The organism is Agrobacterium sp. ST15.13.013 (genome assembly GCF_027956525.1).
GTDB classification, from domain to species: Bacteria; Pseudomonadota; Alphaproteobacteria; order Rhizobiales; family Rhizobiaceae; genus Agrobacterium; species Agrobacterium salinitolerans.
This window is the reverse complement of sequence record NZ_JAQKGP010000023.1, coordinates 1-57,671: the sequence shown is the minus strand read 5'-3', so window position 1 is coordinate 57,671 and position 57,671 is coordinate 1. Positions and strand designations below refer to the sequence as shown.

51 protein-coding genes (1 of these 51 running past the window's edge) are annotated in these 57,671 nt (G+C 60.0%); 28 read left to right on the top strand and 23 right to left on the bottom strand.

Going from position 1 to position 57,671, the window contains the following annotated elements:
* From graA to PL597_RS20535, 6 genes are all read left to right on the top strand, one after another.
* Positions 1-216 carry the 3' end of an FADH(2)-dependent resorcinol hydroxylase oxygenase component gene (graA, locus tag PL597_RS20560; RefSeq protein ID WP_271366147.1) on the top strand. 1,014 nt of this gene lie to the left of the window's left edge, so the window shows 216 of its 1,230 coding nt (coding positions 1,015-1,230); the start codon falls outside the window, past its left edge; the stop codon is at positions 214-216.
* Between the two features lie 46 nt (positions 217-262).
* The gene (tsdA, locus tag PL597_RS20555) at positions 263-1,246 is read left to right on the top strand and encodes a gamma-resorcylate decarboxylase (protein WP_077981343.1); all 984 of its coding nucleotides are present in this window, start codon (positions 263-265) and stop codon (positions 1,244-1,246) included.
* A 3-nt stretch (positions 1,247-1,249) separates the two neighbouring features.
* Positions 1,250-2,305, top strand: a complete 1,056-nt coding sequence (gene graC, locus PL597_RS20550; protein ID WP_269833955.1) for a maleylacetate reductase — start codon at positions 1,250-1,252, stop codon at positions 2,303-2,305.
* Positions 2,306-2,320: 15 nt separating this feature from the next.
* A complete protein-coding gene (gene graB, locus PL597_RS20545; protein WP_137410914.1) occupies positions 2,321-3,208 on the top strand; it encodes a hydroxyquinol 1,2-dioxygenase in 888 nt (295 codons plus the stop codon).
* Positions 3,205-3,543: a YciI family protein gene (locus PL597_RS20540; RefSeq protein WP_137410913.1), complete on the top strand. Its 339-nt coding sequence runs from the start codon at positions 3,205-3,207 to the stop codon at positions 3,541-3,543. The genes graB and PL597_RS20540 overlap by 4 nt, the downstream gene beginning before the upstream one ends.
* Positions 3,544-3,763: 220 nt before the next feature.
* Positions 3,764-5,050: an MFS transporter gene (locus tag PL597_RS20535; protein ID WP_271366145.1), complete on the top strand. Its 1,287-nt coding sequence runs from the start codon at positions 3,764-3,766 to the stop codon at positions 5,048-5,050.
* A gap of 87 nt (positions 5,051-5,137) precedes the next feature.
* Here the strand turns inward: PL597_RS20535 and PL597_RS20530 are convergent, their stop codons facing one another.
* From PL597_RS20530 to mprF, 3 genes are all read right to left on the bottom strand, one after another.
* Positions 5,138-6,466, bottom strand: a complete 1,329-nt coding sequence (locus PL597_RS20530; protein WP_271366143.1) for a telomere resolvase — start codon at positions 6,464-6,466, stop codon at positions 5,138-5,140.
* A gap of 221 nt (positions 6,467-6,687) precedes the next feature.
* A complete protein-coding gene (locus PL597_RS20525) occupies positions 6,688-8,073 on the bottom strand; it encodes a virulence factor (protein ID WP_416372245.1) in 1,386 nt (461 codons plus the stop codon).
* Positions 8,070-10,670 (bottom strand): bifunctional lysylphosphatidylglycerol flippase/synthetase MprF, encoded by a 2,601-nt coding sequence (mprF, locus tag PL597_RS20520; protein ID WP_269824531.1) that lies wholly within the window; start codon positions 10,668-10,670, stop codon positions 8,070-8,072. Before mprF ends, PL597_RS20525 begins: the two co-directional genes overlap by 4 nt.
* 275 nt (positions 10,671-10,945) lie before the next feature.
* Between mprF and PL597_RS20515 the strand changes: the two genes are divergently transcribed.
* On the top strand, positions 10,946-11,239 hold the full coding sequence (locus PL597_RS20515; RefSeq protein ID WP_077981591.1) for a hypothetical protein: 294 nt from the start codon (positions 10,946-10,948) through the stop codon (positions 11,237-11,239).
* Between the two features lie 58 nt (positions 11,240-11,297).
* Here the strand turns inward: PL597_RS20515 and PL597_RS20510 are convergent, their stop codons facing one another.
* The gene (locus PL597_RS20510; RefSeq protein WP_142913588.1) at positions 11,298-12,338 is read right to left on the bottom strand and encodes a dipeptidase; all 1,041 of its coding nucleotides are present in this window, start codon (positions 12,336-12,338) and stop codon (positions 11,298-11,300) included.
* A 235-nt stretch (positions 12,339-12,573) separates the two neighbouring features.
* Between PL597_RS20510 and PL597_RS20505 the strand changes: the two genes are divergently transcribed.
* From PL597_RS20505 to PL597_RS20475, 7 genes are all read left to right on the top strand, one after another.
* Positions 12,574-14,169 (top strand): ABC transporter substrate-binding protein, encoded by a 1,596-nt coding sequence (locus PL597_RS20505; RefSeq protein ID WP_271366141.1) that lies wholly within the window; start codon positions 12,574-12,576, stop codon positions 14,167-14,169.
* 2 nt (positions 14,170-14,171) lie between these two features.
* Positions 14,172-15,185 carry an ABC transporter permease gene (locus PL597_RS20500; protein WP_063950297.1) on the top strand — a complete coding sequence of 338 codons (1,014 nt, stop codon included), beginning with the start codon at positions 14,172-14,174 and terminating at the stop codon, positions 15,183-15,185.
* Positions 15,182-16,084, top strand: a complete 903-nt coding sequence (nikC, locus tag PL597_RS20495; RefSeq protein WP_271366139.1) for a nickel transporter permease — start codon at positions 15,182-15,184, stop codon at positions 16,082-16,084. The genes PL597_RS20500 and nikC overlap by 4 nt, the downstream gene beginning before the upstream one ends.
* A 3-nt stretch (positions 16,085-16,087) precedes the next feature.
* Positions 16,088-16,918, top strand: a complete 831-nt coding sequence (locus tag PL597_RS20490) for an ABC transporter ATP-binding protein (RefSeq protein WP_271366137.1) — start codon at positions 16,088-16,090, stop codon at positions 16,916-16,918.
* Positions 16,915-17,655, top strand: a complete 741-nt coding sequence (locus PL597_RS20485; protein ID WP_191217806.1) for an ABC transporter ATP-binding protein — start codon at positions 16,915-16,917, stop codon at positions 17,653-17,655. Before PL597_RS20490 ends, PL597_RS20485 begins: the two co-directional genes overlap by 4 nt.
* A gap of 232 nt (positions 17,656-17,887) precedes the next feature.
* Positions 17,888-19,399, top strand: a complete 1,512-nt coding sequence (locus PL597_RS20480; protein WP_271366136.1) for a serine hydrolase domain-containing protein — start codon at positions 17,888-17,890, stop codon at positions 19,397-19,399.
* Between the two features lie 84 nt (positions 19,400-19,483).
* Positions 19,484-20,380: a LysR family transcriptional regulator gene (locus PL597_RS20475; RefSeq protein ID WP_191217808.1), complete on the top strand. Its 897-nt coding sequence runs from the start codon at positions 19,484-19,486 to the stop codon at positions 20,378-20,380.
* A 7-nt stretch (positions 20,381-20,387) separates the two neighbouring features.
* Here PL597_RS20475 and PL597_RS20470 read toward each other — a convergent pair whose 3' ends face one another.
* The 9 genes from PL597_RS20470 to PL597_RS20430 all read right to left on the bottom strand — a co-directional run bounded on the left by PL597_RS20470 (position 20,388) and on the right by PL597_RS20430 (position 29,321).
* The gene (locus PL597_RS20470; RefSeq protein ID WP_271366135.1) at positions 20,388-21,254 is read right to left on the bottom strand and encodes a D-amino-acid transaminase; all 867 of its coding nucleotides are present in this window, start codon (positions 21,252-21,254) and stop codon (positions 20,388-20,390) included.
* Positions 21,255-21,273: 19 nt separating this feature from the next.
* A complete protein-coding gene (locus tag PL597_RS20465) occupies positions 21,274-22,332 on the bottom strand; it encodes a P1 family peptidase (RefSeq protein ID WP_271366159.1) in 1,059 nt (352 codons plus the stop codon).
* A 144-nt stretch (positions 22,333-22,476) separates the two neighbouring features.
* The gene (locus PL597_RS20460) at positions 22,477-23,436 is read right to left on the bottom strand and encodes a sugar kinase (protein ID WP_271366134.1); all 960 of its coding nucleotides are present in this window, start codon (positions 23,434-23,436) and stop codon (positions 22,477-22,479) included.
* 20 nt (positions 23,437-23,456) lie between these two features.
* Entirely contained in the window at positions 23,457-24,515 is a 1,059-nt protein-coding gene (locus PL597_RS20455) for an ABC transporter ATP-binding protein (protein ID WP_142913593.1), read from the bottom strand.
* A gap of 27 nt (positions 24,516-24,542) precedes the next feature.
* Entirely contained in the window at positions 24,543-25,364 is an 822-nt protein-coding gene (locus PL597_RS20450) for a carbohydrate ABC transporter permease (RefSeq protein ID WP_170985890.1), read from the bottom strand.
* 14 nt (positions 25,365-25,378) lie between these two features.
* Entirely contained in the window at positions 25,379-26,317 is a 939-nt protein-coding gene (locus PL597_RS20445) for a carbohydrate ABC transporter permease (protein ID WP_173990117.1), read from the bottom strand.
* On the bottom strand, positions 26,317-27,645 hold the full coding sequence (locus tag PL597_RS20440; protein WP_269824521.1) for an ABC transporter substrate-binding protein: 1,329 nt from the start codon (positions 27,643-27,645) through the stop codon (positions 26,317-26,319). The genes PL597_RS20445 and PL597_RS20440 overlap by 1 nt, the downstream gene beginning before the upstream one ends.
* A 113-nt stretch (positions 27,646-27,758) precedes the next feature.
* Positions 27,759-28,415, bottom strand: a complete 657-nt coding sequence (locus tag PL597_RS20435) for a GntR family transcriptional regulator (protein WP_077981362.1) — start codon at positions 28,413-28,415, stop codon at positions 27,759-27,761.
* 21 nt (positions 28,416-28,436) lie between these two features.
* The gene (locus PL597_RS20430) at positions 28,437-29,321 is read right to left on the bottom strand and encodes a dihydrodipicolinate synthase family protein (RefSeq protein WP_137410897.1); all 885 of its coding nucleotides are present in this window, start codon (positions 29,319-29,321) and stop codon (positions 28,437-28,439) included.
* 307 nt (positions 29,322-29,628) lie between these two features.
* On the opposite strand from PL597_RS20430, the gene PL597_RS20425 reads away from it, so the two are divergent.
* From PL597_RS20425 to rutF, 7 genes are all read left to right on the top strand, one after another.
* Entirely contained in the window at positions 29,629-30,240 is a 612-nt protein-coding gene (locus tag PL597_RS20425; protein WP_173990113.1) for a biliverdin-producing heme oxygenase, read from the top strand.
* A gap of 405 nt (positions 30,241-30,645) precedes the next feature.
* A complete protein-coding gene (gene rutA, locus PL597_RS20420) occupies positions 30,646-31,737 on the top strand; it encodes a pyrimidine utilization protein A (RefSeq protein ID WP_077981365.1) in 1,092 nt (363 codons plus the stop codon).
* Complete coding sequence (rutB, locus tag PL597_RS20415; protein ID WP_003492071.1) at positions 31,734-32,474, top strand: pyrimidine utilization protein B; 741 nt, start codon at positions 31,734-31,736, stop codon at positions 32,472-32,474. Before rutA ends, rutB begins: the two co-directional genes overlap by 4 nt.
* Positions 32,475-32,499: 25 nt before the next feature.
* The gene (gene rutC / locus PL597_RS20410) at positions 32,500-32,886 is read left to right on the top strand and encodes a pyrimidine utilization protein C (RefSeq protein WP_137410895.1); all 387 of its coding nucleotides are present in this window, start codon (positions 32,500-32,502) and stop codon (positions 32,884-32,886) included.
* A gap of 12 nt (positions 32,887-32,898) precedes the next feature.
* The gene (rutD, locus tag PL597_RS20405; protein ID WP_173990111.1) at positions 32,899-33,690 is read left to right on the top strand and encodes a pyrimidine utilization protein D; all 792 of its coding nucleotides are present in this window, start codon (positions 32,899-32,901) and stop codon (positions 33,688-33,690) included.
* 17 nt (positions 33,691-33,707) lie between these two features.
* Positions 33,708-34,328 (top strand): malonic semialdehyde reductase, encoded by a 621-nt coding sequence (locus tag PL597_RS20400; protein ID WP_271366132.1) that lies wholly within the window; start codon positions 33,708-33,710, stop codon positions 34,326-34,328.
* A gap of 26 nt (positions 34,329-34,354) precedes the next feature.
* The gene (gene rutF / locus PL597_RS20395; protein WP_137410893.1) at positions 34,355-34,879 is read left to right on the top strand and encodes an NADH-dependent FMN reductase RutF; all 525 of its coding nucleotides are present in this window, start codon (positions 34,355-34,357) and stop codon (positions 34,877-34,879) included.
* A 207-nt stretch (positions 34,880-35,086) separates the two neighbouring features.
* On the opposite strand, the gene PL597_RS20390 is transcribed toward rutF, so the two are convergent.
* The 3 genes from PL597_RS20390 to PL597_RS20380 all read right to left on the bottom strand — a co-directional run bounded on the left by PL597_RS20390 (position 35,087) and on the right by PL597_RS20380 (position 40,199).
* Complete coding sequence (locus PL597_RS20390; protein ID WP_269826851.1) at positions 35,087-36,532, bottom strand: NAD(P)(+) transhydrogenase (Re/Si-specific) subunit beta; 1,446 nt, start codon at positions 36,530-36,532, stop codon at positions 35,087-35,089.
* Between the two features lie 20 nt (positions 36,533-36,552).
* Positions 36,553-38,127 carry a Re/Si-specific NAD(P)(+) transhydrogenase subunit alpha gene (locus tag PL597_RS20385; RefSeq protein WP_271366130.1) on the bottom strand — a complete coding sequence of 525 codons (1,575 nt, stop codon included), beginning with the start codon at positions 38,125-38,127 and terminating at the stop codon, positions 36,553-36,555.
* 188 nt (positions 38,128-38,315) lie between these two features.
* Entirely contained in the window at positions 38,316-40,199 is a 1,884-nt protein-coding gene (locus tag PL597_RS20380) for an MFS transporter (protein WP_269824513.1), read from the bottom strand.
* 498 nt (positions 40,200-40,697) lie between these two features.
* Between PL597_RS20380 and PL597_RS20375 the strand changes: the two genes are divergently transcribed.
* Both PL597_RS20375 and PL597_RS20370 read left to right on the top strand, forming a co-directional pair.
* A complete protein-coding gene (locus PL597_RS20375) occupies positions 40,698-41,732 on the top strand; it encodes an aspartate-semialdehyde dehydrogenase (RefSeq protein WP_137410891.1) in 1,035 nt (344 codons plus the stop codon).
* A gap of 215 nt (positions 41,733-41,947) precedes the next feature.
* A complete protein-coding gene (locus PL597_RS20370) occupies positions 41,948-42,763 on the top strand; it encodes a lytic murein transglycosylase (protein WP_077981372.1) in 816 nt (271 codons plus the stop codon).
* 283 nt (positions 42,764-43,046) lie between these two features.
* Here the strand turns inward: PL597_RS20370 and PL597_RS20365 are convergent, their stop codons facing one another.
* Both PL597_RS20365 and pdxY read right to left on the bottom strand, forming a co-directional pair.
* Entirely contained in the window at positions 43,047-43,688 is a 642-nt protein-coding gene (locus tag PL597_RS20365; protein WP_077981373.1) for a carbonic anhydrase, read from the bottom strand.
* Positions 43,689-43,858: 170 nt separating this feature from the next.
* Positions 43,859-44,734, bottom strand: a complete 876-nt coding sequence (gene pdxY / locus PL597_RS20360; RefSeq protein ID WP_077981374.1) for a pyridoxal kinase PdxY — start codon at positions 44,732-44,734, stop codon at positions 43,859-43,861.
* A 224-nt stretch (positions 44,735-44,958) separates the two neighbouring features.
* On the opposite strand from pdxY, the gene PL597_RS20355 reads away from it, so the two are divergent.
* Both PL597_RS20355 and PL597_RS20350 read left to right on the top strand, forming a co-directional pair.
* On the top strand, positions 44,959-46,419 hold the full coding sequence (locus PL597_RS20355; protein ID WP_271366158.1) for a phospholipase D-like domain-containing protein: 1,461 nt from the start codon (positions 44,959-44,961) through the stop codon (positions 46,417-46,419).
* 49 nt (positions 46,420-46,468) lie between these two features.
* Complete coding sequence (locus PL597_RS20350; protein WP_077981596.1) at positions 46,469-47,314, top strand: endonuclease/exonuclease/phosphatase family protein; 846 nt, start codon at positions 46,469-46,471, stop codon at positions 47,312-47,314.
* Between the two features lie 33 nt (positions 47,315-47,347).
* Here PL597_RS20350 and PL597_RS20345 read toward each other — a convergent pair whose 3' ends face one another.
* From PL597_RS20345 to PL597_RS20330, 4 genes are all read right to left on the bottom strand, one after another.
* A complete protein-coding gene (locus tag PL597_RS20345) occupies positions 47,348-47,545 on the bottom strand; it encodes a hypothetical protein (RefSeq protein ID WP_162520556.1) in 198 nt (65 codons plus the stop codon).
* A 289-nt stretch (positions 47,546-47,834) separates the two neighbouring features.
* Positions 47,835-51,029 carry an efflux RND transporter permease subunit gene (locus PL597_RS20340; RefSeq protein WP_271366129.1) on the bottom strand — a complete coding sequence of 1,065 codons (3,195 nt, stop codon included), beginning with the start codon at positions 51,027-51,029 and terminating at the stop codon, positions 47,835-47,837.
* A gap of 131 nt (positions 51,030-51,160) precedes the next feature.
* A complete protein-coding gene (locus tag PL597_RS20335; protein ID WP_271366128.1) occupies positions 51,161-52,351 on the bottom strand; it encodes an efflux RND transporter periplasmic adaptor subunit in 1,191 nt (396 codons plus the stop codon).
* Positions 52,352-52,407: 56 nt separating this feature from the next.
* Complete coding sequence (locus PL597_RS20330) at positions 52,408-53,217, bottom strand: alpha/beta hydrolase fold domain-containing protein (RefSeq protein ID WP_077981598.1); 810 nt, start codon at positions 53,215-53,217, stop codon at positions 52,408-52,410.
* A gap of 134 nt (positions 53,218-53,351) precedes the next feature.
* On the opposite strand from PL597_RS20330, the gene PL597_RS20325 reads away from it, so the two are divergent.
* Entirely contained in the window at positions 53,352-54,251 is a 900-nt protein-coding gene (locus PL597_RS20325) for a LysR family transcriptional regulator (RefSeq protein WP_003522616.1), read from the top strand.
* A gap of 9 nt (positions 54,252-54,260) precedes the next feature.
* Here PL597_RS20325 and PL597_RS20320 read toward each other — a convergent pair whose 3' ends face one another.
* A complete protein-coding gene (locus PL597_RS20320) occupies positions 54,261-55,160 on the bottom strand; it encodes a LysR family transcriptional regulator (protein ID WP_077981378.1) in 900 nt (299 codons plus the stop codon).
* Positions 55,161-55,351: 191 nt separating this feature from the next.
* On the opposite strand from PL597_RS20320, the gene PL597_RS20315 reads away from it, so the two are divergent.
* A complete protein-coding gene (locus tag PL597_RS20315; protein WP_142913673.1) occupies positions 55,352-56,533 on the top strand; it encodes an MFS transporter in 1,182 nt (393 codons plus the stop codon).
* A 61-nt stretch (positions 56,534-56,594) separates the two neighbouring features.
* Positions 56,595-57,428 (top strand): aldo/keto reductase, encoded by an 834-nt coding sequence (locus PL597_RS20310; RefSeq protein ID WP_271366127.1) that lies wholly within the window; start codon positions 56,595-56,597, stop codon positions 57,426-57,428.
* The last annotated feature ends 243 nt before the right edge of the window (positions 57,429-57,671 follow it).

Sequence of the window (57,671 nt, the reverse complement as noted above, 5' to 3'; positions counted from 1 at the left end):
CGCCGCGGCCAGTCCTTTGCGGTGTCTCTCGCCCTGCGCGCCGTGCAGGCGCTCAACGATTCCACCGGCGGCGTCGGGCTCGATCTTTCCAACCCGGTGCAGCGGGCGTGGCGCGATGCCAATGCGGTCGGCCGCCATATCAGCATGAACTGGGACGCCGTCGGCACCATGATCGGTCAGAGCATGCTCGGGCTGGAACCCAAGGGCCAATATTGATCGCTTCTCAGGCGGCAAATCATACAGTGAATTCGGAGGAAATAACATGCAAGGCAAGGTCGCTCTCGAGGAGCATTTCGCAATCCCGGAAACTCTTCAGGACTCGGCCGGTTTCGTACCCGGCGACTACTGGAAGGAATTGCAGCACCGCCTGCTCGACATTCAGGATACGCGCCTGAAGCTGATGGATGCGCATGGCATCGAAACCATGATCCTGTCGCTGAACGCACCGGCGGTGCAGGCAATCCCCGACAGGAAGAAGGCGATCGAAATCGCGCGGCGGGCGAATGACGTGCTTGCCGAAGAATGCGCCAAGCGGCCGGATCGCTTCCTTGCCTTCGCAGCATTGCCTTTGCAGGACCCGGATGCGGCGACGGAGGAATTGCAGCGCTGTGTCAACGATCTCGGTTTCGTCGGCGCGCTCGTTAACGGCTTCAGCCAGGAGGGCGATGGGCAGACGCCGCTTTATTACGACCTGCCGCAATATCGCCCGTTCTGGGGCGAAGTCGAAAAGCTCGACGTGCCTTTTTACCTGCATCCGCGCAATCCGCTGCCCCAGGACTCTCGCATTTATGACGGCCATCCCTGGCTGCTCGGCCCCACCTGGGCTTTCGCGCAGGAAACGGCTGTGCATGCGCTGCGTCTGATGGCGTCCGGCCTGTTCGACGAGCATCCGCGCCTCAACATCATTCTCGGCCATATGGGCGAGGGCCTGCCCTACATGATGTGGCGTATCGACCACCGCAATGCCTGGGTGAAGCTGCCGCCGCGTTATCCGGCCAAGCGCCGTTTCGTGGATTATTTCAACGAGAATTTCCACATCACCACCTCGGGCAATTTCCGCACCCAGACGCTGATCGACGCCATCCTGGAAATCGGCGCCGACCGCATTCTGTTTTCCACGGACTGGCCCTTCGAGAATATCGACCATGCCTCCGACTGGTTCAACGCGACGACCATTGCCGAGGCCGACCGGGTGAAGATCGGCCGCACCAATGCGCGCCGCCTGTTCAAACTCGACGGGAACTGACCCATGCAGCCGTTCGTCTACACGGCCGCGCCCGCCCGCATCGTTTTCGGGGCGGGCAGCTCGGCGGGCGCGGCGGAGGAAATCCACCGCCTTGGCCTGTCGCGGGCGCTGGTGCTTTCCACGCCGCAGCAGAAGGGCGACGCGGAGGCGCTTGCCGCCCGGCTCGGCCGGCTTGCTGCCGGCGTCTTCTCCGATGCGGCCATGCATACGCCGGTCGAGGTGACGAAAAACGCGGTCGAAGCCTATCGCGCCGCCGGTGCGGATTGCGTCGTGGCGCTCGGCGGCGGTTCCACCACCGGCCTCGGCAAGGCCATTGCGCTGCGCACCGATGCGGCGCAGATCGTCATCCCAACCACCTATGCCGGTTCCGAGGTGACGCCCATTCTCGGCCAGACGGAAAACGGGGTGAAGACCACCATCCGCGGGCCGGAAATCCTGCCGGAAGTGGTGATTTACGATGCGGAACTGACGCTTGGGTTGCCGGTCGACATCAGCATGACGAGCGGGCTGAACGCCATGGCGCATGCGGCGGAGGCGCTTTATGCGCAGGACCGCAATCCCATCGCCAGCCTGATGGCGGCCGAGGGGCTGCGGGCGATGATCGGAGCCCTTCCCGGCGTGAAGGCCGAGCCGCGGGATATCGAGGCGCGCGAAACCGCGCTTTATGGTGCATGGCTGTGCGGCTCGGTGCTTGGCGCCGTCGGCATGTCGTTGCATCACAAGCTTTGTCACACGCTGGGCGGCAGTCTCGATCTGCCACATGCGGAAACCCATGCGGTGCTTCTGCCGCACACCATCGCATATGTGGAACAGGCGGTGCCGGATTTGCTTGCACCCCTTGCCGCTCTTGTCGGCGGCAGGGCAGGGGCGGGGCTTTATGATTTCGCCGCCCGACTTGGCGCGCCGGCAAGCCTTGCGGCTCTCGGGGTCCGGTCGGACGATCTCGATCCCATGGCAGAGCTTGCAACGGCCAATCCTTACTGGTGCCCGCGGCCAATCGAAAAAACTGCGATCCGCGACCTTTTGCAACGCGCCTTCGAGGGCACGCGGCCGGAGTAACGGGAGGAGGAGACGATGGATATGAAGATGAGCAATGATGACGGCTACTTCATCGAGGAACGTTCGGCTGAAACCGTGATCGCGCGCATGCGCGATTGTGACGATCCGCGTTTGAAGGAAATCATGGCGGTCGTAACACGCAAGCTGCATGAGGCGGTGAAGGAAATCGAACCGACTGAGGAGGAGTGGATGAAGGCCATTCATTTTCTCACCGAGGTCGGCCAGATCTGCAATGAATGGCGGCAGGAATGGATCCTGTTTTCCGATATTCTCGGCGTCTCCATGCTGGTTGACGCCATCAACCATCGCAAGCCGAGCGGTGCGTCGGAATCGACCGTTCTCGGCCCCTTCCATGTGGCCGATGCGCCGGAAATGCCGATGGGTGCAAACATCTGCCTCGATGGCAAGGGCGAGGATATGGTGGTCACCGGCCGCATCCTCGATACCGAGGGGGCGCCGGTCGCCGACGCGCGCATCGATGTCTGGCAAGCCAATGACGAAGGTTTTTACGATGTGCAGCAGAAGGGCATCCAGCCCGATTTCAACCTGCGCGGCGTCTTCATCACCGGCGAGGACGGGCGCTACTGGTTCCGGGCCGCCAAGCCGAAATATTATCCGATCCCGGATGACGGTCCGGTCGGGCAGCTGTTGCGCGCCATGGGGCGGCATCCCTACCGGCCGGCGCACTTGCATTATATCGTCTCGGCGGAAGGCTTTACCACGCTCGTCACGCATATCTTCGATCCCGATGACCCCTATATCCGTTCGGATGCGGTCTTCGGCGTAAAAGAAAGCCTGCTTGCCGATTTCCAGCGGGTTGACGATGCGCGGAAGGCGAAAGAACTGGGTTTTACCAACGATTGGTTCTGGTCGGTGAACCATGATTTCGTACTTGCCAGATGAGCGGCCCGAGAAACCCAACACGGCTTTACGTGCGTTTCGCCGAAAGCGATCCCGCTACGGCTTCGCAACGTGCAGCCCATCTGGACGCCCACAAGGCCCACCTGCGCAATGGCGACGCGATGGCCGACGGTTTTAGAATTCTCGCTTCCGGCCCAATGAGCGCCGTTTCCGGCGTCTCATCGGCCGCGCTTGTCATTGCCGAAGCTCTCTCGATCGAGGACGTCATCGCTTTCAGCGAGGCCGACCCCTTCGTCATTCACGGTGTCTATAACAGGATTCGTATTTTGAACTGGACGCCGACGCTGTCGACGATTTCCGGGTTGGAGGCCGGCTAAAATTTCGTCGGCGCGGTGCGCTTGGCAGTGGCTAACATTTCATTTGCAATTTTTGCAAATGCAACATTTAATCGAAGGCGGGTGATACTGGCGATATGTGCTTGACGGGAGCGAGGCATGTATCAGGGTGGAGCAAGCCGGGCACTCACGGAGGATATCGCAGGGACGGGAAGACGCTTATCCATTCCGGATGGCGCGTTCTTGCGTGAAAGGGAGGAACATGTCCACGAATTATCTGAGCGCCGCGTCAGTGCGGACGAAGAACCCGGCCGGCGTTATCGCGACATGCGGCCTGATGATCATGTTTGATGGTTACGATCTTGTCGTTTATGGCGCCGTCGCACCGGCACTCTTGAAAGAAAGCGCATGGGCGCTGAACCCGGCCATGGTCGGGCGCGCCGCCGCGCTGACGCTGGTGGGCATGCTGCTGGGCGCGCTGTTTGCCGGCACCATGGCCGACCGCATCGGCCGCCGCAAGGTGGTTCTTCTCAGCCTCGCCGGCTTTTCGGCGATGATGATCGCCTCGGCCATGACGCCGAATTTTCTCGCCTTTGAAATTACGCGCTTCTTCGCCGGTCTCGGGCTTGGCGCGCTTTTGCCGACGGTCACCGCGCTGGTGCTGGAATTTTCGCCGCCGCATCGCAGGGCGCAGGCCAACTCCCTGTCTTTCCTCGGCTATCTTATCGGCGGCATCATTTCCGGCGTCATGGGCATCCTTCTTCTGGAGACCTATGGCTGGCGGCCATTGATGCTGATCGGCGGTCTGCCGCTTGTTCTTTTACCGATCTTCATGCGGTTCCTGCCGGAATCGCCCGAATGGCTGGCAAGCAAGGGTCGGCAGGCGGAGGCTGATGGCATTTGCGACAGCTATGGCCTGCAACGCATCGTGCCGCATGCAAAAATCCAAAAGGGCGGGGTCGGCGCGCTGTTTTCGGAAGGCCGGATGCTCTCGACGCTGAATGCCTGGGGCATCCACTTCTGCTCGCTGCTTCTCACCTTCGGCATGGTCAACTGGCTGCCCACCATCATGAACAAGATGGGTTATGACATCAGTTCCGCGCTCAGCTTTTCCGTCATGCTCAATGTCGGGGCTGCGATCGGCATTCTCATCGGCGGGCGATTTGCGGATAAGGGGAACGTCAAGGTGGTCGTGGCGGTCCTGTTTGCCATCGGCGCCGCCTCGATCTTTGCCCTGACGGTGAACAAGGGTCCGCTTCTTTATGCCTTCGTCGCCCTTGCGGGTGCGGGCACCATCGGAACGCAGATCCTGGCCAATGTTCTGGTCGGGCGGCTTTATCCCGTCCATATTCGCGGTACGGGTCTCGGCTTTTCGCTGGCGGTCGGGCGGCTTGGCGGCATTGCCGGCCCGATGATCGGCGGCGTTGTGCTGCAGCGGGGTCTGGCGCCGGAGTGGAACTTCTATATTTTCGGCTCGGTCGCACTTGTAGGGCTGATGCTGACGGTATTGACCCTGCTTTACCGCACCTCCGGTGATGCGCGGGCTTGATGAATGAAACGGCCGGCCGCGGAGGACTGAACTCTGCGGCCGGACCATCTCCGATAACGCTGCCGAGCGATTTTACGCCCGGAAGCATCATGCCTTACGGGACACCGGCGCTATCGTCGCCATCTGCTGCAACGTCCGCTCGTTTGTGCGTTTGGCCCGTGCCAGCGCATCGTCGCGATCTTCCGGCAATGTATAAGTCATATAGGACAGCGAGGTTTCGAGGTCGTTGTTGTTATGTCCGAGAATGGCGGCGAAGTAGCTGTTCTTGGTCACATGCGGCGGCGCGAAATTGTGAAAGGCCACCTCTGCATAGAGGTGCCGGAGGCCATAGGGCTTGGGAAGCTCTTCCTTCGGCCAGATATCCTCGAACAGGTTAAAAACCGTGTCCCGGAGCAGCAGACGGGTTTCCGACGAAAAATCGTCGATCGACATGCCATGCCACAATTTTCCCTGGCCGCTTTCACGCAGGCGCCTATAGGCGGCGAGAATGGTTTCCGAGCGGGCAAGCACCGGGATTTCATAGGTAATCCCGTATTTCGTTCCTTCGCCCTGTTTCGTCTTGGCCTGGCCGTTGAACAGGAGGCTCCATTTGGAGACGCCCTTGCCATAGGGGGCAGGGGAAAATTCGGCCTGGGTGAAGACCTCATAGGGGCGGCGTCCGGTCATGCCGATCAGGCCGATGCCGATCATCAGGGGATCGGCGGACAGGAGTTTATCGGCGCAGATCTTCAGAACCTGTCGATAATTCTCGAAGGTTATCAGTGCGCCGTGCTTTCTGGCGATCTTCTCCATCTTCACCCGGCGCGCATCGTCATACATCGCGGCATCGCCGGTGGCGATCTTCAGCATCGGATGGTCGTCGCCGAAGGCCTCGCGGATGGCGTTGCGATATTTGGTGATGTAGGAGATGATCGTTGTCTGGGCCCTGCCCTGCATGGTGCTGATTTCAGCGTTCCACAGGGTCTGCATCTCTTCTTTCGTTCCCATGCCGTTCATCGCCGAAATGAAATCCGCGATGCGCAGCAGAACGGTCGGCTTGCGACCGGCGGTGTTGAACTCCGCCCGTTCGATTTTCTCGACGATGGAGGTCGCCACGCCGGTCTTCGTATAGTCGGCGCGCGCAATATAGGTGTTCAGCCGCTCGCGCAGCTTCTTCATGTTGCAGATGGCAAGCGGCGTGCTCTTCGGCCCGAACTCGGCCTTTAGCGCATTGCGATATTTCATGATGTAGAGTTCGAGCGTCTTTTCGGTGCGGCCATTTTCGAAATGGTAGCGGACCTCGGCATCCCACAGGTCGCGGATTTTTCTGTTGCGCAGGGTCTCATCGCTTTTCATCGCCTCTTTGACCTGGCCGACGAAATGATCGATGCGTTCCACGAGGACTGGTGTTTTCGTCTTTCGCTTTAAAGCGGGCATGCGGCGGCTCCCTGAACCCGTCCGGAAATACAAAATCCATGGTTGGCGATCAACAGCAGCACGGTTGCGGAAATGTGATGAACATCCACTGCAGGCCGGTTTCTTTTGAATAATAGTTTAGGCGATTCCGCAAGCACGGCCGCGACGCGAAGACGCGTCGTCGATGCGTTCGCCGTCAAAGATTATCCGAGATGTGGAATATCGGCCTGTGGTGATGCAGGCTATTTCGGCAGCCGGGTCTTCAGCGATGTCACGATACGCTTGGCCAACCCCTCATAGTCCTCGTCAAAATGGTGGCCGCCCTCGATGCCGACCGTTTCCACGCCCTTGGTTTTCAGGCCGGGGCAGGGGTCTTCATCTTCTTCTTCCGTGCCATAGATGCATTGCACCAGCTTCGGATCGATCTTGGCGATGTCATCCACCGTCTTGCCGCCCTTGCCTTCACCGGCAACGCCAAGCCAGCCTTCGACGGAAATCTCGAAATCCACTTCGGTCGAAAGTCCCATCAGGGTCAGTTGCACGACATGCGACTTGTCGCGGTCAGGCAGCAGATTATAGGTGGCGGGAAGAATATCGGCACCGAAGGAATAGCCGATCAACACCACATTGCGGACTTTCCATTCCTTGCGATAGGTGTCGATGATGCGGCCGAGATCTGTGGCGACTTCCTGCGGTTTCTTTTCCTTCCAGAAATAGCGGAGCGAATCGACACCGATGACGGGTATGCCTTCCTTCTGGAAGGCGCCGCCCACTTCCTCATCGAGATCGCGCCAGCCGCCGTCGCCGGAATAGATCACCGCCATGGTGTCCATCACCGGGCTGGTTTCCAGAACCTTGATCGGCAGGCCGAGCGGGCTGTCGGTGTCGCCTGCGGCGTCGATCTGGTCGGACAGGGTCTGGGTCAGAACCTCGTCCCCCTTGTCATCCACATCCGTCACGTCGATATCGGGATGCAGCTTGACGAGCGCATTGACGTGGTCGCGGCCCTTCTGATCCGCGGCAGAGGTGAACAGCACGCTGACGGGTGCAGGCAGCGGGCCGTCGGTCAGGCCATAGACCGTTTCGCCATCCGCCTTGTCCTTGGTGGCGGGGGTACAGAGAATTTTCTCAAGCGGCAGGCCGGCCTTGGGGTCGACGGCAATGGCTTCGCGGACGGTGGAGACGGGGCTCTGCGCAATCATCGCCAGCGCCAGCGTTCCGCCCTTGCCGATGCCGGTGAGGATGGGCTGGCGATAGCTGCTCGTGCCGGCGGTGCGCTGAATCTGCTGCGAGAGCGACTCGATGTCCGAGATCATATAGATGCACTCGTCGTCATCGGCCTCGAGCGCCTTCAGATATTCCTTGAAGTCGATGCCGACCACGGCAGCACCCTTTTCCACCAGCGCCTTGGCGCGGGTCTCATCGGTGGCCGTCCATCCGTCCGCATCGGAAATCAGGAAGACGCTGGCGAGAATTTCGCCATCCGGCACCATGATGTGTCCGGCGGGGATCATGCCGGTCTCGTAAGCGGGCTTGTCCTGCGCAAAAACGGTGACAGAAGCCAACAAGGGGGCGGCGAACAGAGCGGAGGCGGCAAGAACCGCTTTCAGCATGCTGGATTTCCTCATTTTCCGATCACTCCTCTGACGCCGCCGCTGATGAGAACTGTCGCATCCATCAGCGCCATAGCGGCGTCTGCGCCGTTCTGCACGGCAAGGTAACGCGGTTCCCATTTCGGGTGGAACTTTGCCTTGAAGGCGCGAAGTCCCTTGAAGTTGTAGAACCGTTCGCCGTGTTCGAACAGCGTGCTGCCGATGCGGTCCCAGACGGGGGCGGCGTCGCGTTTCGACATGCCGGACATGGGGGCCATGCCGAGATTGAAGCTCGCATAGCCCGCATCGCGCAGATATTGCATGATGCTGACGAAGAGAAAATCCATCGAGCCACGCGGCGCATCCGGCGAAAAACGCATGAGGTCGACGGTGGCTTCCTTTTTCGTGTCCGTCACCATGAGATTGGCAAAGGCGGTGATCTTTCCATCCTTGCGCAGCACGGCGACTGGTTGCGACAGTATGTAATTCGGCTCGAAAGCACCAAGCGAGAAGCGCTTTTCCCGGGTATTGTGGTGGGCAAGCCAGCCGTCGGAGACCTGTTTCAACTCATCCAGAATATCCGCGACCTGCGCTTGCTCGACCACCTCGAAGGTCAGTCCGTCGCGCGCGCCTCGGCTCAGCGACTGGCGAAGATTGGCGAGCTTTCCGCCCTTCAGTTCGAATGCGGTGAGATCGACCAATGCCAGTTCGCCGAGCTTGAAGGCGCGCAGGCCCGCATCGGCGCAATGGGAGAGGAGAAAAGGCGAAATCTGATAGAAGGCGGCGCGCGCGCCGGCGCCACGGGCGGCTTCCACGAATTGCCAGACCAGATCGGGGAAATCATTCTCGTCGCCGACCGGATCGGCGAAAGCGATCCATGAGCGGCCCTGAATCCCATACATGATGAAGGCGTTGCCGTTTTCGGAAAACATTACGTGTTTGTCGCCCATGCGCACCAGATTGGCGTCGGCCGCATCCTGCGTCATGACGATACCGGTCGCGCTCGTAACGTCGTCGGCCTTGATGGCCTCCGGCCTGAAGGCCACCGGCCGCATCAGGCTGAAGATGGCTATCGTGGAGGAGGCGAGCACGAGGCCTAAAAGGGCGCGCAATCCGCGCGGCGCTTCCTCGGAGAATTCGAACTGCCACCATAATGTCTGGCTGTAATCCGTATCGCGATAGACGAAGAGCAGGATTGTCGCCGCGCCCGCAATGATGACGGCCATGGCGGCGAGCCAGCTTGGACCCAACGCCTGCTTCACCAGCGAGGCATGGCGGTTAAAGCTGCGCATATTGACGGAAAGGGCCGCGATGAAGACGCCGAGGATGGCGGCTTCAAACACGGCGATGGCCTTGAGGAGCGAGAGGACCAGCGCCAGCGAAGCAGCGACGAGCGCTATCCACCAGGCGCCGTCCAGCCGCTGCCCGAGGCCGCGCGAGGCAACGACAAGTACGAGGCCGAGAATGCTTGTCAGAAAATGCGCGGCCTCGACGATGGGAAGCGGCACGAAATTGGAGAGGAAATCCAGATTGCTGTCCGGTGTCGGCGTCACGCTCGAAAAGATCAGCATGGCGCCGAGGATCATCGCGAAGGTCGATAACAGCGGCGGCGCGAGCCTGACGGCAAGCTGGCTGATATCGGAGACAACAGGCTTTGCCGCGAACTGCTTCATCTCCGAGACGAGCATGACCAGAATGGCCACCACCAGCGGCAGAACGTGATAGATCACGCGGTAGAGAACGAGGCTTCCGAGCAACTGATCGACGCTTATGGCATTGCCAAGCCCCGCAACCATGACGGTTTCGAAGACGCCGAGGCCCGCGGGCACATGGCTGAGGACGCCAAGGCCGACGGCGGTGGCGTAGATGGCGAAAAATGTCGGCCAGCCGAGATGTGTGTCGGGCAGGAGGACATAAAGCACGGAAGCGGAAGCGGCGATATCGAAGGCGGAAACGAGGAATTGCCGCGATGATGTCCGGCTGTCCGGAAGGCGCAGACGCCATGCGCCGAGCCGGATGATACGCCCGTTGCGCCCGACAAAGGCCGCCGCCCCGAGAGCCGCGATTATGGCAAGCGCCGTACCTCTGAGGATAGCGGCATCGACGTCGATGATAGCGGCGATGCGCGGCGCGACGATGAAGGTGGAGATGGCGCTGACCGAAAGCAGCCCAAGCCCGAAGGACAGCGTGACAAAGGCGATGACGCGGGCGATTTCACCCGGTGAAAGACCCAGCCGGGAATAGGCCCGAAAGCGGATCGCGCCACCGCTCAAGGGGCCGAAACCGGCAGTATTGCCGATGGCATAGGCCGCAAACGCCGTTGCGGCCATGGGCGGAAAGGGCAACTTGCGGCCGATATATTCGATGGCATTGGCGTCGTAGAATATCAGCGCCAGAAAGCTGAGCCCGGTGAAGACGATGGCGAGCAGCACCGCCGACGCCGAGGTCTGCGTCAGCGCATCGATGACGTCGTCATAACGGACTTCGGAGGTCAGGTGATAGATGGCGAACGTCATCATCACGAAGACCAGCGTAATGGCGATCGCAGTCAGATAGGGGCGGTTTCTGGCAAAAAAGCTTTCAACCGCAGATTCCGTAACATCGGTTTGTGTAATTTCGCTCTTGTCTGCCATTTATTTTGCCCAGCGCCAGTTCCTGTTGGCGAACCACAGGATTGTGTCGCTAATTCGTTGCGGTTGAGGAAATGTGATTAGCAGAAAAGCATGAAGTGTCGATGTGAACTTTGTCGCCGGTTATTCGGGAATAACCAACAGTTTAATCGCGCAAATACAACTGAAGAATGCAAGATTTTGGAGATCGTTCCCAAAGGGACAAAATTGACCGCGGCGGTTGCCTGGTGGTGGTGTTTGATGCCATTACACGCTCCTTTTGATTGAAGGAGATGCAGATGAATACGCCATCAAGAATAGCGCTTTCGGTGGTCGTCGCCCTTGTGGCGGGCGGCGGATACATGGCGGTGGACAAGATGCGCGGCGCCGAATGGGTCGTTTCGCCGCAGCAGATTGCGGAGGCCAAGGCGAAAGGGCAGATGGGTTATGAATCCCGTCCGGGTACCGTGACCGTGTTGCCGATCCGCAGCGAGACGGCGGATGTGCTGCCGATGAAATGGGCGATGGTCGGTGTCGTCGCCGGGCTTCTGGCCTTCCGGGCGAGCGGCAAGAAAAAAGCGGCAAAGGCTTAACGGCCTGCCGCTTGATGTCTCCGGCGTCCTGCGCCGGAGATGCACTTGATGGGAGGTCTTACGCGCCCCAGGTCTTTTCCAGCACGCGAATCCAGTTGCCGTGGCAGATTTTGGCAAGCGCCTCGTCGTCATAACCACCCTTGCGCAGGGCTTCGACCAGCAATTGCAGGTCGCCCGCATCCTTCATGGCGGCGGGAATGGTGGTGCCGTCGAAATCCGAACCGAGCGCGACGTGGTCGATGCCAATGCGATTGACGATGTAGTCGATGTGGCGGACGAGTTCGTTGAGGTCGGTGTCCGGGTTCTTGACGCCGTCCTGACGCAGGAACAGCACGCCGAAATTGATGCCGGCAAGGCCGCCCGTATCGCGGATGGCGTCCAGCTGGCGGTCGGTGAGGTTGCGGCTGTGATTGCAGATTGCGTAGGCGTTGGAATGCGATGCCACCAGCGGCGCGTCTGAAATCTTGGCGATATCCCAGAAACCCTGTTCGTTCATGTGCGAGAGATCGACCATGATCTTCAGCTCATTGCAGGTTTTTACCAGCCGCTTGCCGGTGTCGGTCAGACCCGGGCCGATATCCGGCGTCGAGGGGAAACGAAACGGAACGCCGTAAGCGAAGATGTTCGGGCGGCTCCAGACCGGTCCAAGCGTGCGCAGGCCCGCTTCGTAGAGAACGTAGAGCGCATCCAGATCGGCGCCGATCGCTTCCGCGCCTTCGATATGGAAAACGGAGGCGAAGGCGCCTTCTGCCATGGCGCTGCGGATATCGGCGGCGGTGCGGCAGACCTTGAGTGCGCCTGCGGATTGTTTCTCGGCGCGGAACAGCAGGGCGGCCATGGCATGCGTCGCCTTTAGCGCATCAGCCTCGGCAGGTGTCGGGAAGTCACCGTTGGCGTCCTTCTCCATGCTGGGTGACGGCACATACATGGCGCAGAGACCGCCGGCCAGCCCGCCCTTTTTCGCACGTGGCAGATCGATATGGCCAACGGTGTCGCCTTCGACGAGAAGCGTTTCGGGAGAGACATTGCCCGATTTCCATAACCGCAGAAGTACGTCGTTGTGACCGTCGAAGACGGGTACGGGTTTTTGATCGGTCATGGTCATTCACCTTCGGATAGCGGGAGGGCGCGGACGCGCGTCCATCAGACTTTTGGGAATTGGTAGAGGAAAGGTCAAGGCGGGAGCAAATGCAATCCATGCATAGGCTCTGCCAAATTTGGAATTGGTCGGGCCTCGTTTGCTCGTGGTAATCGCGGGAAAACATAAAAAAAATGACTGGATTGGGGCAAACCCACACCGTTTCCGAAAAATAAGGTCCGAAAGGGGATTTTCGATGATTTCAAGACGCAACCTGCTGATTGCCGGCGCTGCCGTTCCGTTCCTGTCCTATGCGCGCATTCCGGCCTTTGCCGCAACGCCCAAGGATATTCTGGTCGTGGCCCAGCAGCTGGACAATATGACGAGCCTTGACCCGCATGAAGGTTTCGAAGCCGTCGGCGGTGAAATCATCTCCAACATGTACCAGAAGCTGGTGCGGGCCAACCGTGAGGATTCCACCAAGGTCGATCCGGTTGTCGCGAAATCCTGGGAAGCCGATGCGGACGGCAAGGTCTTTACCTTCACGATCGGTGACGATGCGACCTTCTCCAGCGGTGCGAAAGTGACTGCGGAAGACGTTGCCTTCTCGTTGCAGCGCGCGATCAAGATGAACAAGAGCCCGGCCTTCATCATCGGTCAGTTCGGCTTCACGCCTGAAAATGCCGAAACGACCATCGTTGCCGCCGACGACAAGACGGTGAAGCTGACGACGGCCAAGCCGACCGCCATCTCCTTTCTGCTCTATTGCCTCTCCGCCAATATCGGCGCGATCGTTGAAAAGAAGGCGGTTCTCGCCAATGCTTCGGGTGAAGACCTCGGCAATGGCTGGCTGCAAAAGAACAGCGCCGGTTCCGGCGATTTCATGCTGCAGGCCTGGAAGCCCAGCGAAAGCGTTGCGCTGACAGTCAATCCGAACGGCCCCTATAAGGGCAATATCAAGCGCATCGTGCTGCGCCACGTCACCGATCCGTCTTCCCAGCTTCTGATGTTGCAGAAGGGCGATATCGACATTGCCCGCGACCTGACCTCGGAGCAGCTGCGCACCGTCCAGAACGACGCCAATATCGAGCTGGAGCGCAAGTCCATTGCCTCGCTGGTGCTGATCTCGCTCAATCAGGGCAATGAAAACCTTGCCAAGCCGCAGGTCTGGCAGGCCATCAAGTGGGCGCTGGACTATAAGGGCATGCAGGAAAACATCGTGCCGCTGACGCACGAAATCCACCAGAGCTTTGAGCCGAAGGGCTTCCCCGGCGCCGTCAACGACACGCCGTTCCAGCGCGATGTCGAGAAGGCAAAGGCGCTGATGGCGGAAGCCGGCCTTGCCGATGGTTTCGAAATCACCATGGATCACTATTCCGCCCAGCCCTATCCGGATCTGGCGCAGGCCATTCAGGCAAACCTTGCCGATATCGGCATCAAGGTGCGCCTGCAATCGGCCGAGAACCGTCAGGTTCTGACCAAGATGCGCGCCCGCGAACACCAGATGGCGCTATCGGCATGGGGCACGGATTATTTCGATCCGCATTCCAACGCCGATGTCTTCAACATCAACAAGGACAATGGCGACGACGCCAAGTCGAAGCCCTTCCTGTGGCGTTCGCGCTTCAAGAACGACGACTTCGCCGCTAAGGCGGAAGCTGCCCGTGACGAGAAAGACCCGGCAAAGCGCGTGGAGCTTTATGAAGCGCTGCAGCGCGAGCACATGGAAAACAGCCCCTTCGTGTTCATGTTCCAGACCACGAAGACGGCAGCCTTCCGCAAGGGCGTTTCCGGCTTTGAACTCGGCGTTCTCTCCGAAGGCAATTCCTACCACGATGCGAAGAAAGCGTGACATTGAACAAGCGCGTTAAAAGCATATCGTCGATACTGAGCAGCGTCCTCCTGACGCTGTTCGGTTTGATGATCATCACCTTCATGATCGGGCGCGTCATGCCTGTCGATCCCGTCATCGCGGCGGTCGGCGACAATGCGCCCGAAGACGTCATCGTGCGGGTGCGGGCCGAAATGGGTCTCGACCAGCCGCTGGTCGTGCAGTTCTTCCACTATGTCTCGCAGGTCCTGCATGGCGATTTCGGCAATTCGATCCTGACCCGCAATCCGGTCTGGATCGATATCAAGCGCGTTTTCCCCGCCACCTTCGAACTTGCCACGGCAGCGCTTATCCTCGCCGCGCTGATCGGCATTCCGCTGGGTGTCTGGGCCGCCGTGAAGCAGGGCAAGCTGACCGACCAGGTGATCCGCGTCGTCTGCCTTGCCGGTCATTCCGTGCCGGTCTTCATGCTGGCGCTGATTTCGCTGCTTGTCTTTTACGCCACGCTCGGCGTCGCACCGGGACCGGGCCGGCAGGACATCATCTATGACGGCATGATCACGCAGGTCACGGGCCTGATGACGGTCGATACGCTGCTTGCCGGCGACTGGGACGCCTTTTACGACGCCATCGCCCATATGGTGCAGCCCGTCTGCATTCTCGCCTATTTCAGCATGGCCTATATCACCCGCATGACGCGCGCCTTCATGATCGACGCGCTGAAGGGCGAATATGTCATCACCGCCCGCGCCAAGGGGCTTTCGGCCATGACCGTTATATGGGGCCACGCCTTCCCGACGGTCGCCGTGCAGCTCGTTACCGTTCTCGCGCTCACCTATGCCGGCCTTCTCGAAGGTGCCGTGGTGACGGAAACCGTCTTCAGCTGGCCCGGCCTCGGCCAATATCTCACCGTCTCGCTCATGAACGCGGACATGAACCCCGTGGTCGGAGCAACACTGTTGATCGGCTTCATCTATGTCGCCCTCAACCTGCTCGCAGACGTGCTTTACAGAGTTATGGATCCTCGCGTTCGATGATGTTAGCTAATTTCAGAAACTGGGCGCTGGATGAGACGCCGCATTCGCGAACACAGGCTGCCTGGGGCAACCGGTATCGCATCTGGCTCAATCTCAAGTCCAATCCGCTGGCGGTGGCCGGTCTGACCATCATCGTCCTCTTCATCGCGCTGTCGCTTCTGGCGCCGCTGCTCGCACCCTACGATCCGGCGACGCAGAACCTCGGCAACCGCCTTGCCTTCCCGAGCGCCGAGCACTGGTTCGGCACTGATGAGCTGGGCCGCGACATTCTCTCGCGCATTCTCTATGGCGGCCGCGTCACGCTCGGCATGGTCATTGCCGTCGTCGTTCTCGTAGCACCCATCGGTCTCGCCATCGGTTGCATCGCCGGTTATTTTGGCGGTATCGTCGATACGGTGCTGATGCGGGTGACGGATGTGTTCCTGGCCTTCCCCCGCCTCATCCTCGCGCTGGCCTTTGTTGCGGCGCTGAAGCCGGGCGTCGAAAGCGCCATTCTCGCCATCGCGCTCACCGCATGGCCACCCTATGCGCGTCTTGCCCGTGCCGAAACCATGACGGTGCGCGGCAGTGATTTCGTCGCGGCCTATCGCCTGACCGGTGCTTCCGCCTGGCGCATCATTGCCCGGCATATTGCGCCGCTCTGCGTGCCGAGCCTTATCGTGCGCATCACGCTCGACATGAGCTCGATCATCATCACGGCCGCAAGCCTCGGCTTCCTCGGCATGGGCGCTCAGCCGCCATCGCCGGAATGGGGCGCGATGATTGCGACGGCCAAGCGCTTCATCTTCGAACAATGGTGGGTCGCCACCATTCCCGGCATCGCCATCTTCCTCGTTTCGCTCGCCTTCAACTTCCTCGGCGATGGCCTGCGCGACGTTCTCGACCCGAAGGGACATTGAGCCATGCTGGTCGAAATCGAAAATCTGAAGATCGCCTTCCAGACCCGCACCAGCCGTTTCGAGGCGGTGCGTGGTGTTTCCATGAAGCTCGGTACCGAAAAGCTCGGGATCGTCGGCGAATCCGGTTCGGGCAAGAGCCTGACGGCCCGGGCGCTGATGAAGCTTCTGCCCTCCAATGCCGATATCCGCGCCAATAAGCTTGCCTTCGACGGCATCGACGTGCTGTCTGCCAGCGAAAGGCAGATGCGCCAGATCCGCGGCAAGCGGGCGGGTTTCATTCTGCAAGATCCGAAATATTCGCTGAACCCGGTCAAGACCATGGGCGCACAGATCGCTGAAGCCTGGCGTGCCCATAAGGGCGGCAGCAAGCGTGCCGCCATGGAAGCGGCAATCGCCCTGCTTGATCAGGTGAAGATCCGCAATCCGCGTCAGGTCGCCTCGTCCTATGCACATGAGGTTTCCGGCGGCATGGGTCAGCGCGTGATGATCGCGATGATGCTGGCGCCCGATCCCGAGCTTCTGATCGCCGACGAACCGACGAGTGCTCTCGATGCCACGGTGCAGGCGGAAATCCTGCGGCTGATCGAGGAGCTGGTGTCGGAACGCGGCATGGGTCTCATCCTCATCAGCCACGACCTGCCGCTCGTCTCGCATTTCTGCGACCGCGTCGCCGTGATGTATTCCGGCCGGGTGATGGAGGAGCTGAAGGCGTCCGAACTTCTGAAAGCCGAACATCCCTATACAAAGGGACTTCTGAACTGCATTCCCTCGCTGACGCATCCGCGTGAGCGTCTTCCCGTTCTCAACCGTGATGCAGCGTGGTCCAGCCAATGATCGACGTCGATAATCTCCGTATCAAGTTCGGCGACCGTGAAGTGGTGAAGGGCGTGTCCTTTTCGGTGGAAAAGGGCGGCAGCTTCGGCATTGTCGGTGAAAGCGGCTCGGGCAAATCCACCATCCTGCGCGCCATGGCCGGGCTCAATGAAAGCTGGGAAGGCCGCATCGCCTTTGCCGGCAAGGACGCGCCGCTGCGCCGTACGCCGGAATTCTTCCGGCAGGTGCAGATGGTGTTTCAGGACCCCTATGGCTCGCTGCATCCGCGCCAGACCATCGACCGTATTCTCAGCGAATTGCCGCTGGTGCACGGCATGGACAATATCGAAAAGCGCATCCAGCAGGCGCTCTCGGATGTGGCGCTGCCGCAGGCCGTGCGTTTCCGGTTCCCGCACCAGCTTTCCGGCGGCCAGCGCCAGCGCGTGGCGATTGCCCGTGCCCTGATCGCCGACCCTGAGGTGCTGCTGCTCGATGAACCGACCTCGGCGCTCGATGTCTCGGTACAGGCGGAAATCCTGAACCTGTTGCAGGATCTGCGGGCGGCGCGCAACCTCACCTATATTCTCGTCAGCCACAATCTGGCTGTCATCGCGCATCTGTGCCCGCAGGTTGGCGTGATGCTGAACGGGGAAATGGTGGAGCAACTGAGCGCGGGTGATCTGCGCGAGGGCCGCACGAAACATCCGCATACGGAAGAGCTGCGCAGCCTGAGTATCCGGTTGGAAGAACCGGCCTGAGGTCGGGTCGCTAATAGATCGAGCGGGTGCTGCTCGTTTCTTCTCCCCGTCGGGGAGAAGTCCGCGGCAGCGGGATGAGGGGGCAAGCTCTCAGTTTATCGCTGACGTTGCCCCCTCATCCGACCCTTCGGGCCACCTTCTCCCCGGCGGGGAGAAGAAACAAGCTGCGATGGCGGCGATAAACCGTTGTCCTCGCGTGTCCATTCGACCCATAAACACACGAGACCAAACCATGCCACATCAATTCGATTGGAACGCCGCGTCAACCCTTTCAGAGACCTTCGTCTCGCAATGGGCGGGCAACGAGCCGGGCGGAGCGGTCATTGGTTTTGATCTCGATGGCATCCGTTTTGCCCATGCGGGCGGCGTCGAAAGTCTCTCGACCTTCGCACCCTTCACGCCGCAGAGCGTCGTGCGTTATGCCTCAGTCACCAAACACGCCTTCTGCGCCATGGTGCTCGCCCATTCCGATCTGATCGGGCTCAACGATCCGCTCGGCAAACATCTGCCGGAGCTGCAATCGCCGCTGCGCGACGTGACCGTCGGGCAGGCGCTGGATATGAGCGGCGGCCTGCCGGATACGCGCGAGTGCCTGTCGCTGCTTGGTCTTTCCGTCTATACCGAAACGAAAGCCGGGCCGCTCCTCGACTATGTTTCTCGACTGACGCGGCTGAATTTTTCGGCGGGCAGCGAGGTGTCCTATTCCAACACGGGTTATCGTCTGGTGGAAGCGGTGCTGGAGCGCCGGGGTTTCCGTTTCGATGATTTCGTGCAGACACAGATTTCCGGGCCGTTCGGCGTGTTTCTCAAGGCGCCGGATGTCTGGAACGATCCGGTCAATGGACTTGTCCCGGGTTACTGGAAGTCTGAAGAGAATTGGCAGCTCTCTGCCGCCGGCCTGCATATCTCTGCATCCGGCAGCCTTGCCGGCAGCGCCGAGGCGCTGACCCGCTGGCTGCAGGGACTGATGCGGGGTGAGGGCAGCTTTGCCGGTGTTCTGGGCAGGCTCTCCGCCGTGCGGCCACTCGCCGATGGGCGGATGAGCGAATATGGACTTGGCCTGCGCTGGTCGCATCTCGGTGACCGGCGTTTCGTTGGCCATGGCGGTTCGCATCCCGGCTACAAGACCTATTTTCTGCTCGACCCTGAAAACGGCACTGGCTTCGTCGTGGTGTCGAACCGCGAGGACACCAATGGCTTCAAGATCGCGCTGGAAAGTATGGCGGCCTTGACCGGCCTGCCTCTGCCGAAAGCCGCGGCCAGCCTGCCCGACGGTCTTTACGCTACGGAAAGCGGTCCTTGGTGGCTGGAGATCAAGGGCAGCACATCCACTTTCATCGATGGTGACGACACGCTTTACGAGGATGCCGACGGCTGGGTCTCGTCGCGTTCGGCATCCTCGCCCATGCGACTGAGGTTCGATGGCGAAGCGATCATTGGCGAGGCGGGCCATGCGGCCCGACGCTTCCTGCCTGTTGGCGAGCATGCCGTGCCGGATGATCTTTCGGGGTTGTGGCGCTCCGATGAGGGCGCCGAATTTTCGATCAGCGGTTCGTCGCTGACGATGGGCATCGGCCCGACGCGTCGCAGCATGCCTCTGAAGGCGCTCGGCAATGGTCGTTTCCTCTTCACGCTGATTGACGGGCCATGGACGAAGCGCGTCTGCCTCAATCGCCTGGGCGATGATCGGATCGAGCTGGTTTCCAGTCGGGCGCGGATGATCGAATATTCGAGGGGCCTTTAAAAGGGTTTCATTCACCTCCCATTGCTCCTAATAAAGACGCTTTCCGGATAAACGGATAAGATGTTTTTGTTGGGAGTGTGCGCCTTGGAAGTCAAATGGCTCGAGGATTTCCTGGCGCTGGCCGGAACGCTCAATTTCTCGAAGGCGGCGGATGAGCGGCATGTGACGCAATCCGCCTTCAGCCGGCGCATCAAGCAGCTGGAAGCCTGGGTGGGCGCGACGCTGGTCGACCGCGCATCCTATCCCTCACGATTGACGGAGGCAGGAGCGAAGTTCGTGCCAGTGGCGCAGGAGACGCTGAAACAGCTCTACCATGCGCGGCGCACCCTGTTGCAGGAAGATGGCGAGGATGCGAAGACCGTACGGCTGACCGCCCTCCATACTCTGTCCTTCACCTTTTTTCCTGGCTGGTTGAAACGGGTGAATGACACAGCTGGCCCCCTGTTTTCCGTGCTGCGGCCCGACTCCGGCAGCATGGAGGAAAACCTCAACTCGCTGGTGGACGGGCAGAGCGATTTCCTTCTGACCTATGCCCACCATGAAGTGCCGATGCTGCTTGATGCGCAGCTATTCGAATTTCGTGTGCTGGGTGCAGAGAATATAATTCCGGTCTCAGCCCCGACTAAGGATGGCACGCCGCTGCATGCGCTGGTCGAAAATGCGAAAAAACCCTTCGCCTATCTGGATTACGAGAAAGCCTCGTTCTTCGGGCCGCTGCTGCGCGATCTCTTAAGCGCAAGGTTGCCTCAATTCGAGCGTGTGCATGAGGGCAGCATGTCGGTGGGGCTGAAAGCCATGGCGATGGCCGGCTGGGGTGTCGCCTGGGTGCCGGAAAGCCTGATGCGGCAGGAGCTGGACAGCGGCGCGCTGGTGCGTGCCGCCGATGACAGTTTCGATATTGCCGTCGATATCCGGCTCTATCGTTCCAAAGAGAACCGCCGGCCCGTTGTCGAGCGTATATGGGCGGTTCTCGAAGGCTGATACCTGCTTAAATCGCCGTACGGCGGGCGTTTTCGAGGTAGAGGGCGCGCAGGCGGCTCACCATCGGGCCGGGCTTGCCGTTGCCTACCGGCTTGCCGTCGATCTTGGTGACCGAGACGACGAAGTTGGAGGCGCTGGTCAGGCATGCTTCGTCGGCATTCATCGCTTCTTCCAGCGTGAAGGGGCGTTCTTCCAGCGTAAACCCGGCCTCCTTGGCCAATTGCAGAGCGGCAAGGCGGGTGCAGCCGGGCAGGGTCTTGTTGCTGTTGCCGCGGGTGATGATCTTTTTATCGGCGGTGACGATATAAGCGGTCGAGGACGCGCCTTCGGTGACGAACCCGTCCTCGATCATCCACGCCTCATCACAGCCCTCGGCCTTGGCGATGCGCTTGGCCATGACCTGTGGGAGCAGGCAGACGGTCTTGATGTCACGACGTTCCCAGCGCTGGTCGGGAACCGATTTGACGGCGATACCGGCCTCCTCGACGGCGGTGCCAAGCAGCTTTTTTGCCTGGGTGAACATGACCAGCGTCGGCTTCAGATCGGCCGAGAACAGGAAGTTGCGGTCTTCGGCGCCACGCGTCAGCTGCAGATAGATCATGCCTTCGACGAGGTTGTTGTCGGCGATCAGGCGACGTTCGGCTTCAACGATCTCTTCCGTCGTGACCGGCAGGGCCACATCGATTTCACGGGCGCTGCGTTCCAGCCGGGTCATATGCAGGTCGCTGTCGATCAGCTTGCCTTCCAGAACCGACGTGACTTCGTAAATTCCGTCGCCGAACAGGAAACCGCGGTCGAAGATGGAAAGGCGGGCGTCCGCTTCGGGCAGAAATTCGCCGTTGACGTAAACGATGCGGCCGGATGGGCTGGTCATGAAAACTCCGTCTGGAAGATCAGGCTGAAACAAGGGTTTTAAGGGTGTCGATGGAAATGGCTTCAACCGTGGCGGCCTTGCCGGTGCCGGCATTGAAGCCCGATGTCGTTGTGGCTGCGCAGAGCGAATTGAGGATCGCCTCCTCCGTCGCCTCAATCGCAGCTTCGAAGAGCGGCGAAATCGCATCGTTGGAAAGTTCTGGATAGTCCGCGACGGTCTTGCGGCGCGCAGGCGTGCGACGCAGCCGCTCATCGGTGGAAAAGGCCAGCGAATAGTCACCGGAGCCGTTGCTGAGTGCGGCGCCCGTGCGGGCCAGTCCACCGAAGCTTCTGGCAGCGAGGCGCTTCAGATTGCGGGGGGAGAGCGGCGCATCGGTTGCGACCACGATAACGATGGAGCCGTCCTTGTCTTTATGCTCAGGGCTGACATAGGGCTTGCCGCAGACCAGCAGATGGCCACCATAATTGGACTGCACGAGAACGCCGAGTGTGTAAGTCTCCCCGGCGATGGGGACGATGCGGGATGCGGTGCCTATGCCGCCTTTCATGCCGAAGGCGACCGTGCCCGTTCCGGCGCCAACGCCACCCTCGGCCACCGGGCCTGTGGTAGCGTTTTTCAGCGCGGCCGAGATCTCCTCGACGGTCGGGCGGCTGGCGCGGATGTCATTCAGGCGGGAATCGTTGGTCTCTCCGACCACCGAGTTGATCGACACCACTTTTTCATTGCCCGGTTGCGACAGCGTATGGCGATTGATCGCCTCGATGGCACGGCCTGTCGCCAGCGTATTGGTCAAAATAACAGGTGTTTCGAGTTCGCCGAGTTCCTCGATCTGGGTCGAGCCGGCAAATTTGCCGAAGCCGTTGTAAACGGCGAAGGCGGCGGGCACCTTGTCCTGAAAAAGATTACCGCCATGCGGCAGGATCGCGGTTGCGCCGGTGCGGATCGTCTCGCCCTCGATGACGGTCGAATGGCCGATGGTCACGCCTTCGACATCGGTGATGGCGTTGAGCGGGCCGGTCTCGAAATGGCCGGGCCGGAAACCGATATCGCGCAGTCTCGGGCGGGTCGTCTGATGCATCGGGCGATCACTTTTGCGGAATGCGGGCTCAAGCTGGAACAGGCGCGGCTTCATGAAAAGCTTTGCTCTGACTTGACGTTAACCTAGTTCGCCGGGAAACGGCATCGCAAAAATGGAATAGTTTTATGCGGGCAATGGATGCGCTCAGGAGGCGCGCAACGCGGCTTCGCCTTCCCGCTCCAGCCATTGCCGCATCGCGTCTTCTGTCTCTTCGCGCGTCGGCGCGCCGATGCGGCCGCCGAAAACGGTGCATTTGAGCGCGGCGGCAACGGAGGAGAGGCGGATGGCGGCGCGGCTTTGCATGCCCTCGGCCATCGCCAGCGCAAAGGTGCCGTGGAAGATATCGCCCGCCGCCAGCGTATCCACTGCCTTGACCTGCATCGTCGTCTGGAAATGCACCGTCGGATCGCCGGCCTCCGTCCACCAGCAGCCCGCCGGACCGGCGGTGACGGCGATGAAGGTTTGCGGATAACGGGCATGCAGCACCGGCAGCATGTCTTTCACCGTTTCAAGCCCCGTCAGCCGGGCGGCGGCGGGTTCGGAAAAGACGATATGGGTTGCGGCGGGCGCAAGCTTTTCCAGCGTTTCCACCGGTGCAACGTCACCATCCAGAATGGCGGGTTTGCCGAGCATACGCGCCACATCAAGCACATCAAGCGCCAGCTCCGGCCAGCGCACATCAACGAGAACTGCATCAAAGGGGGCAATATCTTCCGGCGTGCAGGCGCGTTTTTTCTCGTGAAGGCGGTGATCGTAGAAAGGCACGATCAGCCTTTCACCACGATCATCGATGATGATCGTCGAGAGTGCCGAGCGCGCGCCGGAAGCAACGGTCATGCCGGCAACATCAATGCCGCTTTCGGAGAGATCGCGCAGGATACGGCTTCCGGTCTCGTCGTCGCCCACCGCCCCCCACAGGCTGGCGCGGCCGCCCATGCGATGCACGGCATAGGCAGCACTGGACGCCATGCCTTCGGCGATCTGCAACATTTCATAAGGCAGGACCTTGCCTTCGCCCTTCGGCATGTCTGCCACGCGAAACAGGGTGTCGAGCACGGCGGCACCCACGCAGAGCACATGCTTGCCGCCCGCTTCCTTTACCATTCTCTCCGCTCCTGCCGTGTTCAGATGCGCTTGCCGCTGTCCTTGTCGAACAGATGCACCGTTGCCGGGTCGATGGCAATGTGGATCGTATCGCCGAAGCGGACATTCAGGCGCTCGCGGAACAGGCAGGCGATATCGTCACCCTTGCAATCGAGCTTGGCGTAGATTTCCGAGCCGGTGCCTTCGACCAGTTCGACCCGGCCTTCGATGCCGGTCTCGGCCGCGCGGATATGCTCTGGTCGCACGCCGTAGACGAGATCGCGGCCGCCGAGCTTGCCGAGATCGGCATGGGCGGGCAGCGGCAGGCTGAGGCCCTTTGCGGTGCGGAAGACGCCTTCCTCCACCCGGCCGCGAATGAAATTCATGGCGGGCGAGCCGATGAAACCGGCAACGAAGAGGTTGGCGGGATTGTCGTAAAGCTCCAGCGGTGCGCCGATCTGTTCGATGACGCCATCATGCAGCACCACGATCTTGTCGGCCATGGTCATGGCTTCCACCTGGTCGTGGGTGACGTAGATGGTTGTCGTGCCGATGCGCTGGTGCATGGCCTTGATCTCGCCGCGCATCTGCACACGCAGCTTGGCGTCGAGGTTGGAAAGCGGCTCGTCAAACAGGAAGACCTGCGGATCGCGCACCAATGCGCGGCCCATGGCGACACGCTGGCGCTGACCGCCGGAAAGCTGGCGCGGATAGCGGTCGAGCAGTTTTTCCAGGCCCAGAATGGCGGCGGCCCTGTCGACCTTGGCCCTGGTTTCGTCCGCGCTCACCTTCTTCAGCTTCAGCGCAAAGCCCATATTATCCTTCACCGTCATATGCGGATAAAGCGCGTAGTTCTGGAAGACCATGGCGATATCGCGGTCGCGGGCGGGCAGGTGGCTCACCTCGCGCGGGCCGATATGGATCTCGCCGTCGCTCAGCTCTTCCAGGCCTGCGATCATGCGCAGCAGGGTGGATTTGCCGCAGCCGGAGGGGCCGACGAGCACGACGAACTCGCCATCCTTGATGTCGATATCGATGCCATGGATGACGTTGACAGAGCCGAAGCGCTTCTGGACGTTTTGAATATTGACCGGTGCCATGTTTTTGGTTCCCGTTATAATTTGAATTCAGCCGCCCTTGACGGCGCCGGCGGTGAGACCCGCCACGATCTGTTTCTGTGCGAACATGGTCAGCAGCAGCACCGGCAGCGTCACGATCAGCGCGGCTGCGGCCAGCGGTCCCCAGCTCACCTGTTCGAAGGACAGCATGTTGTAGACCGCGACCGGCAGGGTGCGCGTTTCGCGGCTGGCCAGCACGATGCCGAAGACGAAGTTGTTCCACGAGAAGATGACCGCGAGGATAAAGGAAACGACGATGCCGGGCTTGGCAATCGGCAGCGCCACCAGCCGGAACACCTGCCAGGAGGATGCGCCATCGATGCTTGCCGCCTCTTCCAGTTCCTTCGGGGTCGTCTCGAAGTAACCGATCATGATCCAGACGACGATCGGTACCGTCACCACAAGATGGATGATGATCTGCGGCCAGAGCGTGCCCAAGAGGTTCAGCCATTGGAACAGCAGGAACAGCGGAATGAGGAAAGAAAGGCCGGGCGTCATGCGGGCGATCATGATGACGACGGCCGATTTTTCAGCCTTCAGTCGGGCAATGCCGTAGCCGGCCGGCACGCCGATCACCAACGCCAGAATGGTGGCGGCGCCGGTGACAAGGACCGAATTCCAGAAATAGAGGAAGAAATTATTCTCCTCGAACACCTTCACATAGTTCGACCAGGCAAAGCGTTCGGGAATGAGGATCGGCGGATAGGCGCCGTTGTCGATTTCATATTTCAGCGACAGCGAGATCATCCAGATGAAGAACAGGATGACGGGAGAGATCATCACCAGCGCCACGAAAAACAGGCCGATACGGTCCAGGTTTTTACGTTTCAGGATTTTTGCAGACATCAGCGATCCTCCATCTCGTTCCATTGCGAGCGCTGGCGCACCATCAGAAGCACGAAGGACAGCGCCACGATGATGATGAAGAAGACGACGGCCATGGCCGAGCCGTAACCGATGTCGTAATAGGCAAAGGCCGTGTTGTAGAGATAGATGTTGATGGTTTCCGATGCCGTGCCGGGTCCGCCTTGAGTCATCGCATAGATGATGTCGAAGCTTTTGACGGCGTCGATGGAGCGGATGATGACGGCGATCATCAGGAACGGCGCAATCATCGGCATGGTCAGGTAACGGAACTTCTGCCAGGCGTTGGCGCCGTCGATTTCAGCACTTTCATAGGGTTCGCGCGGCACGGCGGCGAGACCGCCGAGCACGATCAGCATGACGAGCGGTGTCCATTGCCAGGTTTCCACCAGCACCAGCGAGGGGATGACGGTGGACTGGTTGTAGATCCATTCCAGCGGCCCAATGCCGATGAAGGACAGGAGATAATTCAGGACGCCGAGCTGCGGGTGGAACATCATGGTCCAGACCAGCGCGATGGCGACCGGGGTCGCCATCATTGGCATGACGAAGACGCCGCGCAGAAAACCGCGCAGCGGAAACTGTGCATCGAAAACCAGCGCCGCCAATGTTCCGAGGATAAGCGGAGCGACGACCGACAGCACGGTATAGATGAGCGTATGCCAGAGCGATTCCCAGAACCTGATATCGCTTGCAAGCCTGATATAGTTCTCGAAACCGATAAAGCTCTGCTCCTGTCCGAGCGTCCAGCGATGCGCGCTCATCCAGAGGGTGAAGACCCACGGAAAAACGATCACCGCCGAAATGACGACAAGTGCCGGTATGACGAAGGGCCAGTAATTGGGAGCAAGCCTTGCGGGCCTGCTCCCTTCTTTCCGGCTCGCGCCTGTCTTGGTGTTTTCGATGCTCACGGAGGCCATTATCCCTCGCTACGCGCCAGAACGGGTGCGAACTGTTCCGTTGCCTTTTTCAGCTCAGTTGCCGGGTCCGCGCCGCCGATCATGTTGGTGAGGCCGACGCCGTAGATGTCGCGGAATTCCGTCACCGGAATGATGACGGGGAGCGCCAGCTGCGAGACCTTTCCGGAACCGACGACGGCGTCCAACCAGGTGGCCGGCATCTTGACGCCTTCGCGGACCTTCTGATCTTCGAGAATGGACTGGCGGAACGGAACGCCCGCACCGGCCTGCAAGAGACGCGCGCCCATTTCGTGCGAAATCGCCCATTGGCAGAAGAGATAGGCGGCTTCCTTCTTGCTGCTGGCTTCGACGACGCCGAGACCATCGCCAAAGGTGCCGGCGGCCTGTGCTGCCGGACCCTTCGGCATGACGCCGTAACCGACCTTGCCGACAACGCGGGATTTTTCCGGGTTTTCGATCGGCGGCGCAAAACCGACGCCATCGAACCACATGCCGATCTTGCCCTGAAGGAAGGCCGACTGCGCTTCCGCCCAGTTGAAGCCGGAGACGCCGGGAGGGGCGGCTTTGGTCATCAGACGCTGATAGAGCTTTGCAGCTTCAACCGCTTCCTTGGATTCGGTATTGATCTTGCCGTCCACGATTGGTTTTGCGCCGTAACCCAGCATCAGCGAGGTCCAGACAGGTGTATTGGCGTTCTTGAGGCCGCGCGCCACGAAACCATAGGTGTTGGTTGCGGGGTCGGTGATCTCTTCCGCCGCCGTTACCAGTTCCTCGAAGGTCTCCGGGTATTTAAGGCCCTTGGCTTCGAAGAGCTCCTTGTTCCAGTAGACGATCCAGTAATCCACCGAGAAGGGGAGCGAGCGCAGCACGCCGTCGCTATCCTTCGCAAACAGCATGCCGGCCTCGGCAAAGTCCTTTTCGGTGAGCGACGGATCGGTGAGCGACGGGTCCTTCAGGAAGCCGCTGATATCGGCCAGCCACTTGCCTTTTTCGAACTGGCGCTTCTGAACGTGGTAGCTCAGATGCACAACGTCGAAGCTGGGCTTTCCAGAGGAAAGCTCGATCACCACCTTCTGGCGCTGTTGCTGTTCCGGCGTTGCTTCGGCATTGACCTTGATGCCGGTCAGTTCTTCGAATTCGCCGAGATATTTGATCAGCGTTTCGCTGCGCGGGCTTTTGACGAGGTTGACTTCCAGCGTGGTGCCTGCGTGTTTTTTCCAGTTCACCGCCGCCGATGCCGGGCGAATGCCGAGCATCGCGCTGCCGCCAATCGCGGCCGTGCCTGCCAGAAAGGCGCGACGCGTGGGGTTGAGCAATGAATGCCTCATGTCAGTTCTCCTCCAGTTAGCCGGAAATTCTCCTCACCTCCGGCTTGTTGCTTATTTTCATGCAATTCCGGCGCAGGACCGTTCTGCTGCCCCGCCGGAATTGCCCTATAGCCCTATACTGCCAGCGCCCTGTCCCTTGCGTTGCGGATATGGGCGGTCAGGCGCTCCACGGCGTCTTCGACGGATCGCTTCTCAATGGCTTCGAGAATGGCGAGGTGTTCTTTCATCACCGATTTCACGTGGCCTGCGATGCGAAAGCGCTCCTGATTGATGAGGCGCATCTTGATGGAATTGACCCTGTAGGCGTTCGAGATGATCGAGTTGCCGAGACTATCGATGAAGGCATCGTGCATTCCCCAGTCCACCTGCTGGGCGTGCTGATCGAGCTCCGGCGATTCCCCACCGTTTTCCGTCGCCTCGGCGATATCGCGGTGCTGTTTCAGCAGTCTGGCGATGGTCTCGTCCGAGGCCGAACGGGTAAAGAGCGCCACGGCCTCCTTCTCGAGAAAGATACGGAACTGGAACGCCTCGCGAATGAGGTTGATGTCGATATGGGCGACCTGCAATCCCCGCTGCGGCACGGTCTTGATCAGACCTTCCGCCTCCAGCCGCGGAATTGCCTCCCGGATCGCGCCGAGCGGCAGACCCGTCAATTCCACGAGGCGGCGCTGCGAGATGAATTGCCCCGGGCGAACGTCGCGCGAGAGAAGGTGGTGCGTAAAGCTCTCATACGCCCGTTCCCGCAATGTCTGTTCGCCGGTATCGTCCATGCTCAACCTTTCAAGGTCTGTTCAGGCGGCCTGCCTGCGAAACAGCGCGTCGAAAGCGCCCTCGATCTGCCGCCGATCCTCAGGTGAAATCGCGACGAGCGGTGCACGCACATCCGACCAGATAGTTTCCCCTGTCGTGTGTGATACCAGCACCTTGACGGCAGGCGTAACCGGGAATTTCAGAAGTTCCACAACAAGATCGACAATGCGGGGATCATCCTTGCCGTCAACGGCCATGGCGCGGACTTCCTGCGTCAGGAAATTGGCAACGCCGGATATGGCGCCCTGACCGCCGAGGCGGACGCCTCTTGCGAGATCACGCTCATCGCCGATCAGAATGGCGAGATCGCCGTGTTCTTTCAGCAGGCGCTCGGTATGGCTCCAGTTGCCGGAGGAATCCTTGACGCCGGTAACGATGCCGGGGAACACCGCTTTCAGCCGTCCGACCAGCTCGACAGACAGTGTCACCATCGTCACGGAGGGGATATTGTAGACAAGAATGTCGCGTGCATCCTTGCCGATCTTCGAAAAGACCGCCGAGAACCAGGCAAACAGGCCGTCATCGCTGACATTCTTGAAATAGGAAGGCGGGGCGAGCAGAATATTGCGGGCGCCGGCTTTCAGGGCTTCCGCCGACTGGTCTGCCGCATCTTCGATGGAATCCACCAGAACCCCGGTGACGATACGCGACGGTGCAATGCCTGCTGCAATGAAGCTGGAGAGGATCGTCTGCCGTTCGCGGCTGCCGACAGAGCAGCCTTCACCCGTCGTGCCGAAGAGTGTCACGCTGTCGCAGCCATTGGACAGGCAACGGCGGGCATGGGCGATCATGGCATCGATATCGACCGTTCCGTCCGTTTTGAAAGGGGTTGTCAGGGCTGCCGAAAGGCCGAATTTCTGGGTCAATTAAGATGCTCCTCCAAGGTGACCGCGAATTGATGGCATACTGACATGTTAGTTGTAAAGCAGTAATTGCAAGAGGATTGCTCGGAGCGTGAGTGTTAAGGACTTTACTGGGGAAATGAGTTCTGGGGTGGGCTTGCCAGCACCGATGAGGATTGATTGGATTGGTCCGGATGGGCATGGGTTTATCGCGGTGCGAGACGCACAAGCATCATGGGCAGGGAGACGGAAAAATGCGAAAATAAAATTTGACTGTCGGAGTAAAGATTTTTATCAGGCAGTCTGAATATAGGGATAAGGGACCATCATCATGACTATTGTGGAGTCGGCAGCGCCTGTAGCGGAGACCGAGCAGAGCCGCGTCAAGCGTCTGAAGGCAGCGACGCGCGGCGCGCATGGCGATCTCGATAGCTTCATCATGGCATCGAAGCCGTTCGAGAGCCGCGAGAACTTCGGCAAATTCGTCGAAACGCAATATCTTTTCCATCGCGATCTCGATGCCTTTTTCTCCAATGCCACGCTTGATGGCCTGCTGCCCGACCTCAAGGGCCGCCGTCGTCTCTCCATGATCGAGCAGGATCTTTCCGATCTCGGTCTTGCCATTCCCGAAACGGCCGCGCCGCGTTTTTCCGCCGAGACGCCCTTCGATCTGCCGGAGGCCATGGGCTGGCTTTATGTGGTCGAAGGATCCAATCTCGGTGCGGCCTTCCTGCTGAAGGACGCGGCAAAGCTTGGGCTTGGCGAAGAATTCGGAGCCCGCCATCTCGCTGGCGCTCCCGAAGGTCGTGGCCTGCACTGGCGCACCTTCACCGCGGCGCTTGATGAAATTTCGCTGACGGTGGAAGAGGAAGAGCGCGTTGTCGCAGGTGCCGAGGCGGCATTCCGGGCGGTGCATGCCTATGCGCAGCAGCGGATGGGTTGAGGTTTTGGCATAGCTTCCAGAGAGCTATCCGCGGGTTGATCGTAGTTCCTGAAACGGTACTTCGTCGTCCTCGGGCTTGTCCCGAGGATCTGCAATCGATTGATTTTACGCAACATGGTTAGATCTTCGGGACAAGCCCGAGGATGACGAAGAATGTGAGGCGAGCCTTGCGGCACTTTCAGGCCTACTGCGAGAGCCGCTCACCTTTGACGTATCGCTCTCAATATTTGCCGAATAAACAGGCAAATATTTTTACCAAATGATAAAAATTTTGCCTTTCGGTCGAGGCTAGATGCGTCCCAAAATTTTATCCATTTGATAAAATTATTGTATTTGGTCTGGCACAGAACCTGCTACTCTTTTCTCAAGTCAGGAGACACCTGACGCAAAAAAGGGAACAGCAAAATGGAAATCGGTGTTTTTATCCCGATCGGGAACAATGGTTGGCTGCTTTCAGAAAACGCGCCGCAATACAAGCCGAGCTTTGATCTCAACAAGGCGATCACGCTGAAGGCGGAGCAATATGGTTTCGACTTTGCGCTGTCGATGATCAAGCTGCGCGGTTTTGGCGGCAAGACCGAATTCTGGGATTATAATCTGGAATCCTTCACGCTGATGGCGGGCCTCGCCGCCGTTACCTCCAAGATCAAGCTGTTCGGCACCGCCGCCACGCTGGTCATGCCGCCGGCCATTGTTGCGCGTATGGCGACGACGATCGATTCCATTTCCGGCGGCCGTTTCGGCATCAACCTGATTACCGGCTGGCAGCGTCCCGAATATAGCCAGATGGGACTGTGGCCGGGTGACGATTATTTTGGTGATCGTTACGAATATCTCGGCGAATATACCTCCGTGCTGAAAGAGCTGCTGACGGAGGGCCAGTCGGACTTCAAGGGCAAGTTCTTCCAAATGGACGATTGCCGTATGAAGCCGGTGCCGCAGGGGGATGTGAAGCTGATCTGCGCCGGCTCCTCCAATTCCGGGATGGCGTTTTCGGCCAAGTTCGCCGATTACAGCTTCTGCTTCGGTGTTGGCGTCAATACGCCCAAGGCTTTTGCGCCCACCAATGAGCGACTTCTGGCGGCAACGGAAAAAAGCGGCCGCGAGGTTAAATCCGTCGTGCTGACCATGATCCTTGCCGAGGAAAAATCCGAGGATGCCTGGGCGAAGTGGGAGCATTACAAGGCGGGTGCGGATGAGGATGCGATCAAGTGGCTCGGCTTGCAGAGCGCCGTCGATACCAAATCCGGCTCCGACACCAATGTCCGGCACATGTCCAATCCCGTCTCGGCGGTCAACATCAACATGGGAACGCTGATCGGTTCCTATGAGGAAGTGGCGGCCATGTTGGACGAGATGAGCGAGGTGCCGGGGACTGGCGGCGTGATGCTGACTTTCGACGACTTCCTCGAGGGCGTCGAAAAATTCGGCAAATATGTGCAGCCGCTGATGAAGAGCCGCCGGCATGTGCTGGCCGAACTGGAGGCAGCGGAATGAGTGAAGCCGTCGTGGCGGGTTACAAGGGGCCGGAAAGCCGTTCGGAAAGCGTCACACTTCCCGCAAGGCCGGAGCCGATTACCCTCAAACCCAGCGAGACCGCCGTTGTCGTGGTCGATATGCAGAACGCCTATTCGACCGAGGGCGGTTATGTCGATCTGGCCGGGTTCGACATATCAGGCGCCAAGGGCACCATCGCCAACATCAAGAAGACGCTGGATGCGGCGCGTGCGGCGGGTGTTCAGGTCATTTATTTCCAGAATGGCTGGGACAAGGACTATGTCGAGGCGGGCGGGCCGGGTTCGCCCAACTGGCACAAGTCCAATGCGCTGAAGACCATGCGCAAAAGGCCCGAATTGCAAGGCCAGCTGCTGGCCAAGGGTACTTGGGATTATGCCATTGTTGACGAGTTGCAGCCGCAGCCCGGCGATATTCTGGTGCCGAAGACGCGTTACAGCGGTTTCTTCAACACCAATATGGATAGCGTGCTGCGTGCCCGTGGTATCCGCAATCTGGTCTTCGTTGGCATCGCCACCAATGTCTGTGTCGAAAGCTCGCTGCGCGATGCCTTCCATCTCGAATATTTCGGGGTGATGCTGGAGGATGCCACGCATCATCTGGGACCGGACTATATCCAGCAGGCGACGGTCTACAATGTCGAGAAATTTTTCGGCTGGGTCGCCACCGTCAATGATTTCTGCGGCGTCATCTCGCAGGCCGCACCCGTCAGCGCTTGATATCCAACCACAAGAGGAGAACGAAATGCCGAAGAAGATCGTCGTGCCTGCCGGCACCAGCAAACCCATCGCGCCCTTTTCGCCGGGAACGCTTGCCGATGGCGTGGTTTATGTGTCCGGCACGCTGCCCTTCGACAAGGACAATAATGTCGTGCATGTGGGCGATGCGAGCGCCCAGACCCGCCACGTTCTCGAAACCATCAAGTCGGTCATCGAAACCGCGGGCGGCACGATGGAAGACGTGACGATGAACCACATCTTCATCACCGACTGGGCCAATTATCAGGCCATCAACACGGTCTATGCCGAATATTTCCCCGGCGACAAGCCGGCGCGTTATTGCATCCAGTGCGGCCTCGTGAAGCCAGATGCGCTGGTGGAAATCGCCACCGTCGCCCATATCGGCAAATAGGCGAGACGGCAGATGATGCACTTCGAGGTTCATGGCCGCACAGATGCCGAGGCACCTACCATCCTTTTGTCTTCGGGGCTGGGCGGATCGGGTGCCTATTGGGCGCCGCAGATCGAAGCCCTTTCCCGTCATTTCCGCGTGGTCACCTATGACCACCGCGGAACCGGAAGGACGGGCGGCGAGGTGCCGGAGGAGGGCGGCATATCTGCCATGGCGGATGATGTGCTGGAGATTGCCTCGGCCCTGAACCTCGAAAAATTCCATTTCATGGGCCATGCGCTCGGCGGCCTGATCGGCCTCGATATCGCGCTGCGGCGGCCCGGCCTTATCGACCGGCTGGTGCTTATCAATGCGTGGAGCAAGGCCGATCCGCATTCGGGACGCTGCTTTGACGTGCGGATCGAGCTTCTGGAGAAATCCGGTGTCGAGGCCTTCGTCAAAGCCCAGCCGCTGTTTCTTTATCCGGCCGCCTGGATGTCGGAGCATCAGGAACGGCTGGCGCGGGATGATGCCCATGGCGTCGCGCATTTTCAGGGCAAGGTAAATGTGCTTCGTCGTATAGCGGCGCTACGGGCTTTCGACGTCGACGCCCGGCTTGGCGAGATCGGCAGTCCGGTGCTGGTGGTGGCAACGAAGGACGATCTTCTGGTGCCCTATACGCGCTCGCTGCGGCTGGCAGAAGGCCTGCGGCATAGCGAACTTGGGCTACTCGATTTCGGCGCCCATGCGGTGAATATCACCGAGCCCGACCTTTTCAACGAGCGGCTATTGCAGTTCCTGCTGCCAGCCGACCAGACACTATGACAGGATTTTAGAGCAAGATGACGAAAGCACTTGATGACAATGTACTGGACAACGGGGCACTTGACGACGCTGCACTGGCAACGCTTTTCACCGAAGCACGCACCCACAATGGCTGGACGGACAAGCCAATTGGCGACGAGACGCTGAAGGCGCTTTACGATCTGACGAAGATGGGGCCGACCTCGGCCAATTGCTCGCCAGCGCGTTTCGTTTTCGTGCGCAGCCCGGAGGGCAAGGAAAAGCTGAAGCCCGCGCTGTCTTCCGGCAATCTCGAAAAGACCATGGCGGCACCCGTGACGGTCATCGCCGCCATTGACGGGGAATTCTACGAGAAACTGCCAGAACTGTTTCCGCATGCCGATGCGCGTTCGTGGTTCACCTCCAGCCCTGATGTGGCCGAAGAAACGGCTTTTCGCAACGCCACGCTTCAGGCCGGATATCTGATCCTTGCCGCCCGCGCGCTGGGGCTGGATACCGGCGCCATGTCCGGCTTCGACAAGGCCAAGGTGGATGCGGCATTTTTCGCGGGCACGACGTGGAAATCCAATTTCCTGATCAATCTCGGTTATGGCGATCCGTCGAAGCTGTTCGGCCGCCTGCCGCGTCTTGGCTTTGAAGACGCGTGTCTCCTGGCTTGATGGCCTGTTAAGGAAGGATGGGTTAGATGCAGATGATGTCTCTTGAAAAGGAAGCGGAAATGGAGACGAAGACTGCTGAGCAGCGCAGCCTCGATTATAGAAACGCCATGGCGCGGCTCGGTGCGGCGGTCAATATCGTGACGACGGATGGCGCGGCAGGCCGTGCCGGTTTTGCCGCAACGGCGGTTTGCAGCGTTTCCGACAATCCGCCGACGCTTCTCGTCTGCCTCAACCGCAATGCCTCAGCCTACAAGGTGGTGAAGGCTAATGGCGTTATCTGCATCAATACGCTTGCCGCCCATCACGAGGTTCTGAGCACGCTTTTCGGCGGCAAGACACCTGCTGATGAACGTTTTGCTGCCGGCAGCTGGGGCGTGCTCGAAACCGGCGCGCCTGTTCTGGAGGACGCGCTCGTCTCTTTCGACTGCCGCATCCGCGAGGCGCATGACGGCGGCACGCATGACATTCTGATCTGCACTGTCGTCGATATGAAGATCAATGCGGGTGATGAAGCGCTGATGTATTTCAACCGGCGTTACCGGGTACTTTGAACGCAGTCTCTGCGGCCGGATGATACCCCTTAATTCACGATCAGCTATTTGCACGCCGTCATCCTCGGGCTTGTCCCGAGGATCTGCAACCGATTGATTTTATTCGACGTGGATAGATCCTCGGGACAAGCCCGAGGATGACGGCGGAAGTTTCTTTTCACGTCAGCAAAAAGGGCGTTCCCGGATTCCCGGAAACGCCCTTTTCATTTACTTGATCAGCGGCAGAAGATCGTTGATCGACTTCTTCGCGTCACCATAGAACATGCGGGTATTGTCCTTGTAGAACAGCGGGTTCTCGATACCGGAATAACCGGTGCCCTGGCCGCGCTTGGAGACGATGACGAGTTTCGACTTCCACACTTCCAGAACCGGCATGCCGGCGATGGGTGAATTCGGGTCGTCCTGTGCCGCCGGGTTGACGATGTCGTTGGAGCCGATGACGATGACGACGTCGGTGCTCGGGAAATCGTCGTTGATCTCGTCCATTTCCAGCACGATGTCGTAGGGCACCTTGGCTTCGGCGAGCAGCACGTTCATGTGGCCCGGAAGACGGCCTGCCACCGGATGGATGGCGAAACGCACGGTCTTGCCGTCGGCGCGCAGCTTGCGGGTCAGTTCGGACACCGCCGATTGCGCTTGCGCCACCGCCATGCCGTAACCGGGCACGATGATGACACTGTCGGCGTCGTTGAGTGCTGCGGCCACGCCCTCGGCGTCGATCGCCACCTGCTCGCCCTCGATTTCCATCGCCGGACCCGTCGTGCCGCCGAAGCCGCCGAGGATGACCGAGATGAAGGAGCGGTTCATCGCCTTGCACATGATGTAGGAGAGGATCGCACCCGATGAGCCGACCAGCGCACCGGTGACGATCAAGAGATCGTTGCCGAGCGTGAAGCCGATGGCGGCGGCCGCCCAGCCGGAATAGCTGTTCAGCATCGAGACGACGACCGGCATGTCGGCGCCGCCGATGCCCATGATCAGGTGATAACCGATGAAGAAGGCGGCAAGCGTCATCAGGACGAGGGTCCATGCGCCGGCGCCGTTGCAATACATGATGAGCAGCACAAGTGACAGGATCGCAGCACCGGCGTTCAGAAGATGCCCGCCGGGCAGCTTCTTCGCCTTGCCGTCCACCTTGCCGGCAAGCTTGCCGAAGGCGACGACCGAACCGGTGAAGGTGACCGCGCCGATGAAGACGCCGAGGAAAACTTCGACCTTCATGATCGCCAGTTCCACCGGCGTCTTGTGGGCAAGAATGGCGGAAAAGCCGGTCAGCAGCGAACGTGCGGTCTCATCGAGCGAGGCGACGTGCGCTTCCTCGATATGGGCGTTGAAGCCGATGAAGACGGCGGCAAGGCCGACGAAGGAGTGAAGGGCCGCCACAAGCTGCGGCATTTCAGTCATCTGCACCCGGCTTGCGACGAAATAGCCGAGAACCGAGCCGCCGGCCAGCATCAAGAGCACGACGAGCCACTGCCCGACGCCCTTGCTGATTTCGGGGCCGAAGACGGTGGCGATGATGGCGAGGCCCATGCCAACGATGCCGTACCAGACGGCGCGCTTAGCGCTTTCCTGTCCGGAAAGACCGCCGAGCGAGAGGATGAAAAGAACGGCTGCGGCAACATAGGCCGCGGAAACGATACCAATGGTCATTTATTTAAATCCCCGCACGCTCAGGACTTCTGGAACATGGCGAGCATGCGCCGTGTCACGAGGAAACCGCCGACGATGTTGATCGTCGCGATCAGGACGGAAAGCGAGGCAAGGATCACCACCAGCCAGTTGCCGGAACCGATCTGCAGCAGTGCGCCGATGATGACGATGCCGGAAATCGCGTTTGTCACCGCCATCAGCGGGGTGTGCAGCGAGTGGCTGACATTCCAGATGACCTGGAAACCGATGAAGCAGGCGAGCACGAAGACGATGAAGTGGCTCATGAAACTTGCCGGTGCAAAAAGACCGACGAGAAGCAGAAGCGCGGTGCCGACGACCAGCAACCCGACCTGGCTTTTGGTCTGCGCCTTGAACTCGGCCCGTTCTTTCGCGTGTTTTTCCTCAGGCGTCAGCTCTTTGGCGCGTTCCTTCGGCTTCTGCGCGGCAATGGCCTGGATTTTCGGCGGCGGCGGCGGGAAAGTGATCTCGCCCTGATAGGTGACGGTCGCGCCGCGGATGACATCGTCTTCCATATTGTGAACCGGCTTGCCGTCTTTTGCGGGCGTCAGATCGGTCATCATGTGGCGGATGTTGGTGGAATAGAGCGTCGAGGCCTGCGCCGCCATGCGGCTCGGAAAATCAGTGTAGCCGATGACGATGACGCCATTGTCGGAAACCACACGCTGGTCGGGGACCGTGAGGTCGCAATTGCCGCCGCGTTCTGCGGCGAGGTCGATGATGACCGAACCCGGCTTCATTGCCGCCACCATGTCGGCGAGCCACAGTTTCGGGGCATCACGGCCGGGGATCAGCGCCGTGGTAATGACGATATCGATCTGCGGCGCGAGTTCGCGGAACTTTTCGAGCTGCTTCTCGCGGAATTCCGGCGAGGAGGGGGCGGCATAACCGCCGGTGGCGGCGCCGTCCTGCTGCTGATCGGCGAAATCGAGATAGACGAACTCAGCGCCCATGGATTCGATCTGTTCGGCCACCTCAGGGCGAACGTCGAATGCATAGGTGATGGCGCCAAGCGATGTGGCCGTACCGATGGCGGCAAGACCGGCGACGCCTGCGCCGATGACCAGCACCTTGGCGGGCGGCACCTTGCCGGCGGCGGTGACCTGGCCGGTGAAGAAACGGCCAAAATTATTGCCGGCCTCGATCACGGCGCGATAACCGGCGATATTGGCCATGGAAGACAGGGCGTCCATTTTCTGGGCGCGGGAAATGCGCGGCACCATGTCCATGGCGATGACGTTTGCGCCCTTTTCCTTGGCCTGCTCCAAAAGGTCCTTGTTCTGGGCGGGGTAGAAAAACGAGATCAGCGTCTTGTCGGAAGACAGCCGATCAATCTCTGACGTTTCCGGCGGGCGAACCTTGGCGATGATGTCGGAACCGGTGTAGAGCGCCTCAGCGCTTTCGACCACCGTCACGCCTGCCGCGCGATAGGCGTCGTCGGAAAAACCGGCCGCCTTGCCAGCGCCAGCCTCGATCACGCAATCATATCCGAGTTTTTGCAAAGCCAGCGCGCTGTCCGGCGTCATGGCGACACGCGCTTCGCCTTCATAGAGTTCCTTAGGTGTCCCGATTCTCAAAACTGCTCTCCCATTCCCGTCCTGATAAGCCGTCATAGACCATTTCGAGTATTTTTGTCTTGTTCTTGCTGTTTTTCTACCTGCGGCGGATTGACATCAGGGAAAAGGCCATTTGGGGCGGTCGCGGTACGGCGGCAATAAAAAACCCGGCGCCGAGGCGCCGGGTGACTGTTTCGGGTGCTTTTCGCTCAATCCATGGCGTGGATATCGCGATCCTTGGTTTCCGGCAGGAACAGCAGGCCGACGACCAGCGTGATGCCTGCAAAGATGATCGGGTACCAGAGACCATAATAGATATCGCCCTTCGCCGCGCTCATCGCAAAGGCGGTGGCCGGAAGAAGGCCGCCGAACCAGCCGTTGCCGATGTGATAGGGCAGCGACATGCCGGAGTAGCGGATGCGGGTCGGGAACAGTTCGACCAGCAGGGCCGCAATCGGGCCGTAGACCATCGTCACGTAGATGACGAGGACGGTCAGCACTGCGATAATGACGACCCAATTCACGGCGGCCGGGTCGGCTACCATCGAGAACGCGCCGCCGCCGGCAATGGTGTAGACGGCCATTTCCGCCGCACCGCCGGTCTCGGCAGGCGTCAGCAGCTTGTCAGCCACCAGCTTGTCGGTCGCCACCATCTTCTTGTCGGTGGCGCGGACCGCATCGGCATTGAGGCCGAGTTCTGGGTTTGCGGCGATGAAGGCGTCCAGTTTCGCATCCGGCACCTGTGCTGCACCGCGTACCAGCGGATAACCGCTGTCATGCATTGCGATATTGACTTGCTTCTGGAAGGCCTTGTCCTTCGCGGAAGCATCCGCGCCAGCCGCAATCGCATCGTAGCTGGCGATGGTGGCGTTGCCGATCTTCACGCTTGCCGGTTCGCCGGCGGCCCCCGCAACCACGTCATAGGGCACGGAATTGCGCGTCAGGAACGAGGTGGCGATATCGCAGGATGTGGTGAATTTCGCAGTGCCCGTCGGGTTGAACTGGAACTTGCAGTCGCCCGGCGCCGCAGTCACGGTGGCGCGTACGGTGGACTGAGCCTCGGCGAGCGCCGGGTTGCCCGCCCAGGTGAGCGCCTTGAACAGCGGGAAGTAGGTCAGCATGGCGAGGATGAGGCCGGCCATGATGATTGGTTTGCGGCCAACCTTGTCGGAAAGCCAGCCGAAGATCACGAAGAAGCTGGTGCCGAGGACGAGTGCGACGGCAACCATGATATTGGCCGACTGGCCGTCCACCTTCAGAATGCTCTGCAGGAAGAACAGGGCGTAAAACTGGCCCGTATACCAGACGACGGCCTGACCGATGACGGCGCCGATAAGTGCGATGATCGCGATCTTGGCGTTCTTCCATTGGCCGAAGGCTTCGCTCAGCGGCGCCTTGGAGGTCTTGCCCTCTTCCTTCATCTTCTTGAAAGCGGGCGATTCATTCATTTTCAGACGAATCCAGACTGAGACACCAAGCAGCAGAACGGAAACGAGGAAGGGAATGCGCCAGCCCCAGGCGGCGAAGGCTTCCTTGCCGAGCGCGAACTGCACGCCGAGAATGACCACCAGCGACAGGAACAGGCCGAGCGTCGCCGTGGTCTGGATCCACGAGGTGTAATAGCCCCTGCGGCCGTTCGGCGCGTGTTCGGCGACGTACGTTGCCGCACCGCCATATTCACCGCCGAGCGCCAGACCCTGAAGCATGCGCAGCGCGATCAGAATGATCGGAGCGGCGATGCCGATCTGCGATGCGCCGGGCAGGACGCCAACGAGGAAGGTCGAAACGCCCATGATGAGGATTGTGATGAGAAAGGTATATTTGCGCCCGACGATATCACCGAGGCGGCCAAAGACCAGCGCGCCGAAAGGCCGCACGAGGAAGCCGGCGGCAAAGGCCAGCAGCGCGAAGATGTTGCGCGTCGTTTCCGGATATTGGCTGAAGAAGTTCGCGCCGATATAGATCGCGAGCGAGCCGTAGAGATAAAAATCATACCATTCGAAGACTGTTCCGAGAGAAGAGGCGAAAATCACCTTCTTCTCTTCGCCCGTCATTGGACGGGCGGCGCCGCTCACGGCTGCAACATTTGCCATTGTCTGTCCTCCACAGATGTCCCAATCGACGCATTGCGGAGCCCAGCTCTCTCCTCTGGACTCAACCTTTCGGCTGCAATGCGCGGACCATGAGAGTGACAGAAAATTAACCCCAGTAAGAGCGATGCTTTCGGATTATGACTTTAGTCTAATATAGAGCGTCCCGAAAATGTCGCGGGGCTGATTACAGCTTGTTTGCGCAAGCGCCTTTTTTCTTGACACAACCGAGAAACCTTCTAATAGCTTCTCGCGAAGAAGGAGCATCACCTTGCGCATGCATGTTGCAGACATGTTCGTCATGGAAGGACCGGCACAATTGGCCGGCGATGATCCGCGCCTTTCTCATTCTACCCGAATTACGGCCAAAACGACGATTAAAACCGTCTAACGTCTCTGGCCACCGCTCTCTCCCCGGTTTGGCTGGGGAACGAGGAAGCCGCGATCTGATGCGGGTTCCCACCTCACCAAAAAGAGGAGAGACAGAAAGAGAGCTTGATCATGGGTTTCAAAGTTGCAATTGCAGGCGCCACCGGCAACGTCGGTCGCGAAATGCTCAATATCCTGGCCGAACGCGGTTTCCCCGCCGATGAAGTCGTGCCGCTCGCTTCCGCCCGTTCGCAGGGCACGGAAGTCTCTTATGGCGACCGCACGCTGAAGGTCTCGAACCTCGAGAACTACGATTTTTCCGACACGGATATCTGCCTGATGTCAGCTGGCGGCGATGTGTCCAAGAAGTGGTCGCCGAAGATCGGCCAGCAGGGCTGCGTCGTCATCGACAACTCGTCCGCATGGCGCTACGATCAGGACGTTCCGCTGATCGTTCCGGAAGTGAACGCCGATGCGGTTGCGGGCTTCACCAAGAAGAACATCATCGCCAACCCGAATTGCTCCACGGCACAGCTCGTCGTTGCGCTGAAGCCGCTGCATGACTTCGCCAAGATCAAGCGCGTCGTCGTCTCCACCTACCAGTCCGTTTCCGGCGCCGGCAAGGAAGGCATGGACGAACTGTTCCAGCAGACCCGCGCTGTCTTCGTGGCAGATCCGGTGGAAGCCAAGAAGTTCACCAAGCGCATCGCCTTTAACGTCATTCCGCATATCGACGTCTTCATGGAAGACGGCTACACCAAGGAAGAATGGAAGGTTCTGGCCGAAACCAAGAAGATGCTCGATCCGAAGATTAAGGTAACCTGCACGGCCGTGCGTGTTCCGGTCTTCATCGGCCATTCGGAATCGGTCAATATCGAGTTCGAAAACGAGATCACTGCCGATCAGGCGCGGGACATCCTGCGCGAAGCGCCGGGTTGCCTCGTCATCGACAAGCACGAAAACGGCGGCTACATCACCCCGGTTGAATCCGCCGGTGAGGACGCGACCTATATCTCGCGCATCCGCGAAGATGCGACGGTCGAAAACGGCCTCAACCTGTGGGTCGTTTCCGACAATCTGCGCAAGGGTGCGGCTCTCAACGCTGTGCAGATCGCCGAACTCCTGATCAATCGTGGTCTCATCAAGCCCCGCAAGGCGGCAGCCTGATACGATTTTTTAAGGTTCGTTAAGTATAACCCGTCTGTTCTGTGTGGGGCAGGCGGGTTTCATAATTGGCGACGATCACGGCCAGTTTATTTGCAGGCCTTGCTGCCGAAAGGCAATTTAGGCCGCCAAAAGACGGTTTTGGCACCTGAATCATACAGTATTGACGGTTTGGTTCTCGGGAAAAACTCCCCAAAGTATATCGAAGGCAGATTTTGATGCGGGCAATGAAGGTAATTCTGGCTGGTGCGGCCATGGTTTCGGTTCTGGCAGCGGCGCCGGTGATGGCTGCGCAATGCGGCAACACTTCGGCGGGCTTCGATGCCTGGGTCAGAGCCTTCAAGCAGGAAGCGACGGGCCGCGGCGTCAGCGCCTCGGTGCTCGACCGTGCTTTCTCCGGCGTCTCCTACAACCAGGCGACAATCCGCGCTGACCGCGGCCAGCACAGCTTCAAGCTGTCCTTCGAACAGTTCATGCAGAAGCGCGGCGGTCAGACGATCATCTCGCGCGGCAAGACGATGAAGAAGAATAATGCTTCTCTCTTTGCGTCCATCGAGCGCGCCTATGGCGTGCCGGCCGGTCCGCTGCTCGCCATCTGGGGCATGGAAACCGGCTTTGGCGGCTTCCTTGGCAACCAGCATACGCTTTCCGCCGTGGCGACGCTGTCCTTCGATTGCCGTCGTTCGGATTATTTCACCGAGCAGCTTTATGCGGCCCTCAAGCTCGTCGGCAGCGGTTCGCTGAACGTCAATGCCAAGGGTGCTGCCCATGGTGAAATCGGCCAGACGCAATTCCTGCCGCTGAACGTCGTGCGTTACGGCGTCGATTTCGACCGCGACGGCCGGATCGATCTCGTCGGCTCGCGCGCCGACGCGCTGGCTTCCACCGCGAACTTCCTCGTCGGCCATGGCTGGCAGCGCGGCGCCGGTTATCAGCAGGGACAGGCCAATTACGCGGCCATCCAGGGCTGGAACGCCGCCAGCGTCTACCAGCAGGCGATTGCGTTTATCGGCAAGGCGATCGACGGCCAATAAGGCCGTTTTCTAAGAGCCAAAGTTTCACTTCCGTCATGCCGGACTTGATCCGGCATCCAGCCACGGCGTGTCTGACAGAGGTTCCCCGCATGATCGACGTCATCCTCGGGCTTGACCCGAGGATCCACAACCTGACGCGCAATGGATCCTCGGGTCAAGCCCGAGGATGACGAAGGAGAGGTTGGTAGCCGAAGGAGAGTTTGGTGGCCGACGGAGAGGTTGGTAGCCGTTGGTACTTGTGGCTGATACGACCTCGTCGCTCCTTTAACCTAAAACCTGTTTATCACAGGTCTGGACGACGGAAATCGCCCGTTTTGCCGTCCATCACCCACAATTCGCCGGTTGAAATATCGAACCATGCGCCGTGCAGTTTCACCTTGCCGGCGGTTTCCTGCGCCTTGACGAAGGGGAAACCGCGCAGGTTTGCGATGGAATTACGGATTGAGACCCGTTCCAGCGCGGTCTGCCGCTCGGAAGCGGTCATGACGTCGTTGCTCTGGATTTGCGAGGCGGCGGACTTGACCATGTTCATCCACTTGCCGATGAAGTCGCCGGGAGACAGCGGCTCGAGATTGGGATCGAGCGCCGCCTGAATGCCGCCGCAGCGGCCGTGACCCATGACGACGATATCCTTCACCTTCAGAACCTGAACGGCGTATTCGATGGCCGCCGAGGTGGCGTGGTACTGGCCGTCGGGCTCGAAAGGCGGCACCATGTTGGCGACGTTGCGGACGACAAAAAGCTCTCCCGGTCCGCAGTCGAAAATGGTTTCCGGCGCGGAGCGGGAGTCACAACAGGCAATGAACAGGGTCTGCGGTTTCTGTCCGGTATCTGCCAGAACGCGGTATCTTTCGCGCTCATCGGCGTAGCGGCCGCTCATGAAGCTCTTGTAGCCGTTGAGAAGGTTTTCCGGAAAATCTTTCATCTATCGCATTACCGTTGTGGTTGGACCGAGATCAAGAGAAGAACTCGGTGCGTTGAAGACCAATCCTTTGGAGCATTCTCGCTGTTCTTCGAACCGCGATATTGCTCCAACTCCTTTTTGCCGCATTTCCTGACGGAAAACCGAGGTCCAGCCTGGAAATGCTCTAGCCGCTATTTGCGCTTGCTGCGCGAAGGATGCAAGAGATGACGCATCTGCACCATGGCCATGGGTGTGGAGAGGCTTGAAGAATCCGTTTCCAGCGTCAGTTCGTTCATGTCGCGTTTTTTGGTGCGGGCCAGAATTTCGAAGACGCTGGCGGTTGCGAGTTGCAGCGCCTTTTCGTCATCCACGCCTTCCAGCAGACGGGCGAGGAATAGCGCCGACATCAGGTCGCCGAGGCCGTTCGGCGCATTCTCGATGGCGCGATGTTCGGCAAGCAGTGCGTGGCGGCCGCTGAGATAAAGATTGCCGGTGCCGCCCGTCATCATCGGGACGGCTGAGGTGACCAGCATTTTCGGGGGGCCGAGTGCGAGCGCGGCATCCATGATGGCATTGTTGGTCTCAAGTTCCGCGCCGCTCATCCAGGCCAGTTCATAACGGTTTGGCGTGGCGACGGTGGCAAGCGGGATGAGGTGATCGCGGATGGCTTCCGCTGTTTCAAGCGGAATGTAAAGCCCGCCAAGATCGCCCATGACCGGGTCACAGGCATAAATCAGCGACGGGTTCTTTTCCTTCAGATTGCGGATCAGCCTTGCGACGGAGCGCACCTGCGCCGCGCTGCCGAAATAACCGGTCAGGACAGCCTTGACCTCGCCGATCCATTTGGCGTTTTCGAGGTCGGTCATCGCCTTGTCGAAATCGTCGTCCTGAAAGCGCATCCGGGTGGAAGGGCCGTGGCCGGGATGCCAGGGCATGACGATGGTGGGCACCGCCCAAACCGGATAACCGAGTGTCTCCAGCGCAAAGACAGCGGCACGATTGCCGACGGAGCCACGCATGACATGGCTGGAAATGACGATGACGGCGCCCTGTGTATTTTCCTGCATCACGGCCTTCTTGCTTTCAAACGAGGCAGAAAGCCCGCAAGTGCACCCCGCCTTGCCACTGCCCAAAGATCAAGATGCGCTCTCATGACATATCGCAAGGCCGGTTTCCACCGTTAATCCCGCAAGGGTCTGTCCCGCAAAAGCATGGCGCTGTCAGGTTCTTGTCTCTGCCAGCGCTACCTGCCTGTCATTGCGAGATTGCCGAAGTACTCTATAGTTGTACCATGCTCGATCTCGTCATTGCCTATTGGCCGCATATCCTTGCCGTTCTCTCGATTTTGATGGGAACCGTGGCCGCCGTGCATGCCACGATGACGAAGGAGGAGGTCCGCTCCGCGCTCGGTTGGGTCGGGGTTATCGTGCTGTCGCCCATCGTCGGCGCGGTCATTTATGCCATTGCCGGCATTAACCGCATTCGCCGGTCCAACATCACGCAGCAACGGTCCTTCATGCAGGACGAGATCATGGATCGCGTGGCGCGTCTGGACGCCAGCGGCGAGACGATAGCCGCGCGCTTCGGACGCCGTTTCGAGGCGATGAAGACGCTGGGTGACCGGGTAACCCGCCATGCGCTGACGACCGGTAACGGCATAGAGCCGCTGGTCACGGGGGATGCCGCCTATGCCGCCATGCTGGAGGCTATTGGGGAAGCGAAGCGGTCGATTATTCTCGAAACCTATATTTTCGACAATGACCGGATCGGCGCGCGTTTTGTCGCCGCGCTCGAAAGGGCGAAGGTCCGTGGTGTGGAGGTGCGCGTGCTGGTGGACGCGGTGGGTGCGCGTTATTCCGTGCCGAGCATCCTGCCGACGCTCAGGGAAAAGGGCATCGTCTGCGATGTCTTCAACGGCAATGTCATCATGGGGTTGCGGCTGCCCTATGCCAATCTGCGTACCCACCGCAAGATTCTTGTGGTGGACGGTCGCATCGCGTTCAGCGGCGGCATGAATATCCGTGAGGGGTTCACAGAGGAATTCGGCGGCGAAAACCGGTCGCACGACACGCATTTCAAGATCACCGGGCCGGTTGTATCGGATTTTTTCTCCATCGCGGCGGAGGACTGGCGGTTCACGACAAGGGAGCTTCTGGATGCGCCAGTCTGGGATATCGCCATTCCCGACGGCGTGCCGGGTTCGCAAATCGTCGCCCGCGTCTGCTCCTCGGGGCCAGACAAAAGCATCGAGACCAGTCACAAGATGCTGATGGGTGCGTTTTCCGTCGCCCGCTCCTCCATTCTCATCATGTCGCCCTATTTTCTCCCCGATAGGGAGCTTATTTCAGCGCTCATAACCGCAGCAAGGCGGGGAGTGGTGGTGGATATCATCGTGCCGAGAAGCAACAATCTGGTGCTTGTGGACAGGGCGATGACGGCGCAGTTCGACCAGATGCTGAGGAACTATTGCCGCATCTGGCGGGCGACGGGGACTTTCAATCACTCCAAGCTTCTGGTGATTGACGGGCGCTGGAGCTACATTGGCTCTTCCAATCTCGATCCGCGTTCGCTGCGATTGAACTTTGAGATCGATCTCGAAGTTATGGATGAGGAATTCGCCGCGACAATCGGCGAGCGCATCCGGGATGCACGGGCAACCGCCTTGCCCGTGCGGCTCAGCGAACTGAATGCGCGGCCATTCGTTGTCCGTTTTGTGGAGCGTGTCCTGTGGCTCGCTTCGCCTTATCTTTAGTGTGCGGTGCGTCCGGCAGGGCGCTGCGCGAGACCGGAGGCATAAACGCGTGAAAAAGAACGGTTTGCTGGATGATGAAAAAGCGGCCTTGACGAAAAACACCAGCCTGTCCGCCTTCGTCATGCAGTCGCTGCGCGACCGCCGCCAGCGCCAGAATGCGGCGCCAGCGACCAAAGATCATTCCTTTCCCGTCATCGCCTCCTACAATGTGCATAAATGCGTCGGCCGCGACCGCAAGTTCGATCCCGACCGCACGAGCCGCGTCATTCAGGAAATCGGCGCTGACATCATCGCCCTTCAGGAAGCGGACAGCCGTTTCGGCGAGCGCACGGGCCTGCTCGATCTCGCCCGGCTGGAGCGGGAAAGCGGCCTTATTCCCGTGCCCGTGCAGGCCGGCGTGAAGGCCCATGGCTGGCACGGCAATGTCGTGCTGTTCAAGGAAGGCGCGGTCAGGGATGTGCATACGCTGAAATTGCCGGGGCTGGAGCCGCGCGGTGCGCTCGTCGTGGAACTGGACCTGAAAAGCGGCGGCACGCTGAGGGTCATCGCCGCCCATTTCGGGCTTCTCAGACATTCCCGCGCCCAGCAGGCAAAAGCACTGATCAGCCTTCTCGAAGCGCGCAATGAATGCGCGACCGTTCTCATGGGAGACCTGAACGAATGGCGCCTCGGTAATGGTTCATCGCTCAATACGTTCCGGGATGCTTTTGGCGCTTTGCCGCCGGCTGTGCCGAGCTTTCCGTCCAACCTGCCGGTGCTGGCGCTCGACCGGATCATCGCCAATCGCGAAGGGTTGATCGAGCAGGTGGAGGCGCATGACAGCGCGCTGGCGCGCATCGCCTCGGACCATCTGCCGCTGAAAGCGGCGATCCGGACCGACCTGTTTCCGGCCTGAGCCGCTACCCTATCCGGCGCGACTGGCAGCCCTTCACGCCGTCGTCAACTGGCCGCTTCTCGAACGGGCTTCGAGCAGCGAGGTGCGGATGGCTTCCATCAGCCGCTCCCGGTTGTTCCGGGTTTTGCCCCTGTCGAGATTTTGCGCGGAAAGGGCGAGATCAAGCCCCTCATGCATCACAATCGAATAGGCAACGGTGGTTGCCCAGCTCTCGTAATCCTGCTCCATCATGTCGCCCCTGAACTAAATCATTTAGTCCGAATCACCTTGATTCTCGAAAATTACCACAAAATATAAAGCATAAAATAGCATTGTTTCTTTCAGCGCTGGTTGACCCTTGCGGATATATTGCCTTTTGTCAGTTTTAATGCAGCGCAATATAAGTGTTATCTCTACTTAACTATTTGAAACAGATTCTATTTCAGCGATGTCGCATGAACGTCCCAACCATGAAAAACGCCGCGCATCTTGGGATGCGCGGCGGGCTTGCGTCGAAGGTTGCGGTGGATAGGTGTCGGCCTCAGCCGGCCTTTTCGAGCTTGTAGTCCGAATTGGCCGGCTCTTCTCGGCTGTGCTGGATGAGCGGACGGTTGCCCGCCAGTTTGCGCACCAGCACGTAGAAGACCGGTGTCATGAAGATGCCGAAGAACGTCACGCCGATCATGCCGGAGAAGACGGCGACGCCCATGGCGGCACGCATTTCCGCACCGGCACCTGTCGAGACGACCAGCGGCACCACGCCCATGATGAAGGCGAGCGAGGTCATCAGGATCGGGCGCAGGCGAAGCCGGCTTGCCTCGATGGCCGCCTGAAGCGGTGTTCGTCCTTCGAATTCCAGCTCCCGGGCGAATTCCACGATCAGGATCGCGTTTTTCGCCGAGAGACCGACAAGGACGACAAGGCCGATCTGCGTAAAGATGTTGTTGTCCCCTCCCGTCAGCCAGACGCCCGTGAGGGCCGCAAGCACACCGAGCGGGACGATCAGGATGATCGCAATCGGCAAGGTGAGGCTTTCATATTGCGCGGCGAGCACGAGATAGACGAGCAGCAGCGCCAAGGGAAAGACCACGATGCTGGAGTTGCCTGCCAGGATTTGCTGGTAGGTCAGGTCGGTCCATTCGTAATCGATGCCGGCGGGCAGGTTCTCGGCAAGGATTTTCTCCATAGCCGCCTGAGCCTGTCCCGAGGAGAAGCCCGGTGCGGGACCGCCGTTGATATCGGCCGCAAGGAAGCCGTTATAGCGGTTGGTGCGCTCCGGCCCCGTCGTTGCATCCACCTTCAGCAGCGTCGACAGCGGGATCATCTGGCCGGTCGCCGAGCGAACCTTCAGACGGCCGATGTCTTCGGCATGGGCGCGGAACTGCGAATCTGCCTGCACCCGCACGCTGTATGTGCGTCCGAAGGCGTTGAAGTCGTTGACATAGAGCGAGCCGAGATAGATCTGCAGCGTCTGAAAGACGTCGCTGACGGAGACGCCCAGCTGTTCCGCCTTGGCGCGGTCGAGATCGGCGAAGAGCTGCGGCACATTGATCTGGTAGCTGGAGAAGATGCCTGCCAGCTCCGGGGTCTGATATGCCTTGGCGATCACGGCCTTCGCGGCTTCATCCAGCGTCTGGTAACCGTAACCGGCGCGGTCTTCGATCTGCAGCTTGAAGCCGCCTGTCTGGCCGAGACCGTTGACCGGCGGCGGCGGGAACATGGCGATGAAGGCATCCTGAATGCCGGCAAATTTCTGGTTCAGCTGCATGGCGATGGCGCCGCCGGAGAGTTCCGGTGTCTTGCGCTTTTCGAAATCATCGAGAACCGCAAAGACGATGCCGGAATTGGAGCCGATGGTGAAGCCGTTGATCGACAGGCCGGGGAAGGCGATGGCGTGGCTGACACCGGGCGTTTCCATGGCGATCGCGCTCATCCGCTTGATCACACTTTCGGTGCGATCGAGCGTTGCGCCATCGGGAAGCTGGGCGAAACCGATCAGATACTGCTTGTCCTGCGCCGGCACGAAGCCGCTCGGGACGGTGGTGAACATGCCGTAGGTGGCGGCCACCAGCGCCATATAGACCATCATGACAAGGCTCTTGCGCGTCACCAGCCCGCCGACAGTTTTGCCGTAGCCGTTGGAGGCGGCACCGAAGGCGCGGTTGAAGCCGCGGAAGAACCAGCCGAAGATTTTGTCCATGAAACGGGTGAGCCAGTCTTTCGGGGCACCATGTTCCTTGAGCAGCAGGGCCGCAAGCGCGGGTGACAGCGTCAGCGAGTTGATGGCCGAAATGACGGTCGAGATGGCAATCGTCAGCGCGAACTGCCGGTAGAACTGACCCGACAGGCCGGAAATGAAGGCAAGCGGCACGAAGACGGCGACCAGAACCAGCGCAATGGCGATGATCGGGCCGGAGACTTCACGCATGGCTTTATAGGTGGCATCTCGCGGTGAGAGCCCGTTTTCGATGTTTCGCTCGACGTTTTCGACCACCACGATGGCGTCATCCACCACGATGCCGATGGCGAGCACAAGGCCGAACAAAGTCAGCGCGTTGATGGAGAAACCGAAGGCATACATGACGGCGAAGGTGCCGATGATCGAGACCGGAACGGCGATCAGCGGAATGATTGAGGCGCGCCAGGTCTGAAGGAAGAGGATGACCACAAGCACCACGAGGCCAACGGCCTCGAGGAGTGTATCGACAACCTTTTCGATGGAGGAGCGCACGAATTTCGTCGTATCGTAGACGATCTCGTATTTCACACCGTCAGGCATTGCCAGTTGCAGATTGTCCATGGTCGCGCGGACATTGTCGGCGATTTCGATGGCGTTGGAGCCGGGGGCCTGAAGCACGGCGACAGCCACGGCGGGTTCGCCGTCGAGCAGCGAGCGCAGCGTATAGTCGGCAGCGCCAAGCTCGATGCGGGCGACATCGCGCAGGCGGGGGATTTCGCCGTTCGCACCGCTCTTGACGATGATGTTGCCGAATTCTTCCGGCGTCGTCAGACGGCCTTGGGCATTGACGTTGAGCTGCAGGTCGACACCATTCGGGCTTGGGGAAGCGCCGATGACGCCGGCTGCGGCCTGCACGTTCTGCTGGCGGATGGCGTCGGAAACATCGCTTGCGGCCAGATCATGCTCGGCAACCTTCTGCGGGTCGAGCCATACGCGCATGGAATAGTCGCCTGCGCCGAAGACCTGCACCTGGCCGACACCTTCGATGCGGGCGAGGCGATCCTTGACGTTCAGCGTCGCATAGTTGCGCAGATAGGTGATGTCATAATCGTCGGTCTTCGAGACGAGGTTGACGACCATGATGAAGTCCGGCGAACTTTTGACGGTGGTGATGCCGAGTGCGCGGACTTCCGCCGGCAGCCGCGGTTCGGCCTGCGACACGCGGTTCTGTACCAGCTGTTGCGCCTTGTCGGGGTCGGTGCCGAGCTTGAAGGTCACGGTCAGCGTCAGCACGCCGTCCGATGTCGCCTGGCTGCCCATATAGAGCATGTCCTCGACGCCGTTGATCTGTTCTTCCAGCGGTGTCGCGACGGTTTCAGCGATAACGGTCGGGTTCGCACCGGGATAGGTGGCGCGCACGACGACAGATGGCGGAACGACTTCGGGATATTCCGAAATCGGCAGGGCGCGCATGCCGAGAAGGCCTGCCACCACAATCAGGATCGACAACACGCCGGCGAATACCGGCCGGTCGACAAAAAATCTGGAAATATTCATATCCAGTCCCTCTCCGGGTCTTTGGGAATGCGAAGGCCGTTCCGGCGGCAACCCTGCCGCCGGTGAAGGCCGGTTCTGTCTAAGGGGGCGTCTCGCGACAGCGCGGGACGCCTGCTGATCAAAGGGGAGGGTTACTGCGAAGCAGCAACCTTGTCTTCCGTCTGCGGTGCGATGGTCGCGCCGGGGCGAATGCGTTGCAGACCGTTGACGACGATCGTATCGCCGGCGGCAAGGCCGCTTTCGATGATGCGCTGGCCGTCGGCCGGTGCGCCCGGCTTGATCTGGCGGTAGCTCACCTTGTTTTCGGCGTCCACCACGAAGACGAACCGCTTGTCCTGATCCGTGCCGATGGCCCGGTCGCTGATGACGATGCGGTTTTCCGGCTTCGGTTCACCCATGCGTACCCGCACGAACTGGCCGGGGATCAGCCTGCCGTCCGGATTTTCAAAGACGGCGCGGACACCGATGGTGCCGCTTGCCGAATCCACCTGGTTGTCGATCAGGTGCAGCGTACCCTTGATCGGCGTACCCTCATCCGAAAGCGTGCCGATTTCCACCGGGATCTGTTCGAGGGCGGGCAGGGCGTCATCGGTTTTCGGCAGTTCGGCAAGCGCCCTGGCTACAACGCCTTCGCTGGCGTTGTAGCTGGCATAGATCGGGTTGACCGATACCAGCGTCGTGAGCGCCGGCGAGGTAGAGCCGGCAGCGACGAGGTTGCCGGCGGTGATTTCGATCCTGCCGACCCGGCCGGAAACCGGAGCGCGGATTTCGGTGTAACCGAGATCGAGCTCAGCCGTGGTGAGTGCTGCGCGGGCAGCGCGAAGCTGGGCTTGCGCATCCGCAAACGAGCTTTGCCGCTGGTCGAGATCGCTCTGGGAAATGGTGCGGTTGTCGGAAAGCCGGCGGCCACGCTCCAGTTCCGTTTTTGCAAGGCTTACCTTGGCTTCGGCGGAAGCGACCTGTCCCTCAGCACCGGCAACAGCGGCCTGATAGGGGGCCGGGTCGATGGTGAAGAGTGGGTCGCCTTCCTTGACGAGCGCACCTTCGCGGAAATGCACGGCCTTGATCTGGCCGGCGACGCGGGAGCGGATCTGCACCCGGTCGACGGCTTCGAGACGGCCGGAAAATTCTTCCCAGCGCATCACGTCGCGGCTTTCCACCTTGGCGACGGTGACCGGGATTGCCGGTGTTTCAGCCGGCGTGGAAGCGGCCGTCGCGTCACGGCTGGTGGGGAGGTCGAAAAACAGTGCTGCGGCTGCAACGGACATGGCAAGCCCGATACCGGCGCCCGTCAGGGCCCGGCGCTTTGTGTTCAGCGTCATGGGTATCTCCTTGGCCCCCGATCGGGAGCAGGTCGTTCATAAATAAATGCGAATTTTCAGTGTTTTAACTGGTCAACGAAAGTCTTGAACTCCGAACAGACGGATGAGACCCATCCGCCGCCCTCTCCTTGATAAAGCCCCGTCCAGCCGATGCCGGCGGGGAAAACATGGCTCCGGACGCTGACACCCGAGGCGATGAGGCGGTCTCCATAATTGACCGTTTCGTCGCGCAGAGGGTCATCCTCGGCGGTAAAGATCAGCGCCGGCGCCACCCGGTTCAGCCGCGTGCACTGGCAGGGCGCGGCATAGGGGTGGAAAAACCCGCACGCCTTGGCAAGGTAATGGCTCCAGCCATCGGCCCAGCGCTGGCGCATGCCGATCCTGTCCGCGTTGCGGAAGGATTCCGTCGTCATCATCGGGTCGATCATAGGCGACAGAAGAATCTGGCCTGCGAGTTTGCCCGGCATGCGGTCACGGGCCTTCAAGGCAAGCCCCGCCGCCACATTGCCGCCTGCCTCTTCGCCGGCCACGAACAGCAGCGATTTCGCGCCGCCATAATGTTTACGATCCCGGCTCAGATGATCGAGCGCCTCATAGGCGCAGTCGATAACCATCGGAAACTCGTTGCCGGACGGCTTGCTATAATCGGCTTCCACGACCACCGCGCCGCTTTCGGCAAGCGCGCGGGCCACCGGAAGCTCGGGGCAATTACCGCCCGGCTCAAGACCGGGTTGCAGAAACGATCCGCCGCGCAGGTAAAGCACCACGGGCGGCTGGCTGCAAAGCTTTGCACCCTCATATCGGCGCACGGAAAGCTGGGATGCGAGGCCCCCGCAGCTTTTGATGTTTTCCCAGTGCGCGTTCATCTGATCCGGTCCCGTGCACCACCATGAGAGGCGCACCATATTTGCAAAATCTGAAATTCATATTATTGTTCGGAGAAAAACGATCAAGTGCTCTAAAATGAAAACACTATTCCATAAAGACGGATAATCTCATCATGGATCAGCTCTCCGCCATGCGGGTTTTTACGCGGGTCGTGGAAACCGGCAATTTCAGCCGCGCCGCGACAGCGCTGAATATGCCGAAGACCACCGTCACCAACATGGTGCAGGCGCTGGAGGCGCATTTGCACACCACACTTCTCAACCGCACCACGCGCCGGGTGATGCTGACAACGGACGGCGCTCTCTATTATGAGCGGGCCTCACAGATTTTATCGGAAATCGAAGAACTTGACGGCAGCATGTCCAGCGCGCAGGTGCAGCCCTCCGGCCGGTTGCGGGTGGAAATGGCCGGTGTCTTCGCGGACTTGGTGGTTATCCCACATCTTTGCGAATTTTACCAGCGTTATCCGCAAATCCGCCTCGACCTCGGTGTCGGTGACCGTCTGGTCGATTATATAGCGGAGAATGTCGACTGTGCGCTGCGCGTCGGCGTGCTGCGCGATCAGTCGCTGATTGCCCGTAAAGTGGGCGAACTCCGGTTCGAGACATTCGCCTCGCCGTCCTACATCGAAAATTTCGGCATGCCGCAAGAGCCGGAGGATCTGGAGAAGGAACATTATTCGGTGGGCTACCTCAATGCCACCACCGGTCAGATCATGCCGGCCTCCTTCGATAACGGTGTGCGCAGCGTCGAGCTGACCCCGAATTATGTCGTCTCGGTCAATGACAGCCGTACCTATCTCAATGCCGCGCTGGCCGGCATGGGTATCGTGCAGCTTCCCGTCTTCATGGTAAAGGATGCGCTTTCGCGGGGAGAACTGGTGCCGGTGCTTTCCGAATGGCGACGGGAGGCGATGCCGATCTATGTGGTTTACCCGCAGACCCGGCATGTAACCAACAAGGTGCGCGTTTTTGTCGATTGGCTTGCCAAATTGGTGCACGGCCTGGTCTGAGGCGGCCAGTCACCGCCCGACCCTTGCTGCGACAAAATCGATGAAGGCGCGAACGCGGGCGGCCAGGTGTTCATGACCGGCATAAACCGCGTGGATCACTTCCATCTCCTCTGCATTGTAGTCTTCCAGAACCGGCACGAGCAGGCCCGCCTCGATATCCGGCTCGATATGAAATTCGCCGACCCTTCCCAGCCCCAGGCCCGTCAGGCAGAGCCTTCGCATGGCCATGCCGCTGTTGACCGAGACGTTGCCCTTGACAGGCAGGCGGTAGACTTGCGCAGAGCCGGGGTTGCGAAACGGCCATTCGTTGAGGCTGCGGCTGAAATTGAAGCTGAAGCAATTGTGCCGCGCCAGATCCTGCGGTTTTTCCGGCATGCCGTGTCGTTCGATATAGGCGGGGGAGGCGACGATGACGCGACGGACTTCCTTCAGCTTTCTCGCCTTCAGCGATGAATCTCCCATGGCGCCCGAGCGGATGGCGATATCGGTGCGTTCCTCGATCAGCCTGATGACGCCGTCGGTCAGGGAGATATCCAGCTCGATTTCCGGATAAAGCGACAAAAATTCCGGCGCAAGCGGCAGGAGATAACGTTCGCCGAAGCCCAGAGTGGCGTTAACGCGCAAAAGGCCTCGCGGCACCACCTTGCCGCCGCTCGCCACGATCTGCTCGGTCTCGGCTATGTCGGCGAGAATGCGCCTTGCCCGGGCCAGATAGACTTCACCTTCCGGTGTGAGCGTGACAAGCCGGGTGGAGCGGGCGAGCAGCCGGGTGCCGAGGCGGTCTTCGATGCGGGTGACGAGCTTGCTGACGGCGGACGGTGAAAGCTGCAGCCTGCGCCCGGCGGCGGAAAAGCTGCCGAGTTCGGCCGCCGCCACGAAGACTTCCATTTCTCCGGCCCTGTTATCCATCGCCGCACCGCCTTTGAAATAAATTCAAAGGTATTTGTCCCACCTTGCCGATTATCATGCAAGTCCCCTTCGCCCATATTGCGTCCATAGATTTGATCCAACCGGACAGCATCGCTGTCCAAATGATCCAAACCGACAGCGTTGCTGTCCAGAACGCCCGCGATCTCGCTCCGGGCGAAGAGGTATTCGTCATGCCATTGGCCATATTTGCCCTGACGATCGCGGCCTATGCGATCGGCACCACGGAGTTCGTGATTGTCGGTCTTCTGCCGACGGTCGCGACCGATCTTCACATCACCCTGCCGCTCGCCGGCCTCATTGTCAGCGTCTACGCGCTGGGCGTCACCTTCGGTGCGCCGATCCTGACGGCGCTGACGGGCAGGATCGAAAGAAAGCCGCTGCTGCTGGGCCTGATGGCCCTGTTCATCATAGGCAATAGCGCTGCGGCCCTGTCGCCGAGCTATGAGATGCTGCTTGTCGCCCGCGTCATCGCCGCTTTCGCCCATGGCGTCTTTTTCTCGGTCGGTTCCACCATCGCCGCCGATCTCGTGCCGGAAAACCGTCGGGCTTCCGCCATTGCGATGATGTTCATGGGGCTCACGGTCGCCATCGTCACCGGCGTTCCGCTCGGCACCTATATCGGGCAGGTCTTCGGCTGGCGCGCCACCTTCTGGGCCGTCACCGCCCTTGGCGTCATTGCTTTCCTGGGCATTGCCGCGCTTCTGCCAAGCACGCTCAAAAAGGCGCCGCCGGCGAGCCTCTTCGATCAGGTTCGTGTTCTCGGTTCCGGCCGGCTGCTCATCGTTTTCGCCATGACCGCGCTCGGCTACGGCGGCACCTTCGTCGCCTTCACCTTCCTTGCACCGATCCTGCAGGATGTGACCGGCTTTTCGGAAAAGAGCGTCAGCCTGATCCTCGTGCTTTATGGCGTCGCCATTGCAGCCGGCAATATCGGCGGCGGCAGGATCGCCAACCATAACCCGGCCAAGGCGCTGATCGGTCTTTTCCTGGCGCAGGCCATCGTGCTGCTCGTCTTTTCCTTCACCGCCTTCTCGCCGATGCTGGCGCTCATCACGCTTGCGGCGCTTGGTTTCCTGTCCTTCGCGAATGTTCCCGGCCTGCAGCTTTATGTGGTGCAACTTGCCAAGGAGCATCGCCCCGGTGCCGTCGATGTCGCCTCGGCGCTCAACATCGCCGCGTTCAACTTCGGCATCGCCATTGGCGCATGGCTTGGCGGTCTGGTGGTGGAATCGCCGATGGGTCTTGCCGCAACCCCCTGGGTTGGCGCCATCCTCGTCGCCGTCGCCCTGCTGCTCACCCTCTGGAGCAGCGCACTCGACCGCCGCGCCGCGCTGACGCTGAAAACCGCCTGAGCTTTCACAAGATTCCCGGCCATACCCCAAGCTGGCCGGATAACCCCAAAGGAGAAAATATATGTTTGATGTCACCGCGAATGGCGTTTCGATCCCGGCGCTCGGCTTCGGCACGTTTCGTATCCCCGGCGCCGATGTGCTGCGCATCGTTCCCCATGCGCTGAAGGCCGGCTTTCGCCATATCGATACCGCCCAGATCTACGGCAACGATGCCGAGGTCGGCGAAGCCATTGCTGCTTCGGGCGTGGCGCGCAGCGAGGTGTTTCTCACCACCAAGGTCTGGGTCGAGAATTACAGGCACGATGCCTTCCTCGCCTCCGTGGATGAGAGCCTGAAAAAGCTGAAGACCGACTATGTCGACCTGCTGCTGCTGCATTGGCCGAATGAGGCGGTTTCGCTTGCCGAACAGATCGGCGCGCTGAACGCGGTGAGGCAGGCCGGCAAGGTTCGCCATATCGGCGTTTCCAATTTCAGCACGGCGCTGATGGCCGAGGCGGTGAAGCTGTCCAGAGCCCCGATCGTGACCAACCAGATCGAATACCACCCCTATATCGATCAGGATGTGGTTATCGCCGCGGCAAAGGCCGCCGGTATGTCGGTGACGGGGTATTACGGCATGGCCGATGGCAAGGTCTTCACCGATCCGGTGCTGAAAGAAATCGCCGCAGGCCGTGGCAAGTCGGTGGCGCAGGTGGTGCTGCGCTGGCTCGTGCAGCAGCCGGGTGTCGTCGCATTGTCGAAAACGGTCAGCGAAGCCCGCGTCGATGAAAATCTCGCCATCTTCGACTTTGAACTTTCTGCCGATGAAATGGCGGCGATCCATGCGCTCGCCGGACCGGATGGCCGCATTGTTTCGCCGGACGGGCTTGCGCCTGTCTGGGACGAAGCTGCCTGACAATGAGAGCCGGGGAGGGAACGCTCTTCCCGGTTTTCTTAGTGTGAGAAATCTTCGCGCATTGCGCATGGCGATGCGCATCACAGCCCATAGAAACGATGCATCTCACATCGGACGTGGTGACGATTTATCCGTCTTTTTTTCTGTCCGACTTGAGAGATAGGTGACGTTTTGTACCGGAGACATGGGTAACACTTTTCGCTTTGCGGGAGGTGTTGATGCCGTGGAGAGAGACTTCGGTTA

Coding starts and splice junctions, on each gene's coding strand:
- tsdA (WP_077981343.1), top strand. CDS start 263: ATGCAAGGCAAGGTCGCTCTCGAGGAGCATTTCGCAATCCCGGAAACT.
- graC (WP_269833955.1), top strand. CDS start 1,250: ATGCAGCCGTTCGTCTACACGGCCGCGCCCGCCCGCATCGTTTTCGGG.
- graB (WP_137410914.1), top strand. CDS start 2,321: ATGGATATGAAGATGAGCAATGATGACGGCTACTTCATCGAGGAACGT.
- PL597_RS20540 (WP_137410913.1), top strand. CDS start 3,205: ATGAGCGGCCCGAGAAACCCAACACGGCTTTACGTGCGTTTCGCCGAA.
- PL597_RS20535 (WP_271366145.1), top strand. CDS start 3,764: ATGTCCACGAATTATCTGAGCGCCGCGTCAGTGCGGACGAAGAACCCG.
- PL597_RS20530 (WP_271366143.1), bottom strand. CDS start 6,466: ATGCCCGCTTTAAAGCGAAAGACGAAAACACCAGTCCTCGTGGAACGC.
- PL597_RS20525 (WP_416372245.1), bottom strand. CDS start 8,073: ATGAGGAAATCCAGCATGCTGAAAGCGGTTCTTGCCGCCTCCGCTCTG.
- mprF (WP_269824531.1), bottom strand. CDS start 10,670: ATGGCAGACAAGAGCGAAATTACACAAACCGATGTTACGGAATCTGCG.
- PL597_RS20515 (WP_077981591.1), top strand. CDS start 10,946: ATGAATACGCCATCAAGAATAGCGCTTTCGGTGGTCGTCGCCCTTGTG.
- PL597_RS20510 (WP_142913588.1), bottom strand. CDS start 12,338: ATGACCGATCAAAAACCCGTACCCGTCTTCGACGGTCACAACGACGTA.
- PL597_RS20505 (WP_271366141.1), top strand. CDS start 12,574: ATGATTTCAAGACGCAACCTGCTGATTGCCGGCGCTGCCGTTCCGTTC.
- nikC (WP_271366139.1), top strand. CDS start 15,182: ATGATGTTAGCTAATTTCAGAAACTGGGCGCTGGATGAGACGCCGCAT.
- PL597_RS20490 (WP_271366137.1), top strand. CDS start 16,088: ATGCTGGTCGAAATCGAAAATCTGAAGATCGCCTTCCAGACCCGCACC.
- PL597_RS20485 (WP_191217806.1), top strand. CDS start 16,915: ATGATCGACGTCGATAATCTCCGTATCAAGTTCGGCGACCGTGAAGTG.
- PL597_RS20480 (WP_271366136.1), top strand. CDS start 17,888: ATGCCACATCAATTCGATTGGAACGCCGCGTCAACCCTTTCAGAGACC.
- PL597_RS20470 (WP_271366135.1), bottom strand. CDS start 21,254: ATGACCAGCCCATCCGGCCGCATCGTTTACGTCAACGGCGAATTTCTG.
- PL597_RS20465 (WP_271366159.1), bottom strand. CDS start 22,332: ATGCATCAGACGACCCGCCCGAGACTGCGCGATATCGGTTTCCGGCCC.
- PL597_RS20460 (WP_271366134.1), bottom strand. CDS start 23,436: ATGGTAAAGGAAGCGGGCGGCAAGCATGTGCTCTGCGTGGGTGCCGCC.
- PL597_RS20455 (WP_142913593.1), bottom strand. CDS start 24,515: ATGGCACCGGTCAATATTCAAAACGTCCAGAAGCGCTTCGGCTCTGTC.
- PL597_RS20445 (WP_173990117.1), bottom strand. CDS start 26,317: ATGGCCTCCGTGAGCATCGAAAACACCAAGACAGGCGCGAGCCGGAAA.
- PL597_RS20440 (WP_269824521.1), bottom strand. CDS start 27,645: ATGAGGCATTCATTGCTCAACCCCACGCGTCGCGCCTTTCTGGCAGGC.
- PL597_RS20435 (WP_077981362.1), bottom strand. CDS start 28,415: ATGGACGATACCGGCGAACAGACATTGCGGGAACGGGCGTATGAGAGC.
- PL597_RS20425 (WP_173990113.1), top strand. CDS start 29,629: ATGACTATTGTGGAGTCGGCAGCGCCTGTAGCGGAGACCGAGCAGAGC.
- rutA (WP_077981365.1), top strand. CDS start 30,646: ATGGAAATCGGTGTTTTTATCCCGATCGGGAACAATGGTTGGCTGCTT.
- rutB (WP_003492071.1), top strand. CDS start 31,734: ATGAGTGAAGCCGTCGTGGCGGGTTACAAGGGGCCGGAAAGCCGTTCG.
- rutC (WP_137410895.1), top strand. CDS start 32,500: ATGCCGAAGAAGATCGTCGTGCCTGCCGGCACCAGCAAACCCATCGCG.
- rutD (WP_173990111.1), top strand. CDS start 32,899: ATGATGCACTTCGAGGTTCATGGCCGCACAGATGCCGAGGCACCTACC.
- PL597_RS20400 (WP_271366132.1), top strand. CDS start 33,708: ATGACGAAAGCACTTGATGACAATGTACTGGACAACGGGGCACTTGAC.
- rutF (WP_137410893.1), top strand. CDS start 34,355: ATGCAGATGATGTCTCTTGAAAAGGAAGCGGAAATGGAGACGAAGACT.
- PL597_RS20390 (WP_269826851.1), bottom strand. CDS start 36,532: ATGACCATTGGTATCGTTTCCGCGGCCTATGTTGCCGCAGCCGTTCTT.
- PL597_RS20380 (WP_269824513.1), bottom strand. CDS start 40,199: ATGGCAAATGTTGCAGCCGTGAGCGGCGCCGCCCGTCCAATGACGGGC.
- PL597_RS20375 (WP_137410891.1), top strand. CDS start 40,698: ATGGGTTTCAAAGTTGCAATTGCAGGCGCCACCGGCAACGTCGGTCGC.
- PL597_RS20370 (WP_077981372.1), top strand. CDS start 41,948: ATGCGGGCAATGAAGGTAATTCTGGCTGGTGCGGCCATGGTTTCGGTT.
- PL597_RS20365 (WP_077981373.1), bottom strand. CDS start 43,688: ATGAAAGATTTTCCGGAAAACCTTCTCAACGGCTACAAGAGCTTCATG.
- pdxY (WP_077981374.1), bottom strand. CDS start 44,734: ATGCAGGAAAATACACAGGGCGCCGTCATCGTCATTTCCAGCCATGTC.
- PL597_RS20355 (WP_271366158.1), top strand. CDS start 44,959: ATGCTCGATCTCGTCATTGCCTATTGGCCGCATATCCTTGCCGTTCTC.
- PL597_RS20345 (WP_162520556.1), bottom strand. CDS start 47,545: ATGATGGAGCAGGATTACGAGAGCTGGGCAACCACCGTTGCCTATTCG.
- PL597_RS20340 (WP_271366129.1), bottom strand. CDS start 51,029: ATGAATATTTCCAGATTTTTTGTCGACCGGCCGGTATTCGCCGGCGTG.
- PL597_RS20335 (WP_271366128.1), bottom strand. CDS start 52,351: ATGACGCTGAACACAAAGCGCCGGGCCCTGACGGGCGCCGGTATCGGG.
- PL597_RS20330 (WP_077981598.1), bottom strand. CDS start 53,217: ATGAACGCGCACTGGGAAAACATCAAAAGCTGCGGGGGCCTCGCATCC.
- PL597_RS20325 (WP_003522616.1), top strand. CDS start 53,352: ATGGATCAGCTCTCCGCCATGCGGGTTTTTACGCGGGTCGTGGAAACC.
- PL597_RS20320 (WP_077981378.1), bottom strand. CDS start 55,160: ATGGATAACAGGGCCGGAGAAATGGAAGTCTTCGTGGCGGCGGCCGAA.
- PL597_RS20315 (WP_142913673.1), top strand. CDS start 55,352: ATGCCATTGGCCATATTTGCCCTGACGATCGCGGCCTATGCGATCGGC.
- PL597_RS20310 (WP_271366127.1), top strand. CDS start 56,595: ATGTTTGATGTCACCGCGAATGGCGTTTCGATCCCGGCGCTCGGCTTC.